Source organism: Nocardia sp. NPDC001965 (assembly GCF_053594175.1).
Genome location: NZ_JBSFDZ010000038.1, coordinates 1 through 41,711, shown reverse-complemented (window position 1 = coordinate 41,711; position 41,711 = coordinate 1). Strand labels below are relative to the sequence as shown.

Here is a 41,711-nt window from a genome sequence, read left to right as displayed (position 1 = left end):
AAAGAAATTTCTTATTTTTTTGGGGTTTTTTTTTTTTTCTGTGGTTTTTTTTACCTAAGGCGGGGGTGTCGCCCGGCCACCCCCCACCACCCGCCGCGCCTTCACCGCCGCCGAGATCCGCGAGCCATCGGCCTTGCCGGCGGCCAATTGGGACGCCACCTTCATGACCTGCCCCATCTGCCGCATCCCGGGCCGTTCGCCGAGTTCCTCCGCGACCTGGGCGATCGCGGTATCGGCGAGATCGGCGACCTCGGCTTCGGTCAACTGGGTAGGCAGGTACTCGTCGATGATCCGGCCCTCGGCGCGCTCATTGGCCGCCAGCTCACCGCGGCCCGCCTGGGTGTAGATCTCCGCGGACTCGTTCCGTTTCTTCGATTCCTTGGTGAGCACTGCCACGACCTCGGCGTCGGACAGTTCGCGGGCTTCCTTCCCGGCGACCTCGGCCGTCTGGACGGCGGCCAGCATCATTCGCAGGGTGTTCAGCCGCAGCGAATCCTTCGCCTTCATCGCGGCGGTCATATCGGCGCGCAGCCTCGATTTCAGTTCCGACATGCGCAGAACGGTAGCCGCTGCACCCCGCCACGCCCACCGGATTACCCGCTGAACCGGGCGTGTTCGTCCCACCGGGCATCCGGATGTTTCCCGAGGCCACAGGCCTGTCCCCAGTTGTTACACCGCGTCATCGGCCCGCCACACGGCCGAAACTGTGGCTCAACACGCTGCGCGCACAGCGACCGGGTCACCTATGCTGGGCAAATGCCCGTGATCTCGACGTCGGTCCTTCGCGCAACCGCATTCGGCGCCGCCGGAGCCGCGGCGGCCGGAGTCGGCTATGCCTCACTGATCGAACGCAATGCCTTCGTACTCCGCGAAGCGACGATGCCGGTGCTGCGGCCGGGATCGTCCCCGCTGCGGGTATTGCACATCAGCGATCTGCACATGACGCCCGGGCAGAAACTCAAACAGCAGTGGCTGCGCGAACTCGATCGGCTCGAACCCGACCTGGTGATCAACACGGGTGACAACCTGTCGCATCAGAAAGCCGTCCCCGCGGTCGTCCAGTCGCTGGGCGGGCTGCTGTCGCGGCCGGGCCTGTTCGTATTCGGCAGCAACGACTACTTCGCGCCGGTTCCCAAGAACCCGCTGAAGTACTTCGACAAGAACCACAAGCGCGTCCACGGCGCTCCGCTGCCCTGGAAGGATCTACGCGCGGCGTTCACCGAACGTGGTTGGCTCGATCTGACGCACACCCGCCGCGATATCGAGGTGGGCGGTATCCGTATCGCCAGTGCGGGCGTCGACGACCCGCATCTGCAGCGCGACCGCTACGACACCATCGCCGGCGCCCCGAATCCGCTCGCCGATCTCCGGATCGGCCTGACGCACTCCCCCGAGCCGCGGGTGCTGGATCGTTTCGCCGACGACGGCTACGACCTGGTCCTGGCCGGACACACACACGGCGGCCAGCTGTGCCTGCCCGGCTACGGCGCGCTGGTCACCAATTGCGATATCGACCGGTCGCGGGTCAAGGGTCCGTCCAAGTGGGGTGCCCACACCCGGCTGCACGTTTCCGCGGGTATCGGCACCTCGCCGTGGGCGCCCTACCGCTTCTGCTGCCGACCGGAGGCGACGCTGCTCACCCTGGTCGCCGTACCGCCGAAGCAGCCGGCAACCGATTCCGGCCACGGCCTCTCGACATCGCAGGCCGTCGCCCGATAGCCGCGCGCCGGAAAAGGAGCCCTGAACTGGCGGTTTCTTTTCCGGACCGGACCTGATGTAAGCTATCGCAGGTCCACTTCACGGGGTGTGGCGCAGCTTGGTAGCGCGCTTCGTTCGGGACGAAGAGGTCGTGGGTTCAAATCCCGCCACCCCGACTCGTGTTGGTCGAGACACGATAAGGCGCCTGATCAGGTTCATCCGGTCAGGTGCCTTTCTCGTTTCCGGAGTATCGCCGGAGCTGCCACAAGATTCGGGGGTAATCTTCCCGGCAATTCTCGACTTCAGCTGAGGAGTCCCATGGTCAGGACGACGTATCGCAGGCGCCGGGTGGCCGGCGTGGGCTTCGCGCTCGCGCTGGGGACCGCCGCGCTGCTACCGCAGGCGGCGGCGCAGCCACCACGGCCCACCCTGCCCGTCGGGGCCCCCGTCTATACCGTCACCGTGAACGAACCCGAGGGCAACCCCGGATACATCTACTACTCGACCGGGATGAGCGCGGCCGCGCTGGTGCCCGGTATCGAGCCGGTGCTGTCGCGGCTGCCGGTCACCGCTCCGGCGAATATCGTGCTCGACCGGTCCGGGCGCGAGGTCTGGCGCTACACCCCACCGCCCGGACAGACCGTCTCCAACTTCCGGACCCAGACCTACCAGGGCAAACGGGTGCTGACCTGGTGGCAGGGTTCCACCGAGGGCGGGCACGGTTCCGGAATCGACGTAATCGCCGACGAGCACGGCAAAATCATCGAGACCCTCTCGCCCGGCGGCGATTCCAGCGATGTACACGAGTTCCGCCTCACGCCGGACGGGCGGGCCCTGATCACCTCCTACCATGAGGTGACCGCCGACCTCTCCGCGATCGGCGGGCCCGGGGACGCCAGGATGTACGACACGGTCGCATCGGTGGTGGATGTCGCCACGAAACAGGTTCTGTTCCGCTGGAGTGCGGCCGAGAACGTGCCGCTCACCGAGAGTGTGACCGACGGCCTCTTACCCGGCAGCCGGGTCTACGACCCCTACCATATGAACTCCATCAGCCTGGATCCGCAGGGAGATCTGGTGATCTCCATGCGCAATACGTCCACGGTGTACGACGTCGATATCCGCACCGGTGCGATCAATTGGCAGCTGGGCGGGAAGAATTCCGGCTTCGACCTCGGCCCCGGGGTCCAGTTCGCGTTCCAGCACGATGCCGAATTCGCCGACGACGACACCCTGCGCCTGTTCAACAACAACTCCAGCGGTTTCACCACTCTCGGCGTCTCCAGTGTGCAATGGATCGACCTGGATCTCGCCGCACGGCGAGCCACACTGGCGCGCAACCAGACTCATCCGGCCGGACTCACCGCCTTCGCCATGGGCAACGCCCAGGGCCTGGCCGGCGGCAACACTCTGGTGGGTTGGGGTATGGCGCCGCATATCTCGGAGTTCGCCCCGAGCGGCGAACTGGTTTACGACGCCGCACTCCCGCTGGGCACCTACCGTGCGTATCTGGAGGATTGGGCCCCGGCGGGGAGTTGATCACGCGGCAACCGACGCCGGTTTCAGAATTCGAGGACGATCCGCCCGCGTACCCCGCCTCGTTCGAGTCTGCGGTGGGCCTCGCCCGCCTGCTCGGCGGGTAGCAGATCCGCCACACGCAGGGTCAGCGCACCCGAGGCGGCCAGTTCGGACAGACGATCGAGCCTTCCCTTCTCCCGGATGTCGCCCCCTACCATCACCTCGTGCACCGTCAGGCCGGGCCGGGAGACGACCCCGCCACCGAGCCGCTCGGGTCGCAGCGCCGCATAGCCACCGCCGGTGCGGATCACCGGAGTGATTTCGTCGCGCAACAGCGCACCGTCGATCACGGCGTCGACGCCCTCGGGGTAGTGGGCACGGATCTGCGCGACGGTTTCGGCACCGCGGTCGACGACGATATCGGCACCGAGGGCCCGTACGAGGTCACGGTCGGCGGGAGCGGCATCGGCGATCACCTGCAGCCCGGCCTGCTTGGCCAATTCGACGGCGTAACCGCCGACCGCACCGGCGGCGCCGGTCACCACCAGCGACGCGCCCGGTTCCAACGCGAGACGATCGAGGGCCTGCCAGGCGGTGAGCCCGTTCATCGGCAGGGTGGCGGCGGAGGCGAAATCCCGGCCCGCCGGCAGCGCGGCCACCGATTCGGCCGGTACCACGATCTTCTCCGCGTACGCGCCGCCGCCCTGGAGAACGGGCAGCGTGATCGCGACGACTTCGTCGCCCGGCCGCCATCCGCTTTCCGGATCGGCTTCGTCCACGGTTCCCGCGGCGTCCCAGCCGGGTACGTAGGGCGGATCCACCTCCGCGTACCGGTCGTGCACAAGCCCGCTACGGGTGACCACATCCGAGGGATTAACGGCCGCGGCGCGCACCCGGATCCGCACCTGCCCGGGGCCGACGGCAGGTTCGGGGAGTTCGAACGCGCGTAGCACCTCGGGACCCCCGGGCTCGTCGAAGCCGATTACCCGCATGTTTGGCCACCTTTCGGTTCGATAGCTATCGAACCGGATCAACGTGGTGATCTCCGGCGATATTCCGGAACAGCCGAGCGACGTCGGCGGCGTGGCAATCGACGCGGGCCGCCGAAATCCCGGTTTTCCGGCTTCCCCGATCCCTGACAGGCGCTACCGGTTCGAGTCGTCCCCGGCAGTCAGCGCATCGAGCGCTTCCGCCAGTTGAGCCCCACTGGGCATCGGGGCGTCCGGACTACTCATCCATCTCATCACCAGGCCGTTGAGCAGAACGAAGTAGAACTCGGCGACGGCACGTGCCCGGGAACCGTCGAGACCGGGATAAGACTCCGTGACCAGATCGGCGATTCCGGAGACCGCGATCTCCGACATCTCCCCCATCCGGGATTGTTCACTCGGCGTCCGGTAGATACGGACGAGGTTCTCCATACTCGCCACCAGTACCTCCCGGTTGCGATCGAAGAGATCGGCGATACCGTCCCAGACCTGCGGGAACGCCCGACCGGCGGATTGCCCGGCGGTGGCCCTGATCCGCCGGTCGAGGTCGTCGCCGATCACCCGGCCTGTCTCATCGGTGAAGGCCTCGGTGAGCAGCCGATCCTTGGAGCCGAAGTGGTATCCGATGGCAGCGAGACTGACTCCCGCGGTGGTGGCGATATCGCGGGCCGTCGTGGCGGCGAACCCGCGCTCGTAGATGCAGGTACGCGCGGCCGCGAGTAGGTCCTCCTTGTTTCCCATGCCTCTACTCTAACCAGGTCTTAGACATTTGTTCTAGACACTTGTGCTAGATCTGTGTTAGACATACGTCTGAGACATTCGAGTAATTCCCTGAGCGAGGACACGATGACCACACAGTCCACCCCGGCAGCCCTGCGCGTACTCATCTCCGGCGGCGGTATCGCCGGTAACGCGGTCGCCCTCCAGCTGCTCCGCGCCGGAATCCGACCCACCGTGATCGAGCGCGCGGCCGCGCCACGGCCGGGAGGTCAAGCCGTCGACCTGCGCGGACCCAGCCGGACGGTCGCGGAGCGGATGGGACTGATGCCCGGAATCCACCGCCACCAGCTCGACGAACGCGGCATGGTCTACGTCGACTCCACCGGCCGCGAGGCCGCGCGGATGGCCGCCGAACTCTTCGAAGGCAAGGGAGCGGTAGCCGAAATCGAGATCACCCGTGGCGATCTGAACCAGGTCCTGCTGGACTCCGTCGCCGAGGAAACCGCCCGGCCCGGCGGGCCAGGTATCGATTACCGCTACGGCGAGCAGATCCGCGCGCTGCGCGAGCACGCCGACGGCGTCTCGGTGGACTTCGCCTCCGGGGCGACCGAGGAATTCGACCTGGTGGTCGGGGCCGACGGCCTGCACTCGACGACCCGCCGGCTCGCCTTCGGGCCCGAGGAACAGTTCAGCACCTATCTCGGCGGATACACCTCGTACTTCACCATGCCGACTCCGGAGGGGATCCGCCCACACTGGATGACCGTGCAGCTGCTGCCCGGCGGCACCTTCCTCGGCTTCCGGCCCGACGCCGACCCGGCGACCACCAAGGCCATGATCAGCATCCGGCGCCCCGCCGATCCCGCGCTGCGGCGCGATACCGCCGCGCAGAAGCGGCTGCTGCGCGAAGGCCTCGCGGCCGGCGGCTGGCTGGTTCCCGAAGTCGACGCGGCGATGGACGACGCGGCGGACTTCTATTTCGACGAACTCGCCCAGATCACCATGCCCCAGTGGACGACCGGGCGGATCGCCCTGGTGGGTGACGCCGGGTACTGCGGATCACCGCTCAGCGGCCAGGGCACGGCCATGGCTCTGGTCGGCGCCTACGTCCTGGTCGGCGAGATCATGCGCACCCCGGACCGGCCCACCGCCGCGCTGGCCCGGTACAACGAGATTCTGCGTCCGTTCGTGGAATCGGCTCAACAGCTCCCGCCGGGTGGTGTGAAGGCCATGACTCCGCGGACACGGGCGGGTATCCGGGCTTCGCTGGCCCTCGTCCGGTTCACCACCTCCCGGCTGATGCAGCCACTGATGACCCGCATGCTGTCCGGAACCGAGGATTACGAACTGCCCGACTACTCCGCCGATCTCCCCACGGCCGAACAGGACGCCCGGCCACTGTGACGCGCGGGAACAATGCCCGGGTGCGACCGTCACCACCCGGCGGACGAGGGCTCGACAATGCGCCCTCGGTCCGGACCCGCGCCGCCTCGGCAACCGGACCGGAGACAAACCCTACCGTCGTCCCCACACTCGTCCGGCTGTCCGGATCGCCTGGACCGCCATCGCCGATTCCGCGAACGGTTACCTTTCGCTGGCCGCGGACCGGATCAGGACCTGTACCTTTCCGATTCCGCTGCCGAGCTTCCGGAAGAGCCGAACCATCACTCGATGGCCGTCCGACGGGCCGGTCACCCCGCGAGACCGGCCCGGACGAACACCGCCGCCCGGCCGATGGGCCGGTCTGCCACCCCGCGAGACAGACCGACCCACCCGCAGCCCCGGCTTCCGCCGGGTCGTGCGGCCCCACCCTCCGAGAGGTCCCGGTTCCTCCCCAGGCCCGGAACCTTCTCGCCCTCCCGGCGAACCCCTCCCCCGGGTCCGCCACCATCCCCCGCCGGGTACTTTCCGGATCCTCCCCAGGCCCCGGTCCGTACCCCACCCCCCGGCGGTGTGCCGCCACCGGTAGCAGCCGAACACACCGGGCTCGGTGCGACTCGTCGCCGATCAGACGACAGATCGCATACAGTTCGACGGCCGTCTCGACCGATTCGGTTCCATCCGCGCGGACAGTCGCTCGTTCACCTGCCCCGGACAGGCCGTTCTACGCAGCGCGGACGATCGCGGTGCGCTGCCGAACCTGCCGGTTCCGGCCGAAGTGGCATGCGGCGCGCTTTCGGTAGCCGCTACGGAACCGCCGGCCGGCATCACGACAGTGGTGACGCCGAGCGGAGCGGGCACGGCGGTCGGCTTGCTGATCATGGCGGGTTCCCTTCGCTGTGTCCTCGTTACCGGTTCGTTCCGGCCTCGACACCAACAATGCGGCCCCGCCCTTGGCACGCACTTAACGTGAACTTATAACGCTGAGACCACGATTCGTCACAGTGCAGACAAGGTCGGGGCACAGCTGAGCGGACTGCTCCGGGATCGGTATATCTCGGGCATCATGGAGGCATCCGCTACGACAACGAGTGGGAGTGTGGATGGATACGTTGGTCGTATGGGCACTGGCCTGTGCGTTCTACTGGTTCGGCCTGCTCTAGAAGGCGGGCCCCGCGCCGATGACGCACCGGTCACGCGGAACCCCGCGCCGGTGAAAGACCGCCCCTGAACCGATCCCCCGATCGGGCAGGGGCGTCGTATTTCCGGCGGACCCGACGACGTGCGATACCGGCCTCCGGGTGGAACCCGCATTAGGGTGATCCGCATGGCGCGTTTCGGTGGGCTCCTGGCGGGGGTCACAGCTGTAGCACTGATGGCAGGACAGCTCTTCGCCCCACCGGCCGGAGCGACCCCGGACGAAGACCCGGCGACCACCCGGTGCGAGGTGTCCTCCGGCCGCGAGCCGAACCGAGCCGAGCCGCGGCAGGTGGGCTTGGACCCGGCGCGCCTGACCGACGCACTGGCCTTCGCCGCCGGCCGGAACCGGTTGAACATCCAGGTCTTTCGGCACAACTGCCTGATCGGCGAAGGCCCGGACAACGCGCGCACCGGTAATACTCCGTGGAATGTGTGGAGTGTGACCAAAAGCGTGATCTCGCTGCTCACCGGTATCGCGGCCGAACGCGGTCTGATCGATATCGAGGCCCCGATCGACCGATATCTGCCGTCCGGTCTCGGCGATACGCGACGGCGGGCGATCACGGTCGAGAACCTGCTCACCGAGACCTCGGGAATGCGCACCGGGGTGGTGACCGAGGGACTCACGGGAGCGGTCCCGCTCGACCCGAACAGCGCGGTACAGGCTCTCGGCGTACCACTGGACCACGAGCCCGGCACCGTGTTCACCTACAGCCAGCGCACGGTTGATCTGCTGTCCTATGTGCTGGAACTCGCGGTCAGTGAACCGCTCCAGGATTTCGCCCAGCGCGAGCTGTTCGCACCGCTGGGTATCGAACGTGGCGATTGGTACTGGGCGCGGGACCGCTCCGAACACACCTACGGTTACGCGCATCTGCTGATACCGCCGAACGATCTCGCCAAGCTCGGGCTGCTCATCGGCAACGACGGTGATTGGAACGGCCGGCAGATAGTGCCCGCGTGGTACCTGGCACGCGCGACCACACCGTCGACGACGAACTCCTGCTACGGCTATCTGTTCTGGACCGGGCCGGACTGCGCTGAGAACGCCTCGTTCCTGCCGGCCGATACCTACGCGATGGCCGGGGTGGGATTGCAGAACGTCTTCGTCGTCCCCAGCCTGGATCTGGTGGTGGTGTGGACCGGGGTGTTCGGGAATGTGAGCGCCTACGGACCGAGCGGCATCATCCAGAACACCGGCGAACTACCGCACGAATTCTTCCGCCGATTGTCGGCGGCATTCCTGGAACCGCCGATTCCCGATCCAGGCCCCTACGTGGAACCACCGCTGGTGACGAACCCGAACTCCTATATCGACAGCGATATCCTGCTGGCGGTGTTCGGTATCGGAAAGTCGGCCTACCCCGGCTGCGATGTATTCGCCTGCCTCGGGGCGCCGCTGGCACCACCCTTCAGCGACGCGCCGCCCGGCTGTGTCCTGCTGGTATGCCTCGGAAACGATCCGCGCACACCGGGAATCCACTGAGCCGGGCGGCGGTCACCGTCAGCGATCGGCGAGCAGGACCTCCGCGATCTGGATCGTGTTCAGCGCCGCACCCTTGCGCAGGTTGTCGCCGGAGATGAACAACGCCAGGCCGCGCCCGTCCGGGACGCCCGGGTCCTGCCGGATCCGGCCGACCAGGGAATCGTCCTTACCGGCCGCGGCCAGCGGGGTCGGCACATCGACCAACTGCACACCCGATGCCTTGGCCAGGATCTCCTGCGCGCGCTGCACCGAGAGCGGATCGGCGAATTCGGCGTTGATCGACAGCGAGTGCCCGGTGAACACCGGCACCCGGACGCAGGTACCGCTGACCAGCAGATCGGGCAGACCCAAGATCTTGCGACTCTCGTTGCGCAGTTTCTGATCCTCGTCGGTCTCGCCGGATCCGTCGTCGACCAGTGAACCGGCCAGTGCCAGGACATTGAACGCGATCGGGGCGACGTACTTGTTCGGAGCCGGGAAATCCACGGCGCTGCCGTCGTGGGTGAGTTTCTCGGCGTCGTCGATCACCGCACGGGTCTGCGAGGCGAGCTCCTCGACCCCGGCCAGCCCACTGCCCGAGACCGCCTGGTAACTGGACACGATCAGGCGCTGCAGCCCGGCCGCGTCGTGCAGCGGTTTGAGAACCGGCATCGCGGCCATGGTGGTGCAGTTCGGATTGGCGATGATGCCCTTGACCAGATTCCGCGTCTGCTCCGGGTTGACCTCGCTGACCACCAGGGGGACTTCGGGGTCCTTACGCCAGGCCGACGAGTTGTCGATCACGGTGACCCCGGCGGCCGCGAACCGCGGCGCTTGCACCCGCGACATAGTGGCACCGGCCGAGAACAGCGCGATATCCAGGCCCGACGGGTCAGCGGTCTCGGTGTCCTCGACCACGATCTCGCCGCCGCGCCACGGCAGCTTCTTCCCGGCCGACCGCGCGGACGCGAAGAACCGCACCTCGTCGGCGGGGAAATCGCGTTCCGCGAGCAGTTTGCGCATCACGGCGCCGACCTGACCGGTCGCGCCGACCACACCAACACGAACGCCCATTGTCTATCGCCCCGTTCCGGCGTGCACGACGGCGACCTCGTCGCCGCCGAGATCGAACGCGCGGTGCAGCACCTGCACGGCGTCGTCGAGTTCGGTGTCCTTGACCAGTACCGAGATGCGGATCTCGGAGGTGGAGATGAGGTCGATATTGATACCGGCCTCGGCCAGCGCCTCACAGAAGGTGGCGGTGACCCCGGGATGACTCTTCATCCCGGCACCGACCAGCGACACCTTGCCGATGTGGTCGTCGTAGAGCACCTGCGAGAAACCGATCTCGCCCTGGTACTTGCTCAGCATCTCCACGGCTCGGACACCGTCGGATTTGGGCAGGGTGAAGGTGATATCGGTCTTACCGGTCTCCACCTTGGAGATGTTCTGCAGGACCATATCGATATTGATCTCGGCCTCGGCCACGTACCGGAACACCTTGGCCGCGTAACCGGGCTCGTCCGGAAGGCCGACCACGGTCACCTTGGCCTCGCTGCGGTCGTGCGCGACGCCCGTCAGGATTGCTTGTTCCAAGGGAATGTCCTCCATCGATCCGTATACGTAGGTGCCGTGTTTGTCGGTATAGGACGAACGCACATGCACGGGCACGTTGTAGCGGCGCGCGTATTCGACGCAGCGCAGCATGAGCACCTTCGACCCGCAGGCCGCCATCTCCAGCATCTCCTCGTAGGAGACCTGCTCGAGCTTCTGCGCATCGCTGACGATGCGCGGATCGGCGGTGAAGATCCCGTCCACGTCGGTGTAGATCTCGCAGACGTCGGCCTCCAGCGCGGCCGCCAGCGCCACTGCGGTGGTGTCGGAACCACCGCGACCCAGCGTGGTGACGTCCTTGCTGTCCTGGCTGACGCCCTGGAAACCCGCGACCAGGACGATGGTGCCCTCGTCGAGGGCTTCGCGGAGTCGGCCGGGGGTGACGTCGATGATCTTGGCCTTCCCGTGCACCGACGTGGTGATGACACCGGCCTGGGAGCCGGTGAACGACCGCGCCTCGGCGCCGAGACTGTGGATTGCCATGGCCACCAGTGCGTTGGAGATGCGTTCACCGGAGGTGAGCAACATATCCATCTCCCGCGCCGGGGGCGCCGGAGAGACCTGTTCGGCCAGGTCGAGCAGTTCATCGGTGGTATCGCCCATAGCTGAGCACACCACGACCACGTCGTGGCCCTGCTTCTTCGTCTCGACGATCCGTTCGGCGACGCGACGGATCCGGTCGGCAGAGGCTACCGAGGATCCTCCGTACTTCTGGACAACGAGTGCCACGAGGGGTCCTCCAATGTCAGCGAACAGGCGATCAGTGCAACAGCGTACCGATGTCGGTCACGCTGCTCCGGGAGTATCCGACCTGGTTGTGGAATAACACACAGCCGTGTGACGTCACGTTTACCTGCTCGCGCACCCGCCGCACGCGCGGGTCGTCCGGACCCGCGTGCACACGTCGGTCAGGCTCGCTCGAACCAGGTGACCTGCGCTCCGTTCCCGAACTCCTGCCGCCGCACCGGAGTGAACTGGGCGGGCCGGAACGCGCCGCTCAGGACCGGCACCCCGGTACCGGCCAGGACCGGATAGCTCTTGAGGACGAGCTGGTCGATCTCGTCGATGAGCGCACCGGCGAGCCTGCCACCGCCGCAGAGCCAGATGTCCTTACCCGCCGGCCCCTCTTCTTTCTTCAGTCGCCGCACCAGCTCGACCGGATCGCTGCGCACCAGTTCCACCTCCGGGTCGTCGACGCGGTCCAGGGTGGTGGAGACGATGTACTGCTTCAGGTGGGCGTAGGGGCTGGGGATCCCCACCTCCAGCGCTGGTTCGTAGGTACCACGTCCCATGACGACGGTGTCCCAGTGCCGGTTCGGGGTATCGGATGCGATACCCACGTGTTCCCGGATATGCGTGGGGACGGATTCGGGGTAACGGGCATTGATCCAGGCGGCCATATCGTCGCCGAGCGGGTAGAAGTCGATCTCCCCGCCGGGGCCGGCGATATAGCCGTCGAGGGAGGCGCCCACGTAGTAGACGAGCTTTCGCATGAGGTACCGCCTTGTCTATTTCACTCCGCTTGAAGTGGTTTGAATGTAGTACTACAAACGTAGTGGTGTCAAGCGTTGCCGTGCGGGCCGATGCGGATCGGATCGACTTCCGCGACCACCGGGAATTCGAGCCACCGAACGGCGGACGAATGCGCCGGAATCGAACACCGGAGCCACAGAGATGTGCAATAGCAATTCAGCCGGGGTTGTGATGCCCGCCATAGTCGCCGAATAATGGGCTGCATGATGGCAAACGTCGGAGACCGGTTGCACGTGCACGGGCACACCGTCGGCGAAGTCGACCACGAGGGCGAGATCATGGAGGTGCACGGCCGCGACGGAACGCCGCCGTATCTGGTGCGTTTCGACGACGGCCACGAATCCCTGGTCTTTCCCGGCCCGGACGCGACAGTCGAACGGACACCCTGACCTGCCCACCCGGCAGGCCCGCGCATCCCGGTCCGGAACCGGCCCCGCAAACATTTGTGGCCGGTATGCCCGGATGCGATATCGCCGTCGGGCCGAACCCGAGTGTTGACGATCACGCGACCCCCAAGAGAGAATCGTGGCCGATTCGTAATACCGGGGGTGCGAGGGACAAATGCGTACGAAGACCGATATCAGATTCGACGTCGTTGCCGGACCGGGCCAGGTGATGGACGCATTGATGGCGGTCGAAATGCTGTCCGAATGGTCACCGGATTTCGCGGACGCTCGGGTCGCCGGACGCGACGAAGAGGGGCGGCCGCGCCGGATGTTCATCCAGGTCGGGGTCAACGCCACACCGGATATGCAGGTCTGGGAATTCGACTGGTCGGAGGACCGGATGTCATGGGAGGTCTCCGACAGCACCCGCGGCATCAAGGGCGGCGGATACTTCGAGGTCACCGCGGGCGAATCCGGTAGCCGAGTCCTGCTCCACGTGGAGCAGTACATGCCGCTTCCGGTCCCCGGATTCCTGCTCAAGAAATCGGTTCGCAGATCCTACGAGGCGCTGGTGGAGAACTTCGTCGCCTACGCCGAACAGTTCCCCGAATCCGAGACCTACGACCTGGTCTGACCCCCGCGACGCGCCCTCTCCGCCCCCCACGACGCGCCCGCGTCGTCCCGGCGAACCACGCCCGCGCAGCCCGGATGCTGCCACGATAGGGCAATGCGAGGTCTCACGCGGCGCGGCCGGATCCAGCCCATGGGCGAGGACGCCACGGTCACTCAGCTGGAACTCTTCTTCGACCTGGTACTCGTCTTCGCCTTCACCATGGTCACCGATCTGGCGGCCGAGGAGTCGACAGCAGTCGATATGCTGCGCTCGCTGCTGGTACTGGCGGTGCTCTGGTGGGTGTGGATCGATTACGCCTGGCTCGGCAATGTGGTGCGTGCCGACGAAGGGGTGACCCGGGTAGCCATGTTCGTCGCCATGGGTGGCGGTTTCCTGGCGGCGATCACGATCCCCGAGGCCTTCGACGACAAACCCGGCGGCTGGTACGGACCACTGGTCTTCGCAATGGCCTATCTACTGGTCCGGCTGGTACATCTGACGATGTTCTGGCTGGCCAGCGCCGAGGATGCCCAGTTGCGCGGGCAGGTGCTGCGGTGGGCGCTCGGTTCCATCACCGTGGGTACCACCCTGCTGGTGATCGCCGCGACGACCAGCGGCACCGTGCAGATCTGCCTGTGGATCGCGGCGATCGGCGGCGACTACCTGTGGACGCATTTCGCGGGCAACGACTGGCGACTGAACTCCCCCGGACATTTCGCCGAGCGCCACGGACTGATCATCATCGTGGCGCTGGGCGAATCGATCGTCGCCATCGGTATCGGCGTCGCCGGGCTCCCGGTCTCCTGGCCGATCGTGGTCGCGGCCATGCTCGGCCTCATGGTGTCGGGTCTGCTGTGGTGGGCCTACTTCGACACCGACGCGCTGCGGGTCGAGCACGCCCTGCGCGACGCCACCGGCGCACGCCAGATCGAGATCGCCCGGACCTGCTACACCTTCTGGCACTTCCCGATGATCGTCGGCATCATCGCGCTCTCACTCGGGCTGAAGAAGGTGCTGTTCTATGTCGGCGACGAGAGCGAGCACACGCTGACCGACGCGCTCACCGGGATACCACTGGTCGCGTTGTACGGCGGAGTGGCGCTCTTCCTCGTCGGGCTCATCGGATTCGGATACTTCGGCACAGGGCGGACGGGAATCGTCCGCCCGGTGACCGCTGCCGTGCTGTGCGCACTCACTCCGCTCGCCGCGAAACTACCGGCCCTCGCGGCGCTGGCGCTGCTCTGCGCTGTCCTGACCCTACTCATCACCTGGGAGACCACCCGATTCGCGGAATCCCGCGATCACCTCAGACATCCTGCTGCGTGAGGTGGCGGGCGGTGAGGTGCTGGGCGGTCGGGCCGTAGGCCGACGGTGCGACCTTGACCCCGGTCCGCACCGAATCGCGGATCTGGTCCACGTTCTCCCGGATCATGTCCGAGACGAGTTCGTCGGTACGCGGATCGGCCAGCACCTGGAACAGGATCCGGAACACGGTATCGGCGACCAGCCGGATGATCTCGTCGTGGAACGGTATATAGCGGACACGGCCGGTCTGCGGGTCGTTCTTGATCATCTCGACGATCATCTCGTCGAGTTCACCCCGGTTCTCCTCCAGTGCCACGGCGATATTGCGCGTGTAGTGCCCGGTCCGTAGGACCGCGGTGACCTCCTCCATGATCGCGATGGTCATCGGGCGTTTGATGACCTCCACGATCGTGCCCACCGAATGGTTGATCACCGCGGCGGTGACCCGGTCGCCGAACACCCGGTCCGCGACACGGGCCAGGCGGACCAGGATCACCACGATCCGGAGCAGCCGGAAGGCCCGGAAGAACGGACTGGCCACCGGGATCATGCCGAGGACTTCGTACCAGTAGACGAACGGGAAGGTCCACGACCAGCCGCCCCGGCGCCAGCGCCACAGGAACTCGAGCGCGAAAACCGCGCAGATCGCGTAGTCGATACCGACGATCACCCGATAGGTGTGCGGCGACACCTGGAAGAAGGTGATCCAGCAGACCAGCACCACCGAAACGGCGGCCAGCCCCAGCATGACGAAATCGGTCCACAGGGCGGGAGGTTTGCGGGGAAAAGCCCGAGTCTCCGGGTGGTCGGGGTCGGGCCCGAGACCGGGTTCCCTGGACGGTACAGCCACCTGCATTCCCTTCGACGCCGAACGATCGCGGATCAGTATTACTCGCCGACCCGCCGTCGAGCGGCGCATCGCAGCGGTCGGTGTCCCGCGCACCACTGAGCAGGACTCGTCCAGCGAAGAACCGGTGAATTCGCTACCGGACAGGTTCGCCGGTGAACGCGTCCGGGGCGGGAGAGCTCAGCGGCCCGCGCGGATGATCGCCTCGATATTGCGTTCGGCGATGGCGGTGATGGTCAGCGACGGGTTGACCGTGCCGGTGCTGCCCGGGATAGCAGCGCCGTCCATCACGTACAGACCCGGATGCCCGTGCACCCGGCCGTAGGAATCGGTCGCCCTACCCAGTACCGCACCGCCGAGCGGATGGGCGGTGAACTCCGCATTGGCGTCGTATCCGAGCACGCTGTACTCCCCCATCGCGCCGGCCCGGTCCGCGATCCGCCGGTCCACCGCCCGGGCCGCCGCGATCACCTCGTCCTGTGCCCGGCGCGGCCAGGACAACCCGACCCGGCCCGAGGCGGGGTCGTAGCCGAACCGCGCCCGGGTCGGATCGAGGACCATCGCCAGCGAGGCCAGCGCGCCCGTTTCGAAGGGGATCCCGGGGATGTACCAATTCTCCAGGCACAGCGCCGTTCCGGTGTCGTCGAAGATCCGGCTGGCACTCGGCACACCCTGTCCGTTGCCGGCGACCGAACTGGATCCGCGCGCGAGCACCACGTCGCCGTTGGTGCCCCAGCCGTCACCCACATGTTCGTTCAGCTCCGGCAGCGTGCCGGTTTCCCGGGCCCGGACCAGGAGTTCGGAAGTACCGACCGAACCGGCACCTAGGAAAAGCTTTTCGCAGGTGAGGGTACGTTTCCCGCGTACCGCACCGGTCGGGTCCAACTGGGTCACGGTGACCACGAAACGGCCGCCGGCTTCCTGGGCGATCGTGTCGACGCGATGGCCGGGGTAGATCTTCGCCTTCCCGGTGGCCTCGGCGTTCTTCAAATAGTTCTGGTTGAGGTCGAACTTGGCGCCGTTGGAGTTGCCGAGGTTGCTCCGCCCGGCCGTCGCCGAGGCCCGGGTCGCGCCGGACAGCTCGCCGCGCAGTACATCCCAGGTGAAGATGGAGTCGTTGGGAACAGGCTGGTAGCCGGCCTTGCGTACCTGGTCGTCCCAGGCACGCGAATGGGTGAACGGCGCCGAATGGTAGATATCGCCGGGCATCGGGTCCAGCCGCAGGGCGGCACGCACCCGCGGGTAGTACACGCGCTCCAGTTCGCCGTAGTCGACGACTCCGCCGAAAACATGGTCGAAGAACCGGCGTTCGGGAGCGATCATGGCACCGGTGAAGACCACCGAGCCGCCGCCGACCGCGGCTCCGCGCCAGACGTCGATCCCCTGGAACCGGGTGCAGTCCAGCACACCGCCGAAATCGGCGAACTGCATCGGCACCTTGGTCACGCCGGTGAAGCTGGTGGAATGCCAGAAACCGCGGCCGTCCGGCAGATCGTCGCCTGTGAAGATCTCCCGCCACGGATCGTTGGGCCAGCGGGAACCGCGCTCGAGGACCGTGGTGGCGATCCCGGCCTCGGCCAGGCGTAACGCACTGACCGCCGCCCCGAATCCGGAACCGATGACGATGGCCTCGGTGTGCTCCGGCGCTGCCGCCGACGGCACGAAGATCTCCGGAACCCACTGAGCGAACAGTTCATGCCAGATCGGCTCCGCCGCGGCCCGCGGCAGAGCTACCTCCGATCTCGGGACTGCCGACCCCATCGCACCGATAAGAGCAGCCGCCCCCGCGGCCTTGAAAAGGGCACGCCTATCCACCCAGAACACCTCTCCGGTAACGCAACAGCGCACGGATGGTACCGGGAAAACGGCGGATGTGAACAGTCCTGGCGGGGAAGCCGATTCACCGTCGAGCGGCCGACGGGTGCGCTGGGTGCCGCCCATCCACGGTCCACGCCCGGCCGGAGCAGCGGCGCAGGCAGGCCTAGCCGAAGACCAGGCGGATCACCGCGACCGTGCCGACGACCACGATCACCGCGCGCAATACGTTGGGCGGTAGCCGTCGGCCGACTTTGGCTCCCAGCTGTCCCCCGATGATCGCCCCGGCCGCGATCAGGGCCACCACCAGCCAATCCACCTCGGCGACCACGATGAAGATCGCGGCCGACAGTCCGTTGGTGAGCAGTGCGAGCACATTCTTCACCGCGTTGAGGCGCTGGATGTCCTCGTGGACGAAGACGCCCAGCAGCGCCAGCAACAGCACCCCTTGGGCCGCACCGAAGTAACCCCCATAGATACCGGTGCCGAAAATGGCGGCCAGCAGGATCGGGCCGCCGTGCGCGGGGACATTGTCGGATTCGCGCTGCCGCTGCCGCACCCACGCCGACAGCCGCGGCTGCACCACCACCAGCACCAGCGCCGCGATGATCAACACCGGGACGATGGCGGCGAACGCGCCCTCGGGCAAGGTCAGCAGCAGGATCGCACCGACCGCGGCACCCAATAGTGACGCCGAGCTGTAACGCAGTACCCGGCCCCACTGCCCGGACAGCTCACGGCGGTAACCGATGGCCCCGCTCAGCGAACCGGGAACGAGGCCCACCGTATTCGACACATTGGCCGTGACCGGCGGTAATCCGATGGCCAGCAGCACCGGGAAGGTGATGAGCGTCCCGGAACCGACGACGGTGTTGATGCCGCCCGCGGCGATACCCGCGGCGAAAACGGCCAGCATCTCCAGCCAAGTCATGCTCGAACCCTCGACCTTTCCGGACCGGCGTCCGGTCACTCACAACCCCGAGCAGGGACGCTAGCGGTTGCCCGCTCCGATGCTCGCGACGGGTCCGGCGGTGGCGGGCGGCGGGCGCTTTCCTCGGTCGCCCTTTCCACGCGACCGGACCGGCGCGCCGCGGGAGGCAGCCTGGTGTCCGGCCGACCGACGGGCTACGGCACGGCGAAACGGCCGGGCCCCCGCGGGCGAAAAGATTCACGACGATCGCAACGCCGCAGCGAGTCGCGGGCGAACCGGCCACGCGAGGGCCCACGGCGGCGCCCATGTGAAGTGCCGACCCTCCGGACCGCCATGGCAGGGCCGACAAGAGAGGAGGTAGACTCGCACAGGTCATGCAGCGGGCACTTCTTCTCAGCCGCCGCGACGGGGTCTGATCGGACCGGCTTCCCGTCGCGGGGTTCCGCCGCGCCGGTCGACCCAATTCGGGAAAACAATCTCACCCCACGGAGAAATCGCATGTCACCCGCTGACGCCTTCGTATCCGGCACGCGCACCATCACCGCGCCCGCCAAGCCCGCGCCCGCCGACCAGCCCGCGTGGAACAAGCAGAAGAACTCCTCACTGCCAGTCTTCCGGTACCGGCCCTTCGCCGAAGAGGTCGAGCCGGTGACGCTGCCCGATCGCACCTGGCCGGACAAGGTGATCGACCGAGCGCCCGCCTGGTGCGCCGTCGACCTCCGCGACGGAAACCAGGCGCTGATCGACCCGATGAGCCCCGCCCGCAAACGCCGCATGTTCGACCTGCTGGTACGCATGGGTTACAAGGAGATCGAGGTCGGCTTCCCGTCGGCCAGCCAGACCGATTTCGATTTCGTCCGCGAGATCATCGAAGACGGCGCGATCCCCGAGGACGTCAGCATCCAGGTACTGACCCAGTGCCGTCCCGAACTCATCGAACGCACGTTCCAGGCATGTTCCGGCGCCTCGAACGTGATCGTGCACTTCTACAACTCCACCTCCATCCTGCAGCGCCGGGTGGTGTTCCGCGCCGACCGCGAGGCCGTGCAGAAGATCGCCACCGATGCCGCGCGGCTGTGCCTGGAAACCGAGAAGCGCTACCCGGACACCAACTGGCGTTACGAGTACAGCCCGGAGTCCTACACCGGCACCGAGCTGGAGTACGCCAAGCAGGTCTGCGACGCGGTCTCCGAGATCATCGCCCCGACCCCCGACAAACCGCTGATCATCAACCTGCCGGCCACCGTCGAGATGGCGACACCCAATGTGTACGCCGACTCCATCGAATGGATGCACCGCAACCTGGCCCGACGCGATTCGATCGTGCTGTCGCTGCATCCGCACAACGACCGGGGCACCGCGGTCGCGGCCGCGGAACTGGGCTATCAGGCCGGCGCCGACCGTATCGAGGGCTGCCTGTTCGGCAACGGTGAACGCACCGGCAACGTATGCCTGGTGACCCTGGGCATGAACATGTTCTCCCAGGGCGTGGATCCGCAGATCAACTTCTCCGATATCGACGAGATCCGCCGCACGGTCGAATACTGCAACCAGCTCCCGGTACACGAACGCCACCCGTACGGCGGCGATCTGGTGTACACCGCGTTCTCCGGCAGCCATCAGGACGCGATCAACAAGGGTCTGGACGCCATGAAGGCGTCCGCCGACGCCGCCGACGCCGACGTGGACGATATCTCCTGGGAGGTGCCGTACCTGCCGATCGACCCGAAGGATGTGGGCCGTACCTACGAGGCGGTCATCCGGGTCAATTCGCAGTCCGGCAAGGGCGGTGTGGCCTACATCATGAAGACCGATCACGGTCTGGCCCTGCCCCGGCGGCTGCAGATCGAGTTCTCCCAGGCCATTCAGCAGATCACCGACGGCGAGGGCGGTGAGATCACGCCCAAGGAGATGTGGGACGCCTTCGCCGACGAGTACCTGACCCCGATCCGGCCGTTGGAGCGGATGCGGCAGAAGGTCACCGCCGCCGAAACCGACGGTGGTACCGACCGCATCACCGCGGTGGTCAAGGTGGACGGGGTCGAACAGGAAGTCACCGGCAGCGGTAACGGTCCGCTCGCCGCCTTCGTCGACGCCATCGCGGCTGTCGGGTACGAGGTGGAGGTCCTCGACTACTCCGAGCACGCGCTGTCGGCCGGTGACGACGCTCAGGCCGCGGCCTATGTGGAATGCGCCATCGGCGACCGGGTCGTCTGGGGTGTCGGTATCGCCACCTCGATAACCACCGCTTCTCTGCGCGCTGTGGTGTCGGCCGTGAACCGGGCCGCCCAGAAGTAGTCACCGCACGTTCGCATCCCGGCCGCCGTCACCCGTAGCACACGGGTGACGGCGGCTTCATGCGTGGTAAACCGCCCGGCATGCGAAGCTTCCCGCACCTGCTAGCGTTGGGCGCGGACTCCACGCCGCCGAGCTCTCTGCTCGAAAAACCCGAGCAGATGGGGGAACTGTGACTACTGACGAACACGACCCGACTTCCCAGACCTGGTCTCCGAGTCAACCGGTGGACGCCGTCGGTGGTGGCGAACCGGATACCGCGCAGCCTACGGATACCGCGCAGCCCACGGATACCGCGCGCCGCGACCCGGAGCCGGGCAGCGACCCGGAAAGCGATTCCGAGCAGCCGTCCGCCGACCCAGCGGATGCCGATCCGGTGCAGTCTTCGGCAGCCGGGTCCGAGAACCTCGATACAACCGCCGGAAGCGGTGCCGCGGAATCCGGCGGGACCGACGATCCCCCGGCCCCGGAACCGACCGGCCTCGAACCGGACGGCACCACGGCATCCGGTTCCGGCGACCCGGTCGTCCCACCGTGGATGGAAGACGACGGGTTCGCCCCACCGGCCCCGGATCAAGCACCGGCCGAAGGCGGCGCCCTCTACGGCAGCGGCCCGTTCGATCAATTCGCCCCGCCCGGTCCCGGCGGCGCATTCAGCGCGCCTGCCCCGGAGCAGTTCTCGGCACCCGGCAGCGGCCAGTTCCCGCAGCCGGACCCGAACCAGTTCCAGTCGGCGAATATCGGTCCCGGTGGTGGGCCCGGGCAGTTCCAGGTGCCGAACACCGGATACGGCAGCGGCCAGTTCCCGCAACCCGAGGCCGGGCAATTCCAGCCCCCGCCGCCCGATCTCGGGCAGTTCCAGGCTCCCCAGCCCGAACCCGGACAGTTCCCGGCTCCCGGTAGCGAGTACAGCAGCGGCCGATTCGCACAACCCGATCCCGGCTTCCAGGCTCCGCAGCCGCACACCGGGCAGTTCCCGGCTCCCGGCGGCGAGCACGGCAGCGGGCAGTTCCCGGTTCCCGGAGCTGGGTACGGCAGCGGGCAGTTCCAGCAACCGGACCCGAACCAGTTCCAGCCGGGTGGCCCCGGCCAGGGCGCGCCCGATGGGTTCACCGCACCCGGCACGCAGTATCCGCAGCAGGACCCCAACCTCTTTCCGGGGCAACCGAATCCGGAACAGTCCCCCTATTCACCACCCGCGCCCGACGGTGGGCAGTTCCACCCGCCCGCCCAGCAACCCGGCGGATACGCCCCGCAACCCGGTCCCGCGCCGGCCCCGGAGCCCGAGCAGGGCGGGCCCATCTACAGCTGGGCGCCGCCGCCGATGCCGGCCGCACCGCCGCCCGTACCGCAGCAGCAGTTCCAGCAGGCGCCGCCCCCACCGGCACACAATCCCCCGACCGGACAGTTCCAGACCCCGAACTGGGGAGCCGAACCCGGGCGCCCGCCCGCCGCGCAACCACCGCAACCGCAGCAATTCCAGCAGCCGGGACAACCCGGACAGCAACAGTTCCAGTCGCGCCAGATGCCCGAACCCGGCCAGCTCGGCAATTCGGTCAACGATCTGAATCTGCTGAAGCGGGCCCGTAAGGCGCCGCGCAGCGGCTGGCGCCGGGCGGTGCACAAGGTCTCGCGTGGCACGATCAATCCAGGCGAATCGGCGTCCGATGTCGTCCACCGCGATCTGGTGGGCCGGGTGAACGCCCCGGTCTACGGCGATTTCCGGATCGCGATCCTCTCCCTCAAGGGCGGGGTCGGCAAAACCACCACGACCGTCGGCCTCGGTGCCACGTTCGCCTCGTTGCGCGGTGACCGGGTGATCGCGATCGACGCGAACCCCGATCTGGGCACCCTCGCCCACCGGGTGCCGCGCCAGACCCGTTCCACCGTGCGCAATCTGCTGGAAGACCAGAACATCACGCGCTACTCCGATGTCCGGGCGCACACCTCGCAGTCGCCGAGCCGGCTGGAAGTTCTGGCCAGCGAGCAGGATCCGGCGGTGTCGGAGGCGTTCAGCGAGGCCGACTACCGGCGGGCCATCGGGATCCTGCAGTCGTTCTACAACATCATCCTCACCGACTGCGGTACCGGGCTGATGCATTCGGCGATGTCCGGGGTGCTCGATATGGCGAGTTCGCTGGTTCTGGTCACCTCACCGGCCATCGACGGTGCCCGCAGCGCCTCGGCCACCCTGGACTGGCTGGACTACCACGGATATTCGCATCTGGTGCAGCAGACCGTGGTGGTGGTGAACGCGTCCCGGCGTGGTTCCACTTCGGTGAACCTGGACCATCTGCGCCGGTTGTTCCTGGACCGGACCCGGGCGGTGCAGGTCGTTCCCTTCGACGATCATCTCGCCGAAGGTGCCGAAATCGATCTGGAACTGGTGAGCAAGCCCACCCGGCAGGCCCTGCTGGAGCTCGCCGCGATGGTCGCCGACGATTTCGCCAGTGTGGACGGTTACCCCTACAACAACCGCTACTGATCGGTCGCGGGTGGCGGTTCGGCAGTGAGCAGCCGGGCCGCCACCGCGAACGATTCCAGTACCGCGGCGATCGCCGGACGGTTCTCGGCGCGCGGCCTGGTGACCAGGTCGTAGAGGCGGGCCGCGCGCACCCCGGACAGCCGCAGCTGTGACAGGGCCGGATGGGTGACGACGTAGCGGGGCATCAACGCCACTCCGTACCCGGCGGCCACCAATGTCTCGATCATCCGGAAATCGTTGAGGCGCTGCACGATACGCGGTTCGACACCGGTCACCGTGGCGATCGAGCGCAGGACGTCGTCCACCGGGAAACCGCCGCGCACACTCAGCCACGCTTCCTCTGCCAGTTCCGCGGCCGAGACCTCGGTCCGGCCGGCGAGTGGATGGTCGGGCGCGACGAGCACATCGATCGGTTCGCGCATGAGCACTCGGGAGCTGACCCGGGGGCCGGAGACCGGGGCGGCGCGTTCGTCGCGGTGGGTGAGGACGATGTCGTAGTCGGCGAGCAGGCGTGGGGTGTCGTGCGGTGGTACGTCCTCGTCGCCCGCGATGATCTCGACACCGCTGCCTGCCATGGCGGGCAGCACATGCGGCAGCAGCAGCGCGCCCCCGGACGGGAAGACGCCGACCCGGACCTGCCCCCGCGGGGACCCGCGGTAGTGGGCCATCTCGGCCACCGCGCGGTCCAGCGCCGCGAGTACCTCGTCGGCCCGGACCACCAGGGCGTGTCCGGCGTCGGTGAGGCGGACCCGGCGGCCGCTCGGTTCGAGGAGGGTGACCCCCGCTTCCCGGGTCAGCACCTTGAGTTGCTGTGATACCGCCGACGGAGTCATGGACAGGGCCGCCGCCACGGCGCCGACCGTGCCGCGGTCGGCGAATTCGCGCAGGATGCGGAGCCTTTCCACCGAGAGGGACGAATGCGAACCAACCATTAAGCAATGCTAAATCATTACTGCACAACAATTCGATTGTGCTCAAAGGTTGATACATCCCATGATTAACGAGTGACCTCCCGTGACCGCATGCTCGCCCTGACCGTCATCCTGCTGTGGGGAGTGAACTTCCTGGCCATCCGCGTGGGGCTCGACCACATACCGCCGTTCTTCTTCGGCGCGCTGCGGTTCGCGGTCATCGCGATCCCGGTCCTGCTGTTCATCCCCCGTCCCGCTGTGCGGATGCGCTGGATACTGCTGTACGGCACCGGGTTCGGGATGTTGCAGTTCGCCTTCCTCTTCAGCGCGATGCGGGTGGGCATGCCGACCGGGCTGGCCTCACTGGTACTGCAATCCTCGGCTCCGTTCACCGTATTGCTCGGCGCCCTACTGCTCCGGGAACGGCTGCGGCCCGTGCAGATCGCCGGACTCGCGGTCGCGGTCGCGGGAATGGCGGTGATCGGCTGGGACCAGTTCGCACACGCTGCCCTGCTACCGGTCCTGCTCACCCTGGCGGGCGGGCTCAGCTGGGCAGTGGGCAATATCGGCGCACGCCGGGCCACTGTGGAATCGCCGGACACCAATCCCCTGCACCTCACGCTCTGGATCACGGCGGTGCCGGTCCTGCCCCTGTTCGCCCTCTCCGCCCTCTGGGAGGGACCGACCACCGGAGTCCGCGCGCTCGCCGGTACGTTCTCGGCCGACGGCTGGCCCGCGCTGGCGGGCCTCGCCTACATCGTCGTCCTGGGAACCGTCGTGGGCTCCGGCCTGTGGACCTACCTGATGAGCCGGTATCCCGCGGGAAGCGTCGCACCGCTGTCGCTGCTCGTTCCGGTTGTCGGCTTCACGGCCGCGTGGATCTTCCTGGACGAGTCACCCGCACCCGCCAGCCTCGTCGGCGGGGCGATCGTCATCGCCGGAGCCTTCGCAGCGACGGCCGGCGCCGCGAAAACCGCACCGCGACCGGATCGCGCGGAGCTGCCCGCGCACGAAACGGCCGACCGCACGAGCGGTGTGGATATCCAGCATCCGAAGCCGCTGGCGCCGGCGATCCGATGAGATACCGAGCTCCCGATCTCGCGGTCGGTGCGCCGAACCGGGCGCAACCCGTTTAGAGTATGGCGCGATCGAGACAGCTACCCCGGGTTAGGCAGCGGAAGACAACATGGCAGAGCATCGGTGGCCCGGATCGGGTGCCGCAAGGGTTCCAGGTCGATCCGCCGAGCCGGGAGCCTACACCCGGCGAACTGTGCTCCGCGCCACCGCGGCCGCCGGGATCGGGGCCGCGGCCGCGACGGCGCTACCCGGCGCGACCGCCCGGGCCCGCACGAAATCCCGGGTGGCCGTGCTGGGTGGCGGAGTCGCCGGGCTCACCGCCGCACACGAACTCGCCGAACGCGGCTTCGAGGTCACCGTCTACGAACGCCGCGCACTCGGCGGGAAAGCCCGCAGCATCCCGGTGCCCGGAACCGGAGCCGACGGCCGGCCGGATCTGCCCGGCGAACACGGCTTCCGCTTCTTTCCCGGCTTCTACCAGCACATACCCGATACCATGCGGCGGATCCCGTTCGGCGAGAACACGAACGGAGTATGGGACAACCTGATCGGTGTCCCCGACGCCCGGTTCGCCCGGGCCGACGCCGACGATATCCGGGCGCCGCTCGGCGTCGGCCGGGTCAACGCCGCCACCGCGGAAGGTATGCGGGAGAGCCTGGCCGCGGTGATCTCCACCACGCTCAAGATGCCGCCCGCCGAAGGCCTCTTCTTCGCCAACCGGCTCCTGGTGTTCAACACCAGCTGCGACGCGCGCCGCTTCGGCCAGTGGGAACACACATCCTGGTCGGATTTCGTCGGCGCGCACGCCCGGTCGCACGAGTTCCGCGCACTGGTCTCGCGCACACTCACCAGCCTGCTGGTGGCCGCGAAAGACGAACTGGCCAGTGTGCGCACCATCGGCTCGATGGGCGAACAGTTCCTCGGCAATCCCATGCAGGTCGGCAACGACGGCGATCTGGACCGGGTACTCAACGGCCCCACGAATACCGCGTGGATCGACCCGTGGGTCGCCCGGCTGCGTGAGCTGGGTGTGCGTTTCGAGGTGGGCGCCGAGGTCCGCGGGCTGGAGGTCCGGGACCGGCGGATCACCGGCGCCCGGATCGTGGACGCCGCCGGCGCCGCCGAAACGGTGACGGCGGACCATTTCGTCGTCGCCCTGCCGGCCGAACGTGCCCGGGATCTGTGGAACGCCGATATCCTCGCCGCCTGGCCGCAACTGGCGGCGATGAGCCGGCTCGTCACCGACTGGATGAGCGGGATCCAGTTCTACCTGCGCCGCCGCCCCGGACTCGGGTCCGGGCATTCCGCCTATATCGATTCCCCCTGGTCGCTCACCTCCATCGCCCAGAACACGCTGTGGGCACGCAAGCTGCCCGAATACGGAGACGGCAGCGTTCTCGAATGCCTGTCGGTCGATATCTCCGACTGGAACACCCCCGGCATCCTGTACGGTAAAACCGCCAAGAACTGCACGCACGACGAGATCGCCCGGGAGACCTGGGCGCAGATCCTCGCCCACCTCAACGACCGCGACGAGATGCTGCGCGACGCCGACCTGCACTCCTGGTTCCTGGACCCCGGTATCAGCTGGAATGCCGACCGCGGCGAGAACACCAACGCCGACCCGCTCCTGATCAACACTGCCGGATCCTGGGATCTGCGGCCGGAATCGCACGGCGGCGTCGAGAACCTCTACCTGGCAGGCGATTACGTACGCACGAATATCGACCTCGCCACCATGGAAGGCGCCAACGAATCGGCCCGGGCCGCGGTGAACGCGCTACTGGATGTCACCGGTTCGGACGCACCCCGCTGCTCGACCTACACCCTGTGGCGCGCACCAGAACTCGAACCGCTGCGCCGCGCCGACTCCGACGCCTATGCGGCCGGGCGTCCGAATATTTTCGATATCCAGCTCTGAGGGGCGCACCGTCGCCCCCCAGAACGGAGAGCTGCGACGACGACGGTCCGGCTAGAATTCAGGCCGTCACCGGCTGTATGTCGGTCTCGGTCCGCCGACCGATCGGGCTTCATGCAGAGAGCAGTGCGGAGGAAATGATCGCCAGAACGCTGGCAGACATCTGCCAGCGCGTCTCCGACGATCTCGTTGGGTCCTTCAAACACGAGGCAACGGCCTACCGGCACCGAGTGGCAGTGGGAACCGGCAACCTGAGGGACTTGTCGGTAGCGGTCGGCGAACCGGGAAACCTTCGTATCTGGACTCAGAATCTCATGCCCGCCGATCAGATCAGGCAGTTTCCGGCCCCCAGCGATCGCGCGTTCCAGCTACTCGAACGCAAGGGATCGATCCCGCGCGTCACCGATCCGTCGGTCTACTGGACCGAACTGAGGCGTGACATCTCCACGCTCTCCCCGCACGAACTGGAGACACTCAGACATCTGACAGCCATAAACCGCAGACTCGACGACATCGCGGCCGCGCACCGGATCGACCCCACGCGGTTCCGCGCCGAGATCACCACCGACCTCAGAACACTCCTCGCCGACAAATCCGTGGCGGTCCGGATCAAACCCGAGGTGCTGGCCACTGTCCTGCGCGACGGTCGTTTCAAGACTCGATTCGAGTCCGGGGTATCCGCCGGCGGCACGCAGGACAGGGGGCGCGCTCAGCTGGAACAGACCTGGTTCGGCTACGAGGCGGACAAGCTGCCCCGCCACCTACGCCCGGTCTACGGATATGTCATGGTGAACGGCGAACACGTGGCGTCGACCGGGCCGTTCGGCCTCGGCTGGTGGGAGAGACTGGAAGACTCGAAGTGGGCACTGGGCATCGGTAGCTCCGATATGCTCAGCGCATACGGCGAAGCACAGGTGGTCCTCAAATCAGATGTTCTGCAGCGGACCACATTCACCGTGGGCGATAGCTGGAATTATCAGAATTCGGTCTTTCCGTCACATATTCTCAATCCGCAGCCCGAGTCGTTCAACGCCCTTCAACCGCCGCTGGGCCCGCGTCCCGAGCCCGGGGGGCTGTTCCGCTCGGAGCTCCCGCTCCTGACACTGGATCGGCAATACAGAACACCGTGGTTCACATCCTCGGACTTCGTGGAAGCACAGGTGCACGGCGGGGTGGGCGTGACCGATATCGATCACGTGCTGTTATCCCGGGACCCGACACCCGAACTTCGGCTGGCCCTCGACGAAAGCGGCGTCGCGTGGCGGGTGTTCGACAACGAAACCATCGCACGCGAGGGCACCCCGGCAGAGCGCGTCGCAGCACGGGAACGACTGGTGGATCAGCGACGCTGGATCGACCAGCGAATCGAGGCCTATCAAGAACGGACAGGGGCGGCCCGGGGTGCGGATCCGCACATAGACACGGCCTACGAACGACGCAGAGAAATCGGTGAGCACATCGAGATGCTCGCTCGGCCGGAGAACCACCGGGCCGACCGCGAAACGGGTATCGAATCGTCCTCGTAACCGACGCGGTCCCGGAGGTGTTCACCCGCTGCCCGCTTCTCTGATCGTGCGCTCCACCGCGCCGCGCGAGGGCGCGCCGGACAGGTCATTAGACTGCGCGGCGTGGCAGAGATATCGGTGCGGGGGCGCATAGCCCTCGGGGTGGCCGGCGCGGCGGCGTGGGCCTCCCGTAAGGCGGGCCGTGGCAACGGGTCGATGATCGGCGGACTGCTCGCGCTGAAGGTCGACCCGCAGATCATGAAGCAGTTGGGTCGGGGGCGGCGCACCGTGCTGGTCACCGGCACCAACGGCAAATCTACGACCACCCGGATGACCACCGCCGCGCTCAGCACGCTGGGCGAGGTCGCGACCCAGGCCGACGGCGCCAATATGGACGCCGGAATCGTCTCGGCGCTCAATGTGCACCGGGATACGCCGCTGGCCGCGATCGAGGTGGACGAACTGCATCTGCCGCATGTCACCGATGCGCTCGCGCCCGAAGCGGTCGTGCTGCTGAACCTCAGCCGCGATCAGCTGGACCGGGTCGGTGAGATCAATATGATCGAACGCCGGTTGCGTTCGGGCTTGGCCCGGCATCCGGATACCGTCGTGATCGCCAACTGTGACGATGTCCTGGTCACCTCCATCGCCTACGACCATCCGAATGTGGTGTGGGTCGCCGCCGGCAGCGGCTGGGCCATGGATGCCACCAGCTGTCCGCGCAGCGGGGAACCGATCCTCTGGGAGGGTCCGCACTGGTACAGCACCGGCGCCGATTTCTCCCGGCCGCAACCGGATTGGTGGCTGGACGGCGACAAACTGTGCGGCCCCGACGGGGTCCGGCTGCCGCTGCGGCTGGCGCTGCCCGGCCGCGCGAACCGGGGCAACGCCGCGCAGGCGGTGGCCGCCGCGGTGGCGATGGGTGCCGATATCGAACAGGCCTGTGCCGCCACCGGAACCGTGCGGGAGATCGCGGGCCGCTACCGCACTGTCCAGGTCGGCGAACACGCCGCCCGGCTGCTACTGGCCAAGAACCCGGCGGGCTGGCAGGAGGCTCTGTCGATGATCGACCACAGTGCCTCCGGCCTGGTGATCGCGGTGAACGGCCAGGTACCCGACGGCGAGGATCTGTCCTGGTTGTGGGATGTGCGGTTCGAACACTTCGAGGATGTCCACGTCGTCGCCGCGGGCGAGCGCGCCACCGATCTCGCGGTACGCCTCACCTACGCCGGGGTCGAACACACCACCATCGCCGACCCGGTCCGCGCCATCGCGTCCTGCCCGGCCGGCCCGGTCGAGGTGCTGGCCAACTACACCGCGTTCCGCGATCTCAACCGTGACCTCCAGGAGCGGACCCGATGAGCGATTCGACAGTGCGGATCGGGCTGGTCCTGCCCGATGTGATGGGCACCTACGGTGACGGCGGCAACGCGCTGGTGCTGCGTCAGCGGCTGCGGCTGCGCGATATCGACGCCGAGATCGTGGAGATCACCCTGCCCGATCCCGTACCGGATTCCCTGGATATCTACACCCTCGGTGGCGCCGAGGATTCGGCGCAGCGCCTGGCCACCCGGCACCTGCTGCGCTTCCCCGGCCTGCAGGCCGCGGCCGGGCGCGGCGCTCCGGTGCTGGCGATCTGCGCGGCGATCCAGGTCCTGGGCAGCTGGTACGAGACCTCGAGCGGTGAACGAGTGGAAGGGGTCGGCCTGCTGGATGCCACCACCTCCCCGCAGCAGACCCGCGCGATCGGCGAGGTGACGACCGATCCGCTGCTCACCGGCCTGTCCGCCCCGCTGACCGGATTCGAGAACCATCGCGGCGGCACCACCCTCGGCTCGGACGCCACCGGGCTGGCCCGGGTGACCCGTGGAGTCGGTAACGGTGTCGGCGACGGTCTGGAAGGCGTGGTGCAGGGTTCGGTCCTCGGCACCTATATGCACGGCCCAGCCCTGGCCCGCAACCCCGAACTCGCCGACTACCTGCTCTGCCGCGCCCTCGGCGTCGAGTCACTGCCGCCCCTGAACCTCCCCGAAGTCGATCAGCTCCGCCGCGAACGCCTCCGGGCCTGAGCTGTGTTTTCGGCGCCGCCTGCGGCGGCGCGGGGTTGAGGCCCCCGATGTCTCGACCCTTTGAGGTGTCTCGTAAAACTCGACTCATTCGGGTTACGACTGTCCGAGATCCGTCGTTTCAGAGTCTGATGCCGGGCCCGAGAGCAATGGTCCACTGGCAGGCCGATCGGCCTTTTGTCCTCTCGGGGTGCGCCCGAGCCCGGAGGCCCGCGGGCGGCGGCGCCTAGACTCTGCCGGGTGAGTTACGACCATGTGCTGCTGCCGTCCGGTGTCGCCTCCACGCCCGCGGAGGTCGACGCGTATCTCACCGCTCAGCAAGGGCAGCCGGAAGCGGCCGCTGTCGCGGAGCTGGCAGCGGAGTTGAGCGCGCGCAATGCCGAACTGCCCGAATCCGATAATTTCCTGAGCGTCTCGCCGCTGGGCGGCGCGGCGACCGGGGCGGTGCTCCAGGTGCCGAGCCCTTACGACGCCATCGGCTTCGTTCGTGAACTGCTGTTCGAGCTGGCCACACCGCGCGATTACGCGGTGTACGACCCCCAGCTGACCTGGTTGATCGATCCGGCCGGTCATGTCCCGCTCACCGTGACGCACGGCGGGGCGGGCGAATTCCCTTATCTGACAGAGACACTCGCCCGATTCTGGGTGCGTGAACTGGCGGACCCGAACCCGTATCTGATCGTGGAGCGGGCCCCGGAGGTCTATATCCAGACCTACCGGGAATCCGCCGAGGACTACACGGTCGAGTTCCGCGACGGTGGCCCCGACCGGCATTTCACCGCGCGGGTCACCGGGCCCGACGCCGTCGCGGACCTCATCTGGGATTGGACCCGCCGGGACCGGACCCGGCTCGACCGGCTGCCCTGGGAGCGGCTGGACTTGTGAGGACCACGGCGGGCCCGGGGGCCCCGGCCGTCACAGTGCGCGACGACCGGAGAACGCCCGGCCCAGGGTCAGTTCGTCGGCGAACTCCAGGTCACCGCCCATGGGCAGGCCCGACGCCAGGCGGGTGACGGTGAGGCCGGGGAAATCGCGCAGCATCCGCACCAGGTAGGTCGCGGTGGCCTCACCCTCGGTGTTCGGATCCGTCGCGATGATCACCTCGGTGACATCCACTCCGTCGTCCTGGCTGCCGATCCGGGTCAGCAGTTCCCGGATACGCAGTTGTTCCGGTCCCACCCCGCTCAGCGGGTCGAGCGCGCCGCCGAGCACGTGGTAGCGGCCCCGGAACTCCCGGGTCCGCTCGATGGCCGGAACGTCCTTGGGTTCCTCGACCACACAGATCATGCTGCGGTCGCGGCGCGGATCGGCACAGATCCGGCACAGTTCGCCGTCGGCGACCGTGCCGCACTGGGCACAGAAACGCACACCGTCGCGGATCTTCTGCAATACCGCCTGGAGCCGGTCGATTTCCGGCGGCTCGACTCCGAGCAGGTGGAACGCGATCCGCTGGGCGCTCTTGGGGCCGACACCCGGTAGTTTTCCGAGTTCGTCGATGAGATCCTGAACCGGACCCTCGTACACCGCGATACCCCGGCGCGATCAGAAGCCGGGCAGACCCGGTGCGCCGCCGCCGGCCAGTGGTCCGAGCCGTTCGGCGGCCAGCTGCTGAGCGTTGGCCATGGCGTTGTTGACCGCGCCGATCACCAGATCCTGCAGGGTTTCCACATCCTCCGGATCGACAGCTTTCGGATCGATCGTCAGCGACAGCACCTCACCGGTCGCCTTGATCGTCACCCGGACCAGACCGTTACCGGCCTGACCGTCCACTTCGGCCGCGGCGATCTCGGCCTGCGCCGCCATCACCTGCTCCTGCATCTGCTGGGCCTGCTGGAGCAACTGCTGCATATCGAACTGACCATCGGGCTGCACGGGGTTCCTCTCTACGGACGGGTCACAATTCAGCCTAGACCGCCTCGTTCGCGGATTCCGCCGCGCCCGGGCCCGCCTAGTATCTAGTTCGCCGGCGCACTCGCGCCGAGCCGAAATTCCTTGTTTCTACTGGAGCTGATTGTGTCCAAGGGATATTTGCTGGGTGCACTCGTGATGGTGTCCGGCATTTTCCGCGCGGCGGCCGCCGAAGCCGATCCCGAAGCGGCGGCCGACCACGGCAACGGATGTATCGTCGACCCCGCCGCACCGGCGGCCACCATCGATTCGCTGCGCTGGAATTGCACCGACAACCAGCAGGTCCAGATCTACCACGCCGCCCGGGCGGGTGCGATACCGGCCGGGGTGAAGAACGGCTGGGTGACCTCGACCTCACCCGTCGAAACTGTCGCGCCCACGTTCTGGCTGGGGAAAACCTTCTTCACCGGGCCCGACGGTGGACGACTGACGAACCGGGTCACCGGCGCGGATATCGAGGGCTGGCCTGCGAAGGTCTATTCGGCCCCTTCCCGCGTCGACGGTGAGCAGGCCTGGGTGCTGGACTACACGCCCACGATCACCCCGCAGATCTACGACGAGATCCGAGAGGTCGTTCCCGGCGTATGGCTCGGCTGGTCCTGGTGGCGTGGTGAGCACCAGACCCCGGTGCTGCTCTCGTTCGTCCTCGCCTGAGCACGAAAATCGGTAGATGAACTATGTGGCAGGAGCCCGCCCCGGTGTGATACCGCCGCCTCGCTACGGCCTCCGCGACCTGTGTGGAACATCTGGAAGGAGAACTCCGTGGGGCTGAATATCGCGTGTACGACCTACGACTGCAACAACGCCGCCGAACTCGCGGATTTCTACGCACAACTGCTCGGCCACCCAGTGGACCCGGAAGCGACCGAGCTCTTCGCCACGGTCGGCCGCGAATCGGGGATGACCCCGCCGCTGATGTTCGTGAAGGTGCCCGAACGGACACCGGGTAAGAATTCGATCCACCTGGATCTGCTCGCCACCGACCTGCCCGCCGAGATCGAACGCGCGCTCGCCCTCGGCGCGGAACATATCGGCGACTTCGGCGAATACGGCATGAAATGGACCACCCTCGCCGATCCGGAGGGAAATCTGTTCGATATCGCGACGCTGCCCTGACGACCCGGCCCCGGTGGCCCGCCCGGCTCACGGGCCCGTCGCCGGGCGCGGATCCCGGATCCGTGCCCGGCGACCGCCCGATCCGGTCGGCCCGGCGAGATCAGGCCAGTTCGCGCTTCAGGTTCTCCAGCACCTCGGCCTGGATCTTGCGCAGGCCGAGCGGGGCGAAGATGCCCTCGAAGATGCCCTTGACACCACCGGCACCCTGCCAGGTGGTCTCCAGGGTGACCGTCGATCCGGAACCGGCCGGGGCGACCGTCCAGGTGTTGACGAGCGAGGAATTGGCGTCCTTCTCGGTGACGACATGGTCGGCGACCGAAACCTGGGCCCGGATATTGCGGACCCGCTTCTCGGTGGCCTGCAGGGTCCATTCGGCGACCGTGCCGTCCCCCTGCCCGCCCTCGACGACCTTGTAGTCGCGGTAGTGCGCCGACAGTATCTTCGGGCGCACCTCCGTGTAATCGGTTACAGCCGCCAGCGCGCGCTGCGGGTCTGCGGCGACCTCGATCGAACTGCCGGCTTTGACCTGTCCCACGGTGAACTCCTTGTTATCTGCGTCGCCTACAGCGCTGCGGGTCGGGGTCCTCGTGACCCCGGTTCTTCACTCCGCTGCCCGGTCGCCGCGCTCCTTCGCTCTGTGGCTCCGGAACCGGGGCGGGCACCGAGCACCAACGCCGACCGCCCACGGTAGCCGCTGGTATCGAGATCGGCCGAAAAAGACCACCCGACACAGTGAAACTCGGCTACCCGAACCAGCAGTCGAATTCCGGCGCACTCCACACAGGTCGAGCCCCACGACCATCGAACAGGGTCGGCCCACCTCGCCCCGGTTGTCACCGATGCATCGACCTCACCTCCGCAAGCGCCCGCAGCGCACCCTCCCGGCGCGGCAAGCCCCCTCGACATTTCGCCGCGCGGGTAAGGGTTTCGAGTCGGCACGGAACAAGAACAAGACTCACCGTTATGCCCGAAGTGCATGGCACCACTTCCGACCATTCCACACGGCCGTGGCCGGGGTCACGAGGGCCCCGCCAGCCCCGCCGAAGGCGGGGCAGATAAACACAGCCGGGGTCACGAGGGCCCCGCCCCCGCGGCGCCGAAGGCGACGCAATTAAATACAGACAATTCCGGAATAGCGGTCAATCGGTGTGAACCGATCATCGAACACCGTGCAACGGATATGTGACATTTCGCCACCGACGATCCCCCCGCTGTGGCCGATCAAGAGCGAGTAGGACTAGCGTCTAGACGTGGCAATGAGTCTGTTGGGGAAGGCCGGCCACGGTCCGGCCGCATATGAATCCGGGTTCGCCGCATATCGGGCAGGTGTCGACCGCCTGCTCGCGAGCTATCGCGCCATCCCGGCGGGCGCAAACGTGCGGCTGGCCAAGAAGACTTCCAATCTTTTCCGCGCGCGGGCGAAGAACACGGCACCGGGTCTCGATGTCTCCGGGCTCACCCGGGTGATCGAGGTCGATCCGGAAGCCCGGACGGCCGAGGTGGCGGGGATGACCACCTACGAAGACCTGGTGGCGGCCACCCTGCCGTACGGGTTGGCGCCGCTGGTGGTGCCTCAGCTCAAAACCATCACGCTGGGTGGTGCGGTGACCGGTCTCGGGATCGAATCCACCTCGTTCCGCAACGGCCTGCCGCACGAGTCGGTACTGGAGATGGAGGTGCTCACCGGTGCCGGTGAGCTCGTCACCATCACTCCGGACTGCCCCGACAGCGAACTCTTCCGCGGTTTCCCGAACTCCTACGGCACGCTGGGTTACACCACTCGGCTGAAGATCGAGCTGGAACCGGTGAAGCCGTATGTGGAGTTGCGCCATCTGCGGTTCCACGACCTGCGTGAACTCGAATCCGCACTGGACCGGGTCGTGCTCGAACGCAGTTACGACGGGGAGCAGGTCGATTATCTGGACGGTGTCGTCTTCAGCGTCGGCGAGAGCTACCTCACGCTGGGCCGGCAGACCGATGAACCGGGGCCGGTGAGTGACTACACCGATATGGATATCTTCTATCGGTCGATCCAGCACGACGATCCGGCGCCGAAACGCGATCGGCTCACCATCCACGACTACCTCTGGCGGTGGGATACCGACTGGTTCTGGTGTTCACGCGCGTTCGGCACGCAGAATCCGAAGATCCGCCGCTTCTGGCCGAAACGTTATCGGCGCAGCAGCTTCTACTGGAAGTTGATCGCGCTCGATCACCGCTTCGATATCGGCGACAAGCTGGCTGCCCGCCGGGGCGATCCGCCACAGGAGCGCGTGGTGCAGGATATCGAGGTTCCGGTGGAACGCACCGCGGATTTCGTGGAGTGGTTCCTGCGCGAAATCCCTATCGAGCCCATCTGGTTGTGCCCGCTCCGACTGCGCGATTCCGCCGCGGCGGACGACGCCCGGCCCTGGCCGCTGTACCCACTGCGTCCCGGCCGCACCTATGTGAATATCGGCTTCTGGTCGGCGGTTCCGAAATCGCCCGGGCAGTTGGATGGCGCGGCGAACCGCGCGATCGAGAAAACCGTCACCGAATTCGACGGACACAAATCCCTGTACTCGGACTCCTTTTACGGTCCCGAGGAATTTGCCGCCCTCTACGGCGGTGAAAGTTACGAATCATTGAAGAAACGCTACGATCCCGGCCAGCGCCTGCTGGATCTGTACTCGAAGGCGGTGCAACGCAGATGACGACATTCAAGGATAGATCCGATGCTTTCGCGGACCTGGGCACTCGACTCAGCATCGCCGAGGTTGTCGAAACCTTGGTCGACGGCGATGTCCCCATCAAGCTGACCGCATACGACGGCAGCACGACCGGCCCCGTGGATTCCGAATTCGCACTCGATATCCGCAATCCACGCGGCATAAACTATCTTGCCAACGCGCCCGGCGATCTCGGTCTGGCCCGCGCCTACATATCCGGTGATATGGACGCGGCAGGGGTGCACCCAGGTGACCCCTACGCCATTCTCGCCGCGATGACGGACCTGAAGTTCAAACGCCCGTCGGCGCTCTCCCTGGTCGCCATCGCCCGCTCACTCGGCTGGGAGCGGCTGCGCCCGGTTCCGCCACCGCCGCAGGAGACACTGCCGCGCTGGCGGCGGATCGCACTGGAGGGGCTGCGGCATTCCAAGGCTCGCGACGCCGAGGTGATCCACCACCACTACGACGTCTCGAACACGTTCTACGAGTATGTTCTCGGCCCGTCGATGACCTACACCTGCGCGTGTTACGGCGATCGGGACTGGTCGCTGGAGCAGGCGCAGGAGAACAAGTACCGGCTGGTCTTCGAGAAGCTGCGGCTGAAAGCGGGCGATCGCCTGCTCGATATCGGTTGCGGCTGGGGCGGTATGGTCCGCTACGCCGCCAAGCGGGGCGTGCGGGTCATCGGTGCGACTCTCTCGGCCGAGCAGGCCGCCTGGGCACAGAAGAAGATCGCCGAGGAAGGTCTGGGTGATCTCGCCGAGGTCCGGCATTCCGATTATCGCGACGTCGCCGAAACCGAGTTCGACGCGGTGTCCTCGATCGGACTGACCGAACATATCGGAGTCCAGAACTATCCGTACTATTTCCGGTTCATCCAGAGCAAGCTGCGTACAGGCGGGCTTTTCCTCAACCACTGCATCACCCGGCCGGACAACACCCGCACCACCAAGGCGGGCGATTTCATCGACCGGTACGTGTTCCCCGACGGTGAGCTGATCGGTTCCGGCCGGATCATCAGCGAGATCCAGAACGTCGGCCTGGAAGTACTGCACGAGGAGAATCTGCGCGAGCACTACGCGCTGACACTCGCCGAGTGGTGCAAGAACCTGGTGGCCAATTGGGATGCGTGTGTGGCCGAGGCCGGTGAGGGCACAGCCAAGGTGTGGGGCCTGTACATGGCGGGAAGCCGGCTCGGATTCGAACGCAATGTCGTGCAGCTGCATCAGGTGCTCGGTGTGAAACTGGGGGCCTCCGGGCAACCCGAGGTGCCGTTGCGGCCCTGGTGGCAGCCCTGACAGCCGTCGCCGGGGCCGGGCTCAGCTGAGCAGTTCGTCGAGGAAGCGGATCGGGACACGGATCTCACCGAGGGTGCGGACCGTGTCCGTTCCGTCCGGCGTGGTGACCGGCAGATCGTCGCGTACCACGTGCAGGATCTCGCGAACGGCCGGGCCCGCGTCCAGTAGCGGGCGGGTCCAGCCGAGTTCGGCGCAGGTGGACAGGGCGGGCGCCAGCAGGGCGGCCGCTTCACCGACCCAGCCCGCGGCGGCGAGGCATTCGGCGAGCAGCAGGGACATATCCAGCTGGGCCCGGGGCCGCTGCTGTTCTCCGGTGCGCCCGTAGAGCGCACGGGCATGGCGGGCCGCGCGTTCGTGCTCCTGCCGGTTTCCGGCCTCGAGCAGGGCACGGATGACCGTGATCTCGCCGGCCTCGATATTCAGCACGGTCGGCGCACTGTCCGGGCGGCCGGAACTCCGGTCGGTGAACTTGGCCAGTCCGCGGGCGGTGCTGTCCGCGGCTTCCGGCCGATCGCCGGGCCCGGGCGCCACGATGCCGAGATGGATCTGTTCGGCCCGGATATGGGCGGCCAGCCGGGACAGCTGGTGATCGGCCGCGATCCGGGACCCCTCGGCCAACCTCACCGCGGCCGCGGTGAGGTCGCCGCGCAGTGCCTTCACCCGGGCCCCGGTGACGATGGTGGCGATCAGTGATTCGATCGGGCCGAGCCGGGCCACCAGTTGGTAACTCTCGTCGAACAGTTCCTCGGCGGCATCCAGATCACCGCGCCGGTATTCCAGTTCGCCCAGCAGTCCGGCCACCGCCCGCGCCCCTTGCGAGCGTGGGCCGGACCGGGTCCGCGCGATCTCGTAGGCCTGCCGGTAGGCGCTCAGCGCGGCCGGAATATCGAGCTGTTCGTAGGCGATGAGCCCGCGACCGCACCACGCGAAGATCTCACCGAGCGGTTCGCGTGACCGCTCCTGATACGGGCGCGCCCATTCCAGCAGATTCGCCGCGGCCGGATAATCGAATTCGCAGATCCGGACGTAGGCCTGGATATTCGCGGCGGTCGCCACTGTCCATGCCGGTAACTGGTCGGGGTGTTTCAGCGATTCGGCGACCTGGTCGAACACACCGGCGATGCGATCGTGGGCGATCTCGTCGGAGGCGGCGAGTACCGCGGCCTGGCAGCGTTGTTTGCGAACCTCGCTGTCGTCGTCCGGACTCCGCGACAGGACATTCGACAACCGGTTCAGCGCCGACCGCGCCGCCGACGACTGCTGCAGGTTCACATTCGCGCGGGCCACCGCCATCAGCAACTTCGACCGCGAGGCGACTTGCTGCATCGGCAGTTTCGACACCGACCCGAGCAGGGTTGCGACCCGCGACCCGTCGATCAGGTCCATCCCACCGCTTTCCAGCAGATCGAGCGCGGTCTTGAAATCGGTGCCGGCCAGGGAATGGTCCACCGATTTGCGCAGCAGCTGATGCTCGGCATACCAGCGCGCGGCTCGGCGGTGCAGCGTCTTCACTCGGCCCGGGCGAGTGCGGTCCAGCCGGGCGCGCAGGTATTCGGCGAACAGCGGCTGCATCCGGTACCACTCCGGATCCTCGTCGGTGTGCCGGACGAACAGTTCCCGCCGCTCGGCCTGTTCGAGCAGCTGCGGGGCGTTGTCGTTACCCGTTGTCGCGCCGGCCAGCGACCCGTTCGCCTGTTCGATCACCGCCAGATCGGAGAGGAAGTCGAGCATCTCCGGTTCCAGGGTGTCCAGGACGTTCTCGGCCAGATATTCGCTGATACCGTGCCCGCCCTCCGATATCCGGTCCAGCAGACCGGCCGGATCCGGGTCGTCGCGCAGAGCGAGACTGATCAACTGGATGGCGGCCGGCCAGCCGTCGGTGGCGGTGTATATGCGGTCGATCTGATCGGAATCGAGCGTGAAACCGTTGCGCCGCACCAGGATCTCACCGGTTTCGGCCCGGGTCAGGCGCAGTTGCTCGGAATCTATCTGCGCCAGTTCGTCGTTCATCCGCATCCGGCCCATCGGCAGGTCGGAGGGGTCGCGACTGGTCACCACGAACCGCAGATGATGACAGCCGCTGTCCAGTAGCGCCGACAGCACCCGCAGCGCGCCCGGATCGCTGAGCCGATGCCAGTCGTCGATGATCACGACCACCGGTTTCCCACTGGTGTGCAACTCGTCGATCAGGCTCGATATCGCGAACATGACCGTATCCGCGGGCCGTTCCTCGAGCATCTGCCCCAGCCCGGCCCCGATCTCGGGCCGGACCCGGTTGACGGCTTCGATCAGATGCGCCAGGAACCAGACCTCGTTGTCGTCCCCACTGTCGATACCGATCCAGGCGACCGGAAGATCCAGCCCGGCCAGTTCGTCACGCCATTGCGCGGCCAGCACGCTCTTCCCGAATCCGGCGGGCGCGTGGATCACGGTGAGCCGACGGCCGACTCCGTCGCGGAGGATTTCCAGCAACCGGGGCCGGCGCACCGGTTCCCGCGGCGGCGTGGGCGGGCGGAATTTGGTGGCGGGACTCGGCGGCAGCGTGGCCGGTGAGCTCTGCAGCGCGCCACCGGTGACATCGAGCCGCCCCGCCGTACCGACGCGCGGGCCCGCTCCGGTGCCGCGTTCGCGCGCCCGGGCGAGGCCGAAGGGGCTCGGCGCCCGCACAGCGTCACCGACCCCCTTGCGGTGACCGGACATCGTGGGCGGCAGCAGCGGCCAGCTCCGGCGCGCGGTCACCGCGGGCGCCCTGTCGTGGACAGGCGGTGCGGCGTCGACCGCGGTGACCTCCGGATCCAGTAGCGCCATCTCGTCCGGGACCTGATCGTGTGCGAGCTGCACCGCGCGCAGCATCTCACCGAATTCGTAGGCCGAGGCCGGACGCTCCTGCGGGTCCTGGGCCATGGCCTGCTCGATGACTGCGGCCACATCGGGCGGAATATCCTGTTCCCGCAGGTCGGGTACCGGTTGGGTGGTGATCCGCAGGAATTGCGCGACCACTCGCTCGCCCGCCTGCCTCTCGAATGCGGCATGGCCGGTGAGCAGGGCGAAAAGGGTCGCGCCCAATCCGTACACATCGGAGCGCACGGTCGGTTCGTCCCCTTTGAGGACTTCGGGAGCGGTGAACGCGGGCGAACCGGTGATCTGACTGCTCGACGTGCGGAAACCTCCCGGCATGCGGGCGATCCCGAAATCGGTGAGCTGCGGTTCCCCGTAGGAGCTGAGCAGCACGTTGGCCGGTTTCACATCCCGGTGCAGGATCCGCGTCCGATGCGCGCTCTCGATGGCACCGGCGAGTTTCACTCCGACACGTAAGGTATCGGTCCAGCTCAGTGGGCCCACATCGTGGACGAGACGTTCCAGCGACCCGTGCGTGGCGAACGGCATCACGATGAACGGCAATCCGCTCGCGGTCACATCGACTTGCAGGATATCGACGATATTCGGATGCCCGGACAGCCGCCCCATGGCGTGCTCTTCGCGTAGGAACCGCTCCCGGCTCTCGGAATCGAGGTCGGAGGAGAGCACCTTCACCGCGACCACCCGGTCCAGTGCCCGCTGCACACACCGGTACACGACCCCGAAACCACCGCGCCCGATCTCCTGCGCCTCGGTCAGCCCGTGGTCCGCGAGTTCCGCGGATATCCGTTCCGTCTCGTCCGGATCGGCTTCCGCCGGACTCGCCACCCCCATGGTGGGTTCCGGCGGTGCCGCCGTTTCGGACACCCCGGACTGTCCCGCCCCCTCGGCCGCTCCGGATTCGTCCGGCACAGCCGAGTAGTCCCGATCAGCGGGGTCCTCCGGAACAGCGGCGCCGGCAGAGACGTAGGCGTTATCCGATTCGCGGCCCGCGGGGCCCGAACGCGTTCGTGGAGTCATCTCACCACCTCGCACTCGTAACGAATCGGCTGCGGAAGCGAATCCGCCACCATGCCGTTCCGGTCTTCACTTCCAACGTAGCGCGCCCGATACCCCGATGGGTGGTTTCCTCGGGCTCGCGTGTCCTGTTCGGAGGTCTCGATTCATATCGCGCCGGCTCCCCGATGGGTTACCCCGCACCGTCCGAACAGCGGAACCGCCGCACGACCCGCCGCAACCACCTGCGCCGGGACACAGATGATCATCCCCAACCGTCCACAGATTCCCGGGGATCCACACACCCCACCCGACCCCACATGTCGGATTCGTTCCGTTGCGATAACGCACCCAGAACCCACCCGACAACCAGCAACCTGTCACCACCCACCTGAAGCAGCACCACCCCACCTCCGGGCCCGCATGCAGACGATGTCGAGTGCCCCCGCAACCCCTGAGTCGAGTTTTACGAGACACCTCGAAGGGTTGAGGCCCGTCTCGCCGTTCAGGCCTCGAAGCGCATGCGCGAAGCGCGAGTCTCGAGGCCTGAACGGC

General features: G+C 67.1%; 33 protein-coding genes and 1 tRNA gene. 20 read left to right on the top strand and 14 right to left on the bottom strand.

Features of this window, described 5'->3' with window-relative positions:
• Positions 1–54 precede the first annotated feature (54 nt).
• The gene (locus tag ACWCPQ_RS30255) at positions 55–552 is read right to left on the bottom strand and encodes a GatB/YqeY domain-containing protein (RefSeq protein ID WP_449905205.1); all 498 of its coding nucleotides are present in this window, start codon (positions 550–552) and stop codon (positions 55–57) included.
• A 204-nt stretch (positions 553–756) separates the two neighbouring features.
• Here ACWCPQ_RS30255 and ACWCPQ_RS30250 point away from each other — a divergent pair, with 204 nt between their 5' ends.
• The 3 genes from ACWCPQ_RS30250 (at position 757) to ACWCPQ_RS30240 (ending at position 3,237) form a co-directional block, all read left to right on the top strand.
• Positions 757–1,719, top strand: a complete 963-nt coding sequence (locus ACWCPQ_RS30250; protein ID WP_449905203.1) for a metallophosphoesterase — start codon at positions 757–759, stop codon at positions 1,717–1,719.
• Positions 1,720–1,800: 81 nt separating this feature from the next.
• Positions 1,801–1,874: transfer RNA gene (locus tag ACWCPQ_RS30245), tRNA-Pro, on the top strand.
• Between the two features lie 142 nt (positions 1,875–2,016).
• Complete coding sequence (locus tag ACWCPQ_RS30240; RefSeq protein WP_449905201.1) at positions 2,017–3,237, top strand: arylsulfotransferase family protein; 1,221 nt, start codon at positions 2,017–2,019, stop codon at positions 3,235–3,237.
• Positions 3,238–3,260: 23 nt separating this feature from the next.
• On the opposite strand, the gene ACWCPQ_RS30235 is transcribed toward ACWCPQ_RS30240, so the two are convergent.
• On the bottom strand, positions 3,261–4,208 hold the full coding sequence (locus ACWCPQ_RS30235; protein WP_449905199.1) for an NADP-dependent oxidoreductase: 948 nt from the start codon (positions 4,206–4,208) through the stop codon (positions 3,261–3,263).
• Positions 4,209–4,361: 153 nt separating this feature from the next.
• The gene (locus ACWCPQ_RS30230; RefSeq protein ID WP_449905197.1) at positions 4,362–4,946 is read right to left on the bottom strand and encodes a TetR/AcrR family transcriptional regulator; all 585 of its coding nucleotides are present in this window, start codon (positions 4,944–4,946) and stop codon (positions 4,362–4,364) included.
• A gap of 105 nt (positions 4,947–5,051) precedes the next feature.
• Here ACWCPQ_RS30230 and ACWCPQ_RS30225 point away from each other — a divergent pair, with 105 nt between their 5' ends.
• Positions 5,052–6,329, top strand: a complete 1,278-nt coding sequence (locus ACWCPQ_RS30225; protein ID WP_449905195.1) for an FAD-dependent monooxygenase — start codon at positions 5,052–5,054, stop codon at positions 6,327–6,329.
• Positions 6,330–7,632: 1,303 nt separating this feature from the next.
• Positions 7,633–8,991 (top strand): serine hydrolase domain-containing protein, encoded by a 1,359-nt coding sequence (locus ACWCPQ_RS30220; protein WP_449905193.1) that lies wholly within the window; start codon positions 7,633–7,635, stop codon positions 8,989–8,991.
• A gap of 18 nt (positions 8,992–9,009) precedes the next feature.
• Here ACWCPQ_RS30220 and ACWCPQ_RS30215 read toward each other — a convergent pair whose 3' ends face one another.
• From ACWCPQ_RS30215 to ACWCPQ_RS30205, 3 genes are all read right to left on the bottom strand, one after another.
• Complete coding sequence (locus ACWCPQ_RS30215) at positions 9,010–10,044, bottom strand: aspartate-semialdehyde dehydrogenase (RefSeq protein ID WP_449905191.1); 1,035 nt, start codon at positions 10,042–10,044, stop codon at positions 9,010–9,012.
• Positions 10,045–10,047: 3 nt separating this feature from the next.
• Positions 10,048–11,313: an aspartate kinase gene (locus tag ACWCPQ_RS30210; RefSeq protein WP_062998215.1), complete on the bottom strand. Its 1,266-nt coding sequence runs from the start codon at positions 11,311–11,313 to the stop codon at positions 10,048–10,050.
• 179 nt (positions 11,314–11,492) lie between these two features.
• Positions 11,493–12,077 carry a dihydrofolate reductase family protein gene (locus tag ACWCPQ_RS30205; protein WP_449905189.1) on the bottom strand — a complete coding sequence of 195 codons (585 nt, stop codon included), beginning with the start codon at positions 12,075–12,077 and terminating at the stop codon, positions 11,493–11,495.
• Positions 12,078–12,320: 243 nt separating this feature from the next.
• Between ACWCPQ_RS30205 and ACWCPQ_RS30200 the strand changes: the two genes are divergently transcribed.
• The 3 genes from ACWCPQ_RS30200 to ACWCPQ_RS30190 all read left to right on the top strand — a co-directional run bounded on the left by ACWCPQ_RS30200 (position 12,321) and on the right by ACWCPQ_RS30190 (position 14,442).
• Positions 12,321–12,506 (top strand): DUF1918 domain-containing protein, encoded by a 186-nt coding sequence (locus ACWCPQ_RS30200; protein ID WP_449905187.1) that lies wholly within the window; start codon positions 12,321–12,323, stop codon positions 12,504–12,506.
• Positions 12,507–12,678: 172 nt separating this feature from the next.
• Positions 12,679–13,137: an SRPBCC family protein gene (locus tag ACWCPQ_RS30195; protein ID WP_449905185.1), complete on the top strand. Its 459-nt coding sequence runs from the start codon at positions 12,679–12,681 to the stop codon at positions 13,135–13,137.
• Positions 13,138–13,230: 93 nt separating this feature from the next.
• Positions 13,231–14,442, top strand: coding sequence for a low temperature requirement protein A (locus tag ACWCPQ_RS30190; RefSeq protein ID WP_449905183.1), 1,212 nt, complete (start codon positions 13,231–13,233; stop codon positions 14,440–14,442).
• Here ACWCPQ_RS30190 and ACWCPQ_RS30185 read toward each other — a convergent pair.
• From ACWCPQ_RS30185 to ACWCPQ_RS30175, 3 genes are all read right to left on the bottom strand, one after another.
• Entirely contained in the window at positions 14,423–15,271 is an 849-nt protein-coding gene (locus ACWCPQ_RS30185; RefSeq protein ID WP_449905181.1) for an ion transporter, read from the bottom strand. The two genes, ACWCPQ_RS30190 and ACWCPQ_RS30185, sit on opposite strands and share 20 nt — an antisense overlap.
• Before the next feature lie 177 nt (positions 15,272–15,448).
• On the bottom strand, positions 15,449–17,029 hold the full coding sequence (locus tag ACWCPQ_RS30180) for a GMC oxidoreductase (protein ID WP_449905179.1): 1,581 nt from the start codon (positions 17,027–17,029) through the stop codon (positions 15,449–15,451).
• A gap of 220 nt (positions 17,030–17,249) precedes the next feature.
• Positions 17,250–18,014 carry a sulfite exporter TauE/SafE family protein gene (locus ACWCPQ_RS30175; RefSeq protein ID WP_449905178.1) on the bottom strand — a complete coding sequence of 255 codons (765 nt, stop codon included), beginning with the start codon at positions 18,012–18,014 and terminating at the stop codon, positions 17,250–17,252.
• A 498-nt stretch (positions 18,015–18,512) separates the two neighbouring features.
• Between ACWCPQ_RS30175 and leuA the strand changes: the two genes are divergently transcribed.
• The gene (leuA, locus tag ACWCPQ_RS30170; RefSeq protein WP_449905176.1) at positions 18,513–20,312 is read left to right on the top strand and encodes a 2-isopropylmalate synthase; all 1,800 of its coding nucleotides are present in this window, start codon (positions 18,513–18,515) and stop codon (positions 20,310–20,312) included.
• A 169-nt stretch (positions 20,313–20,481) separates the two neighbouring features.
• Positions 20,482–22,794, top strand: coding sequence for a nucleotide-binding protein (locus ACWCPQ_RS30165; protein WP_449905174.1), 2,313 nt, complete (start codon positions 20,482–20,484; stop codon positions 22,792–22,794).
• Here the strand turns inward: ACWCPQ_RS30165 and ACWCPQ_RS30160 are convergent.
• Positions 22,788–23,726, bottom strand: a complete 939-nt coding sequence (locus tag ACWCPQ_RS30160) for a LysR family transcriptional regulator (RefSeq protein WP_449905172.1) — start codon at positions 23,724–23,726, stop codon at positions 22,788–22,790. The genes ACWCPQ_RS30165 and ACWCPQ_RS30160 overlap by 7 nt on opposite strands.
• A 72-nt stretch (positions 23,727–23,798) precedes the next feature.
• On the opposite strand from ACWCPQ_RS30160, the gene ACWCPQ_RS30155 reads away from it, so the two are divergent.
• The 6 genes from ACWCPQ_RS30155 (at position 23,799) to ACWCPQ_RS30130 (ending at position 31,156) form a co-directional block, all read left to right on the top strand.
• A complete protein-coding gene (locus ACWCPQ_RS30155) occupies positions 23,799–24,785 on the top strand; it encodes an EamA family transporter (protein WP_449905170.1) in 987 nt (328 codons plus the stop codon).
• A gap of 106 nt (positions 24,786–24,891) precedes the next feature.
• Complete coding sequence (locus ACWCPQ_RS30150) at positions 24,892–26,703, top strand: hydroxysqualene dehydroxylase (protein WP_449905168.1); 1,812 nt, start codon at positions 24,892–24,894, stop codon at positions 26,701–26,703.
• Positions 26,613–28,226: a hypothetical protein gene (locus tag ACWCPQ_RS30145; RefSeq protein WP_449905166.1), complete on the top strand. Its 1,614-nt coding sequence runs from the start codon at positions 26,613–26,615 to the stop codon at positions 28,224–28,226. Before ACWCPQ_RS30150 ends, ACWCPQ_RS30145 begins: the two co-directional genes overlap by 91 nt.
• 102 nt (positions 28,227–28,328) lie before the next feature.
• On the top strand, positions 28,329–29,567 hold the full coding sequence (locus ACWCPQ_RS30140; protein ID WP_449905164.1) for a MurT ligase domain-containing protein: 1,239 nt from the start codon (positions 28,329–28,331) through the stop codon (positions 29,565–29,567).
• A complete protein-coding gene (locus tag ACWCPQ_RS30135) occupies positions 29,564–30,274 on the top strand; it encodes a type 1 glutamine amidotransferase (protein WP_449905162.1) in 711 nt (236 codons plus the stop codon). The genes ACWCPQ_RS30140 and ACWCPQ_RS30135 overlap by 4 nt, the downstream gene beginning before the upstream one ends.
• A gap of 237 nt (positions 30,275–30,511) precedes the next feature.
• Entirely contained in the window at positions 30,512–31,156 is a 645-nt protein-coding gene (locus ACWCPQ_RS30130; protein ID WP_449905160.1) for a hypothetical protein, read from the top strand.
• 30 nt (positions 31,157–31,186) lie between these two features.
• Here ACWCPQ_RS30130 and recR read toward each other — a convergent pair whose 3' ends face one another.
• Together recR and ACWCPQ_RS30120 are read right to left on the bottom strand one after the other, a co-directional pair.
• Entirely contained in the window at positions 31,187–31,795 is a 609-nt protein-coding gene (gene recR / locus ACWCPQ_RS30125; protein ID WP_327148797.1) for a recombination mediator RecR, read from the bottom strand.
• Positions 31,796–31,813: 18 nt separating this feature from the next.
• Positions 31,814–32,143 (bottom strand): YbaB/EbfC family nucleoid-associated protein, encoded by a 330-nt coding sequence (locus ACWCPQ_RS30120; RefSeq protein ID WP_449905157.1) that lies wholly within the window; start codon positions 32,141–32,143, stop codon positions 31,814–31,816.
• A 141-nt stretch (positions 32,144–32,284) separates the two neighbouring features.
• On the opposite strand from ACWCPQ_RS30120, the gene ACWCPQ_RS30115 reads away from it, so the two are divergent.
• Positions 32,285–32,833, top strand: coding sequence for a hypothetical protein (locus tag ACWCPQ_RS30115; protein ID WP_449905155.1), 549 nt, complete (start codon positions 32,285–32,287; stop codon positions 32,831–32,833).
• 108 nt (positions 32,834–32,941) lie between these two features.
• Positions 32,942–33,295 carry a VOC family protein gene (locus ACWCPQ_RS30110; protein WP_449905153.1) on the top strand — a complete coding sequence of 118 codons (354 nt, stop codon included), beginning with the start codon at positions 32,942–32,944 and terminating at the stop codon, positions 33,293–33,295.
• 100 nt (positions 33,296–33,395) lie between these two features.
• Here ACWCPQ_RS30110 and ACWCPQ_RS30105 read toward each other — a convergent pair whose 3' ends face one another.
• The gene (locus ACWCPQ_RS30105) at positions 33,396–33,830 is read right to left on the bottom strand and encodes an SRPBCC family protein (RefSeq protein ID WP_449905151.1); all 435 of its coding nucleotides are present in this window, start codon (positions 33,828–33,830) and stop codon (positions 33,396–33,398) included.
• A gap of 721 nt (positions 33,831–34,551) precedes the next feature.
• Here ACWCPQ_RS30105 and ACWCPQ_RS30100 point away from each other — a divergent pair.
• Together ACWCPQ_RS30100 and ACWCPQ_RS30095 are read left to right on the top strand one after the other, a co-directional pair.
• Positions 34,552–35,988: an FAD-binding oxidoreductase gene (locus ACWCPQ_RS30100; RefSeq protein ID WP_449905209.1), complete on the top strand. Its 1,437-nt coding sequence runs from the start codon at positions 34,552–34,554 to the stop codon at positions 35,986–35,988.
• Entirely contained in the window at positions 35,985–37,301 is a 1,317-nt protein-coding gene (locus ACWCPQ_RS30095) for a class I SAM-dependent methyltransferase (protein ID WP_449905150.1), read from the top strand. Before ACWCPQ_RS30100 ends, ACWCPQ_RS30095 begins: the two co-directional genes overlap by 4 nt.
• A gap of 21 nt (positions 37,302–37,322) precedes the next feature.
• On the opposite strand, the gene ACWCPQ_RS30090 is transcribed toward ACWCPQ_RS30095, so the two are convergent.
• A complete protein-coding gene (locus ACWCPQ_RS30090) occupies positions 37,323–40,994 on the bottom strand; it encodes a protein kinase domain-containing protein (protein WP_449905207.1) in 3,672 nt (1,223 codons plus the stop codon).
• Positions 40,995–41,711: the final 717 nt, after the last annotated feature.

Coding starts and splice junctions, on each gene's coding strand:
- ACWCPQ_RS30225 (WP_449905195.1), top strand. CDS start 5,052: ATGACCACACAGTCCACCCCGGCAGCCCTGCGCGTACTCATCTCCGGC.
- ACWCPQ_RS30100 (WP_449905209.1), top strand. CDS start 34,552: ATGAGTCTGTTGGGGAAGGCCGGCCACGGTCCGGCCGCATATGAATCC.
- ACWCPQ_RS30095 (WP_449905150.1), top strand. CDS start 35,985: ATGACGACATTCAAGGATAGATCCGATGCTTTCGCGGACCTGGGCACT.
- leuA (WP_449905176.1), top strand. CDS start 18,513: ATGTCACCCGCTGACGCCTTCGTATCCGGCACGCGCACCATCACCGCG.
- ACWCPQ_RS30190 (WP_449905183.1), top strand. CDS start 13,231: ATGCGAGGTCTCACGCGGCGCGGCCGGATCCAGCCCATGGGCGAGGAC.
- ACWCPQ_RS30135 (WP_449905162.1), top strand. CDS start 29,564: ATGAGCGATTCGACAGTGCGGATCGGGCTGGTCCTGCCCGATGTGATG.
- ACWCPQ_RS30235 (WP_449905199.1), bottom strand. CDS start 4,208: ATGCGGGTAATCGGCTTCGACGAGCCCGGGGGTCCCGAGGTGCTACGC.
- ACWCPQ_RS30160 (WP_449905172.1), bottom strand. CDS start 23,726: ATGGTTGGTTCGCATTCGTCCCTCTCGGTGGAAAGGCTCCGCATCCTG.
- ACWCPQ_RS30205 (WP_449905189.1), bottom strand. CDS start 12,077: ATGCGAAAGCTCGTCTACTACGTGGGCGCCTCCCTCGACGGCTATATC.
- ACWCPQ_RS30240 (WP_449905201.1), top strand. CDS start 2,017: ATGGTCAGGACGACGTATCGCAGGCGCCGGGTGGCCGGCGTGGGCTTC.
- ACWCPQ_RS30255 (WP_449905205.1), bottom strand. CDS start 552: ATGTCGGAACTGAAATCGAGGCTGCGCGCCGATATGACCGCCGCGATG.
- ACWCPQ_RS30220 (WP_449905193.1), top strand. CDS start 7,633: ATGGCGCGTTTCGGTGGGCTCCTGGCGGGGGTCACAGCTGTAGCACTG.
- ACWCPQ_RS30175 (WP_449905178.1), bottom strand. CDS start 18,014: ATGACTTGGCTGGAGATGCTGGCCGTTTTCGCCGCGGGTATCGCCGCG.
- ACWCPQ_RS30230 (WP_449905197.1), bottom strand. CDS start 4,946: ATGGGAAACAAGGAGGACCTACTCGCGGCCGCGCGTACCTGCATCTAC.
- ACWCPQ_RS30180 (WP_449905179.1), bottom strand. CDS start 17,029: ATGGGGTCGGCAGTCCCGAGATCGGAGGTAGCTCTGCCGCGGGCCGCG.
- ACWCPQ_RS30150 (WP_449905168.1), top strand. CDS start 24,892: ATGGCAGAGCATCGGTGGCCCGGATCGGGTGCCGCAAGGGTTCCAGGT.
- ACWCPQ_RS30195 (WP_449905185.1), top strand. CDS start 12,679: ATGCGTACGAAGACCGATATCAGATTCGACGTCGTTGCCGGACCGGGC.
- ACWCPQ_RS30215 (WP_449905191.1), bottom strand. CDS start 10,044: ATGGGCGTTCGTGTTGGTGTGGTCGGCGCGACCGGTCAGGTCGGCGCC.
- ACWCPQ_RS30200 (WP_449905187.1), top strand. CDS start 12,321: ATGATGGCAAACGTCGGAGACCGGTTGCACGTGCACGGGCACACCGTC.
- ACWCPQ_RS30250 (WP_449905203.1), top strand. CDS start 757: ATGCCCGTGATCTCGACGTCGGTCCTTCGCGCAACCGCATTCGGCGCC.
- ACWCPQ_RS30090 (WP_449905207.1), bottom strand. CDS start 40,994: ATGGGGGTGGCGAGTCCGGCGGAAGCCGATCCGGACGAGACGGAACGG.